The following is a 57,671-nucleotide window of genomic DNA, read 5'->3' as shown; positions in this document are numbered from 1 at the left end:
TGACTTTCATTAACCGCTGCTTCTCTACAGTGTTTGAAGCGTTTATGCGTCCATAAATAATAAGCAGGCTCTTTAATTATCTGCTGTTCCAGCATGTGCATAAAGTTATCGGTTACCTCAAAGTTAGGTACTTTCGATACGTCACCTTCCACTCTTAAAAAAGTACACTGATAATAACCGCGTTTCACTTTTTCTATTTTTGAGAAGGCAATATTGAGTCCCATTTTTTTAGAAAGCATTTCGCCGCCAACCTGTACCGGCACTTCCTGCCCAAAAAACTTACCCCAGTGTATAGCAGAGCCCAGCATAGGGCTTTGGTCTGTAACGAAGCCATAAAAACCGTGCTTGCCTTCACGAAGGTTTTTTCTCATTGTAGGTATAACATCTTTTACACCTATAAGTTCAGAATTTAGTTTTCCCCTTATTCTCCTCACCAATCGGTCAAAGTAGATATTTTTCATGGGTTTGTAAATACCAAAACCTTTGTGTGTTGTTAGGTGCTGGCTCATGCCCAAGATCCACTCATAATTAGCATAATGCCCCGTAAGCAGTGCAGCACTTTTGCCTTCACTTTCCATTTGGTGTAACGCCTCCGGATTAGTAACCACAAAGCGTTCGGCTACTTCCTTTTGGCTCATATTAAGTGTTTTTACCATTTCAAGGAAGCTGTCGCAAAAATGATGGTAAAATTTCTTTTCAGTTTTATGTAGTTCCTCTTTGGTTAAATGCGGTAATGCCCGGCGCATATTGGCACGAACAACTTTCTTTCTGTATCCTATAATATGGTACACTAATACATAGATGCAGTCAGATAAAATGTACAGCAATGGGAATGGAAGTATAGATATACCCCATATTATCGGATAGGCAACTATGTAAGAAAGTCTTTGCATTTAACATTATTTTTCGCAAATATATCTTTTATTTTTAAATATCGTAAAAAAGGAACAACCACTATAACATATATATAATAAAAGATGTAAGAGGATTTTCACATAACATATAACAAAGCAACTATTGGTTTATTGTGGGAGCATATTAATTTGCGATAATAGGATTGTTAATAACTTCGCTTCCTGCATCCAGAAAAATATCCTTAGCTTTGCTTTTACAAGGCTTTACGCCTTATAAAGTTATTAACAATAAACGATTATTATGCAAAACATCCCTAGTGTGGATCTGCGTGATTTCCTTTCGGGTAACCCGGAACGCAAGCAAAAATTTGTAAATGAAATCGGTAAGGCCTATGAAGAAATAGGTTTTGTGGCACTTAAAGGACATTTTCTTGATGACAAGCTGGTAGACAGCCTGTACGGAGAGGTTAGAAATTTCTTTAACCTGCCGCTTGAAGTTAAGCAACAATATGAAATACCGGGCATAGGTGGCCAGCGTGGCTACGTATCGTTTGGTAAAGAACATGCTAAAGGCCGCAAAGAAGGCGACCTTAAAGAGTTTTGGCATTTTGGGCAATACCTGCCTGAAGGCTCTAAGTATGCTGAAGAGTACCCTGAAAACGTAGATGTTAAAGAACTGCCTGAGTTTAATACCGTAGGTAAAGAAGCTTATCAAATGCTTGAAAAAACTGGTATTTATGTACTACGCGCATTGGCACTATATCTTGGGTTAGACGAATTTTACTTTGACAAGTATGTAGCTGAGGGTAATAGTATACTGCGCCCTATCCACTACCCTCCCATTACCCATGAACCTGATAATGCTGTACGTGCAGCGGCCCATGGCGACATTAACCTTATAACCCTGCTTATGGGTGCCCAAGGTAAAGGACTACAGGTACAAAACCACGATGGCGAATGGATTGACGCCATAGCAGAGCCGGATGAACTTGTAATAAACGTAGGCGATATGCTAAGCCGCCACACTAACAATAAGCTAAAATCGACAATTCACCAAGTGGTAAACCCACCACGTGAACTGTGGGGTACATCACGCTATTCTATCCCATTCTTTATGCACCCGGTAAGCGAAATGAAACTGGATTGCCTTGAAAATTGTATAGACAGTGAAAATCCTAAGCTTTATGATGATATTACTGCAGGTGAATTTTTATATGAAAGGCTTGTGGATTTAGGTTTGATTAAAAAATAATCTATTTGAACGCGGATGGAGCGGATTTTCAAACACGGATTTTTGTAAGTCGATTAAAGAACACTCACAATTGAATGGAATTACTTCATAAAGAACTCACAGGACAAATATTAAAAGTTTTTATTCAGTTTATAATGAGCTAGGATATGGATTTCTCGAAAGAGTTTACCAAAATGCTTTGTTCTTAGAGTTAAAGAATCAAGGATTTAAAGTTGAATCTCAAAAGAGAATCAAAGTCTTTTACAAAGAATATGATGTAGGTGATTATATTGCTGATATAATGGTGAATGATACAGTTATATTAGAATTAAAAGCTTGTGAATTCCTAACAGAAGAGTTCGAATATCAGTTATTAAATTATTTGCGATGCACTGACTGCGAGGTTGGCCTTTTGCTTAACTTTGGCAAGAAACCTGAATTTATCAGGAAAGTATATGAAAATAATAAACTTTAAATCCGTGTAATCAGCGTTTGAAAATCTGTTTCATCCGCGTTCTATTAATAATTATGGCAAAGAAACTAAATAGTCTCGATGACCTTGGCGGCTTTGTATTTTCCACCAATAAGGACTTTGAGTTTGATAATAACGAAGAAACCCAGGAAACCCCTGCCCCTAACCAGCAAAAACTGGAAGCACATCTTGATAAAAAAAACCGCGGCGGTAAAGTAGCTACGGTTATTAAAGGATTTATGGGTAATGAAGAAGACCTTAAAACACTGGCCAAACAGCTAAAAACGCTTTGTGGCGTAGGAGGCTCTGCTAAAGACGGGGAAATAATAATACAAGGGAATTTCCGTGATAAGATAATGGATTTCCTTATTAAGGAAGGTTATAAAGTAAAACGCGTAGGCGGATAATCTCTTTAATCCTTATCAAAAAGAAAACAGAAAGCATTTGCTTAGTGCAAATGCTTTCTTTATTTTAGTAACATTATAGATTACTTTTTAATGGAAATTAAACAATCAGAACTGATACTGAACCCCGACGGCAGCGTATATCACCTGAACCTGAAGCCGGAAAACATAGCACACGATATTATTTTTGTGGGCGACCAGGACAGGGTTGCCAAAATTACTGCGCATTTTGACAGTATTGAGTTTTCTACCCAAAAGAGGGAATTCAAAACCCAGACGGGCATTTATAAAGGCAAACGCCTTACCGTGCTGTCTACCGGTATAGGCCCGGACAATATAGATATTGTACTAAACGAGCTTGATGCACTGGTAAACATCGACCTGGAAACAAGGTTGCCTAAAGAAAAGCTAACCTCATTAAACATCATTCGTGTAGGCACTTCAGGTTCCCTGCATGCCGATATACCTGTAGATAGTATTGTAATGTCTGCTTACGGACTGGGGCTTGATAATATGCTTCGCTCTTATAATGTAGAGCAAGTTACAGATTATGCTACCGAAGAAGCGTTTATACACCACACACTTTGGGACATCCGTAAAGGGAAACCTTACGTTGTAAAAGGCAGCGAGAAACTACAGGAACTTATTTATACCCCAGACATTCATAAAGGTATTACAGCTACGGCAGGGGGATTCTACGGGCCACAGGGACGTGTACTGCGCCTTAGCATACAAGACCCGGAACTGAATGGTAAAATGGACACCTTCAACTTTAACGGTAACCGCATTACAAACCTTGAAATGGAAACCGCTGCCATATACGGCTTGTCGGCACTTTTAGGGCATAACGCGCTTTCCATGAATGCCATTATAGCCAACAGGGCTACAGGTACCTTTAGTGCTGATCCTTACGCAGCAGTAAACAATCTTATTAATTACGTGCTGGATAAACTGGCGGTGTAACCCCGTCGGTCATTGCGAGGAGGCACGACGAAGCAATCTATAATTAGATTGCCGCGCTCCACTGCGTTTCGCTCGCAATGACGGAACGGTTATTCCCCTAATATATTCTTACCATTAGCATATTCTGTAGGCCTTACACCCAGTAGTTTATAAAATGTATTGCTAAATGTAGGCAGGCTGTTGTACCCCACCGCCAGGGCTATTTCGCTTACGGGGAGCTGTTTTTCTGTAAGTAGCTCTATGGCACGTAGCATACGGCTTATAGTAAAAAAACGTATAAACGACATCCCAAGGTCTTTTATAAACAACCTGTGCAGTGTTCGGGTACTAAACCCAAATCTGGCTGAAATATCGGCAAACAACAGGTTCTTCTCCAGGTTTTTGTTGATGTATTCCACTACTTTAGCAAGTCGTTTATCTTTTGCCATGGGCAATGATAATGGCAGGTTTTCGGTAGCTGTATCGGCGAGTAATATTTTTAAAGCAAGGGCAATAGTAAAATTCTTAGAGCCTTTTTGCAGGTTACCGTTCCACTTTTTGGTATACAGCAGCAGGTTCAGTATCAGGTCATTTACCGGATAAATCCCTTCCTGCGCATAAAACGCCGGCTCCTTGGATTCCACCGGAAAATACAGGTTGCGCATCATTACATTTTCGCTGCTGGGGTGTATGCTGTGGTGTACTCCTGCGGGTATCCACATAAAATGGCGTGCCGGTAAAAAATAGGTATGCCCCTCGGTACGCACATACACTACCCCGCCCTCAGTATACAAAAACTGCGACTTTTCATGGTAATGTTCCGGTATAAGCAATTCTCCCATTAAGTCGTGGTGACAGTAAATGCTTTTCTCTTCGGTATCTACATCGGTTAAATAATATTTTGTGCCCACGCTGTTGTCTTTTTTGAATAATTGTTTGGCGAAAACAAATAATCAGCCAGTTAAACGTTTTCGTAATATTGTAATAGAAAGTTAACACCTTTATAACAATACGCCTTACAAAGGTAGTTGTTATTTAGTTTTTAGTAAAAATCTTAATGAATTTACTATGGATTTTAGCAGAATAAAATTTCAGGATTACCTAAAAAAAATAATTTCAGCCGATGCAGCCGCTTCACTTTTTGAAGACCACATGACAGTAGGCAGCAGCGGTTTCACAAAGGCCGGCGACAGTAAGGCCGTACTACCCGCATTTGCTAAACGAGCAGCCGATGAACAAATAGGCATAACCCTTATTACAGGAGCATCTTTAGGACATACTACCGATACCGATTTGGCCGAAGCCAATGCGCTTTATAAAAGGATGCCGTTTCAGGTAGATGCATCATTGCGCAAAAAAATCAATAGCGGAGAGGTGCTTTTTATAGACCAACACCTTAGCGAAACCGCAGAGCTACTAAATAACGGCCATTTATCAGAACTTGATTTTGCTGTAATTGAAGCTTTGGGAGTAGATGAAAACGGGAACATTATACCTACGACATCTATAGGCAACTCGGCCACATTTGCAAAACTGGCAAAAAAAATCATCATTGAAATAAATACAGCCATTCCGCTTTCATTTGAAGGAATACACGATGTGATTATACCCGATGCATATCCGCACAGGAACGTATTTAATGTAACCGCGCCCGAAACCAGGATAGGCATAACCCACATACCTGTAGATCCGGCAAAGGTGGTAGGCATAGTATTTACAGAATTAGCCGATAGCCCTGCTTCAACCGCGGAGCCAGATGAAAAAACCATAGCCATAGCCGAACACCTTATTAAATTCTTTGAAAATGAAGTAGCTTCAGGTAGGCTTACCCCTTCTCTGCTGCCACTGCAGGCGGGTATAGGTAAGGTGGCCAATGCCGTAATGATGGGCTTTGAAAAAGGTAACTTTGAACATCTTACCATGTTCAGCGAAGTACTGCAAGACAGTACCTTTCAGCTTATGGACAGCGGAAAAATGGATTTTGCTTCGGCTTCATCCATCACGGTTTCTAAACCTATGTACGACCACCTGTTAGAAAATTTCGAACAATACAAAGACAAGATAGTCCTTCGCCCCCAAAATATAAGCAATGCCGCAGAAATAATACGAAGGCTGGGAGTTATTGCCATAAATACAGCCATAGAGTTTGATATTTATGGCAATGTAAACTCCACCCACCTTTCAGGCACCCGTATGATGAACGGCATAGGCGGTTCAGGAGATTTTGCCCGGAATGCTTACCTGAGTGTATTTGTAACCCAGTCGGCGTCAAAAGACGGCAACAGCATAAGCCACGTGGTTCCTATGGTATCCCATGTAGACCATTGTGAACACGATGTAGACATTCTGGTTACAGAACAGGGGCTTGCCGACCTTCGTGGCCTTGCACCGCGAGAGCGTGCTAAGGTGGTAATAGAAAACTGTGTACACCCTGATTATAAAGAGGCATTACAGGATTATTATGAAAGAGCCTGTCTGCGTGGCGGCCACACACCACATATACTAGAAGAAGCTTTTTCATGGCACATAAGCCTGCAAAAAAACGGCACCATGAAACAGCTATGCACCGCTTGATATAATTACTACATAATTTTTTGCGTTTATTTGTTTTAGTCCCTATTCCGGCTTCGGTTTAGGGATTTTTTATGGTATTAATTTAGCTGAAGGTAGTAAATTTGTCAGGAAACCTTTTAGCATTTACTAATGACAACACTTACAATAGCCGGGGTACCCGAGCACTTTAACTTGCCTTGGCACCTCTGCATAGAAAACGGCGAATTTGAACAACAAGGCATCGACCTGCAATGGACCGATATACCTGAAGGTACCGGCAAGCTGTGCCAAATGCTGCGCAACGGTGAAACCGACATTGCCGTAATACTTACCGAAGGTATTGTAAAAGACATTGTAGCAGGTAATCCCAGCAAAATAGTACAGATATATGTGCAGTCGCCATTAATCTGGGGCATACACGTTGCTGCAAATTCTCCTTACCAAACCACAGACGACCTTGAAAACAAGATTGTAGCCATAAGCCGTTATGGCTCGGGTTCGCACCTTATGGCCTATGTACAGGCTCAGGAGGAAAAATGGAACACCGCCAACCTACGTTTTGAGGTGGTAAATACCCTGGACGGAGCCGTGGAAGCCCTTACCGAAGGCCGTGCTGATTACTTTATGTGGGAGCGTTTTATGACCAAGCCGATTGTAGATAAAGGCATCTTCCGCCGTGTGGGCGACTGCCCTACACCATGGCCGAGTTTTGTAATTGCGGTGCGAAATGAAGTACTTGAAATCAAAGGCAAGGCTGTTGCCAAAGTACTTGAGATAATAAATAATACCACGCTTGATTTCAAACAGATACCAAGTATTGATAAAACGTTGGCAGAACGTTACGGGCAGAAAGTTGACGACATTAACGAATGGCTAAAATTAACCCGTTGGTCGCAAACGAAACCAGACAAAATTACGTTTGACAAAATACAGGAACAATTATTGCAACTGGGCATTACCGATAAACAAATACCTTTTGAAAACCTGGCGCCGTAAACGGCACTACAATGGTTAATGAAACTACCCGATTTTTCTAAAATAAAACAGTTTAGGGAAAGGCTCGTAATAAAGAAGCCCTGGGATTCCATTATCATTTTTGTACTGAATGTGCTTATAGCCATTCCGCTGTTTATAATATTGCATCAAAACCTTATAGACCCACAGTGGCCGCTGCACATAGATCGTGTACTGATTTTTATTACTATGATTGCTGCAATACAATTAGTGCTGCATTACATGAAAAAGGTATTGTTCTTTTGCATATTTGTATATCTCATGGTACTGCTGTATGGTTCTTTTTTAGGGAATTACGGTTTTATATCTGTATACGAAGATTACCAGGCTATGGTATACACTATGGCATACGACCCTAATCCGCAGGATGTAATTGTATCGCGCCTGCTGCCCTTTCCTAATAAAGACGAAATAATAGAAGCAGTAGACTACAACAACCCAAAAGTTCGTAACTACGCAGTGGGCGCTGCTACCAAATATTTTAAGGGAATAAAAGGCTTCCACAACCAGCGACTGATGATACAGTGTTTTTCGGTTTTTAAAGATATACGTAACCGCTGGATTTACGTAAACGATCCACGAAACGCCGAATACATAGCTACTGCTGACGAATCGTTACAGCACTTTGCCGGCGACTGCGACGACCACGCCATACTCATGGCAGCATGTATTAGGGCAATAGGCGGTACGCCGCGCATTATACACACCGGTGGGCATCTGTACCCTGAAATGCTGGTGGGGAAAAAAGCCGATTTAGAATTAGCCAATTATCTTATAAAACAATACCTGTTTGTAGAAGAAAGCCGCGGACGTGAAGTACATTATCATGAAGATGAATACGGCCAGATTTGGCTAAACCTTGATTATACTGCTACTTATCCCGGTGGGCCTTTTATGAGTGAGGAGATATTGGGACAGCTGACTTTTAATTAGATTATTGGCTTTTTAGACTACTTAGACTTTTGGATTATTGGAAAATTTAGATTTTAGAATGACATTCTATCCAAAAATCTAATAATCCAAAGTTCTATGAAGTCTAACTTTCTAACAGTCCAAAAATCCAAGTAGTCTAATAACCTATTTCACATAACCCGCTAATTTTAGCTTTTGCTTTTTTATTTCGGCAATGACCAGCTTGGATACTTCTAAGGCTCCTTTTCTGCTCAGGTGGGTATCATCATCCTTTCCATCAGGATAGTACGCCACTTCACCGGGTTTAAAATGTAAATGAAGTTCCTTTGATTTTTCAGGTCCATACGATGCTTCCAGTAACTCTGTAAAATACTCCAAGTCAATAAATGGCACATTATATTCCTGTGCCACAAGACGCGCTTCCATTGTATACTCGCCATGAGTACTTATTAAAACACCTTTTTCATTAAAATTGCGGCGTACTATAGACGAAAACAAAACCGGTATGGCACCTTTTTCTCGGGCTTCGTTAACAAAGCGGATTAGGTTATGACGGTATGCCGTATGTGGATTAGTGTACCGTGTGGAATCACCCGATTTCTGATCGTTATGCCCAAACTGAATGAACACGTAATCACCGCGTTTTAAATTTTTGGTTATAGAATCCCAACGCCCTTCGTTTATAAAACTACGCGTGCTGCGTCCGTTTACAGCTTTGTTTATAACCTTTACGTCGGCCGACATTAATTCAGGAAAAACCTGTAACCAGCCATGTTCCGGATTTCTGTCGGAATTAGCTTTGTTGGCCATGGTAGAGTCACCTATGCCGTATATTGTAATTTTTTGTGCAAAACCGGTTTGCAGGGATAAAACAAAAAGAATAACAAGTAATTTGGTTTTCATAAGACTATTTTGGGTTGTGTTATTTTGTGGTCAACGTTTTTATAACATTATAAAAAGGCATTCCCATACATTTTTCAATAGTATAATTTTTAGCTTCTTTTGCGGTTAGCTGATGCGACCACGCCACACGTCGCTTTGGTGTAAATCCACTGCCGGTATTGTTGTATTCAGCATAAAAGCTATTTTTCTCAGCATCCGGTTTAGACCAATTTTGCCAACCTTCGGGCAATATATGTGCCGCCATATTACAGTTAATAAACACCGTTTTAGCGTAAATTCTCCAGGGCCTGCCCAAATACACTTTTGTAGCACCACTTTCGGCAGTAAGGGTGCAATTACTAAATACAAAACCGTATTCCTCACCTTGCGGTGTAGAAGCAGCAGTAATATATGAATCCCTTAAACTGTGAAGGGTGCAATTATCAAAATATGCTGTAGCACTGCCAAAAATAAAATCGGTTGTACCCTGTATAAAACAGTCTTTAAAATAATTTTTAAAACCATTTCCTGTTACATACAATGTATCCTGGTTTCCTAATAATTTGCAGTTTATTACTGCTGCATTATTAGCGTGGAGGCTAAGCGCTACGGCCTGCCCTACCTCGCCGGCCGTGTTTTCAACCGTTATGTTTTTGGCAATGAAATTATCGCCTTCTACCAGCAAGGTAGAGGTATAAAAAGTACTATTGGGGCCAAGATTGATTTTATTAAAATAATCGTCGTAGCTTATAATAGTGCCTTCTATACTTTCGCCTTCAAGGGTAATATTACTGTTCCATTCGTGTACTTTTACCTTTTCGTGATAAACACCATTCTTTATATAAATGGTAATCCTATGATATGGAAAAGCCTTAGAGTTGTTTATAGCCTGTTGTATAGAAGTATAATCGCCCGATCCGTCCAGGGCAACGACTTTTCTTTCATCTGCGGCAAAACAATTCATTGAAAACGAAAGAAAAGCCAATAGCAGAATCATTTTTGTGGCGGCTTTTTTTGGGGTAAAAATAGAAAAAGACATATTACTTTATATTTATCGGGCTTATACCAGCCTTATTTAAAAATCTTGTCTAAAAACTGTACGGAATACAGTGTGATTTCATTAAACCACGGTTCATAAAACCAAAACGAATGTGGCGAACCATCAAGTGTTTTTGTTTCGTTGTAAGTACCATTGCGGTTTAAAATTTCTATCATTTCATCACGCCCGGCATGAAAACGAATATGCTCGCTGTTAATGAACAACACAGGCGGTGTATTCTTATCGGTATGGTTTAGCGCAGAAGCCTCTTCCCAAACCTGGGGTTGCTCCTTATAATTACCGCCAAGCCAAAACGCAGCCACTTCAGATTCCTGCGACTGCGGGTGATGAAATGCCAATACTCCATCCATGTCAATGATAGCCTGCACATCTGTTGATGTTTTAAGCGGGCTTTTTTCTTCAAACTTTTTATTACCGTTTGTTGTACCAATTAAAGCAGCCATTTGTCCACCTGAAGAGCAGCCAAGTACCGCTACTTTCTTTGGATTAGCGTTAAATTCGGTTGCATGTTTTTTAATATACTTTATGGCATCTTTAACATCAAAAACTGCATTAGGATATTTTGCTTCCAGCGACAATCGGTATTCTATACAGAAACAGCTATATCCGGCCTGGGCTATTTGCTGTGCCATTTGGTGCATGTGCTGTTTGTTTCCTGATTTCCAGCCGCCCCCATGTATGAGTATTACAGCCGGATTCTTCTTTGATTCTTTATTAAAAAAGGCATCAAAGTGCAGTGCTCTCCCTTCTATAGTTTTGTAAACAATATCATTTTCCTGAATAACCTTATCACTAACAGTGCTTTGAGCAATCTTTATAAACGGATATTTCTTTACATCTTTTTTATATGCACTGGCCGGTGTATAAGACGTGTCAACCGGAATTTGCCCAAACAATACTGTAACGGAAAATACACATAATACCGTAAAAAGTTTTCTCATGTTTACTACTATATTAAATAAGCAGTAGCAGGAATAACCCGCTACTGCCCATAGAATTTTACTGGCTGATAAACCCCAAAAATAACCCAATAATAAAAATTAGTAATCAGCCAGCAAATATTGAATTAACCCAAAAACTATTGCACTACTATTTTAGTTGTTGCATTTCCTTCTTCTGATTTAACGTTTACAATGTAAAACCCTGAAGTCAGGAAATCTAGAGCCATATCCTGGCTTGTATTGAACTTTTTAACCAGTACACCGGCTACATTATAAATACTTACTTGCGTATCTGATTTTACGTTTGAGATAAAAGCCTGTTTACCGTTAGAGTAAACCATAGCCTGTGATTTTGTAAGATTATCTACACCCGCTATAGCAGTACTTACGTTAGCGCCGGTAACCTGTACTTTATAAAGGTTGTTAGCCGTATCGCCATAAATATAAAGTCTGCCACCCGTTGCCGATGTGTAGTTAGCCGTAAATATTACAAGATCGGCATTTTCGCCTGAATTAGAAGTACCCGATCCTATAAGTGAAGTACCATCGGTTACCATTACGGTACGTACTGCACCGTTGCTACCGGTTTTAAACCACACGCTTACTTGGCAGTCACTGTCTACATCAAAATAAAGATAGCGTTGTGTAGGCATATATGTGGGCGCCGTAACACCGCCACCGCCATTCATCTGGAATCGCTGAACAGCTGTATAGCCATCTGAGAATGAAGCGGTGTTAGCTGTAACAGCCCCAAAATTTGTATTGGTACTGATAGGATACAGTCCTAAATTATCTATAACAGTTTCTGTAGTAATACCTGTGCTTAAAGGCCAGGTAGTTGTATCATTACCGAAATCCCAAACTTTTGTCTGAGCATATGAAGCACTTGAAATAAGTACTGCAATTAATAGCGATGGAAGTAATTTTGTTTTCATAGGTTTGGTTTTAAAAATTAATAATCAAATTTCATGCAATCGATTACACGAATTTAGTAAATTTTATTATATAAACAATTTATTTAGGAGATATTTTAACTATTGTGAAAAATATTTCAATAAAAAAAGAAAATGATTATTTATGCTTGGTAAAGATCTTTTAAAAGAACCTAGGCAAATTGCTACTTTTTAAGTATCCTTAGGTTAGTAATCACTTCCCCTGCTTTCACCTTACATATGTAAGTACCGGCAGCAAGTGAACTAATATCTGCTGTGAAAACAGAACCTGAAACGGATGCTTTTTTAAAGCTTAACACTTTTTGACCATTAGTTGAAAATAGTTCAATATCGGCAGTTTCAGGGTTACGATTGCCAAAGTAAATTTTCAGGCTATCATTAGTTACCACAGGGTAAATGCTATTGTTGGCTTTTATATTTTCTGTACCCGCAGTTGCAGCACAGATGCCTACCGAAATTTCTCCTGATGAGTTTACATTTAGTGTTGCACCTGCTCCACAACCTGTATTTGTAACAGCATCAGCAACATCTTCAGCGGGGATTACGGTAGCGGTGTAAGACGGAGCTGTAACCGTACCTACATTTACAGCACTTCCCTGGTTAAGGCACCCTGTAAAATTAACTGCAACCGTACCGCCATCGGTACTGTTATAGTTAGCGTATACATTAGAAATGCTGGCAAAGTTCGTGTTTTCCACATAGCAGGTAGTATTGTTAATTCCACCGCCAAGCCCTAAAGCTCTTGAACCTGAAACTGAGGTGTTGTAATAACAGTTTAGTATATGCAGCTCAGCATTTCTGGCTCTTGGCATACGCTCTTTACAACCGTCTGCCCAGTAACACCCTTGAAAGGTAATACTGTAGTGTCCGTCGGCTGGAGCATTTGATGCACTTGAACCTACAAGATCACTAAACCTGTGGTCATTACTTCCTCCTGAACCGCAACAAACTGCCGGTTTCAGGTAGGTAAACTTACACCACGAAACTGTAACATTGTCTGTTAATCCTTTTAAGTCGAAGTTTCCGTCCTGACCGTCCTGAAACTCACAATGGTCTACCCATAAATTAGTACAGCCATCGGCAGTAAGATTATCATTGCCGTCTATATCATACGCGCCGGGGCCTACAAAAATAAGGTTACGGATAATAACGTTGTTAGAACCGGGCTTTAGGTAAAGTATACCCGACCCCGGATTAGACTGGGTTTCGTTAATTAGCTTTGCACCCGGTAATCCAATAAGTGTTTTATTGGTTACTACAGCACTTATTGGTTGTCCTGAAGGGACAGTTATTTCACCGGAAACTAAAATTACTTTCGCAGTCGATGATGTTAACTTTGCCTTCAGGTCAGCAAAAGTAGTTACTGTTTCGGCGGCAACACTCCCTCCACCTGTTGTATTAGCTCCGAACCCTTCGGGAACGGCTGAAAAATTTGTCTGGGCAGAAGCTCCCCAGATACTCAGTCCGAAAATAAATAAAAAAATACTCTTTTTCATTGCAAAAGAAAATAAGGGTACTGCCCGAAAGCAGTACCCAGTTAATTATTAAAATGTGATAAGCTTAACCGATTTTTGCCCTTCTCCCGATGTAGCTACAACAATCCACATGCCAGGATTTAAAGTGAAAGTAGTGTCTTCGGCAGTTTTAAATGTTTTAATCAATGCTCCTGTTATACTGTAAACCTGCACATTAGTATTAGATTTTACATTGTTAATGGCAACATTGCTTTTATAAGCATAGATATGCAAACCTGATACCGGAGTAACATTACCGGTAGAAAGGTCATTTTCTATAAGTGCCGGAAACGGATCCCAGTCGTCATTACCCTTTGTAAAGTTAAAGGTAGAAATTTCAGTACCGTCATTCAGTACCGGTGTTGTAAGGCTGGTAGCCCACGAAGCACGGCTTGGTGTGTTATTTACACCCGAAACTTCTATGGTACCAAATTCATACATTCCGGCTGAAGTACCGCCTAACGTACTGTTCCATCCTGCCGGTACTATTAACGAGCTTCCTTCAGAACCTGGATAATCTGATGTTTCTATAGTAGTGTTATAAAACACAACTTCGCTGGTAGTAGCCTGCCACGGACGACCGAAATAGCCCGGCTTGGCACGATACACTGAAGCTGTTTCTACCTGAGGTATTGCAGTAGTAACCGTACACTCGTACATAAGGTATCCCCTGCCCGATGATTGCTGTGCAGCAGTAATATATGCCTGATCGTTAGAAAGATCGCAAACATTCATGGTAAGGTTCGACTTGTAGAAAACAACATCCATACCTCCAAAGATGTAATCCACTGCTCCCATCATGTCGCCTTTGTACACTGCTACCCTTGCACCAACTCCACCGTAAAACGAATCCTGTCTTCCTACAACACGGCATTTGTATAAAACAACCTTATCTGTATTGTTAGTTATGGCTATCGCAGCTGCGCGTTCTACCATAGTCCTTAGCTGTACACTGGTGTCGCCGTAAGTAGTTGGCCTTGCTCCCGGGCTGCCCTGAGACCATTCCTGTACCGTATCTTGCGATTCTTTAAGCGAAATATACTGGTTGAACGAATTCTCGAAAATAATGTTCTCGGCAATGAAACCTGCCGCACTGATAACCACGGTAGCATTCCAATACGAACCGTTAGTAGTACCTGCACCGGTATTTTGATAAGAGGTATAGCCGTTTTCTGTATTAACATTTAATACGTCCTCATTCCATTTCTGGTTATTTGCCATACTGAAATAGTTGTAACCGTGCCCGTAGTACGATGTTATCCTTACTGCACCTTCAGTTATATCTACTCCCTTGTTTATAAGGTTTGTGTTTGGCGACGAAGACGCATTTTTAAGTGTAATATTCGGCTGGTTGATTACAAGCATCTCCTCATAGTTCCCAGGGTCTATTACCACAGTAACCCTGTCTGTAGCACCACGCTCCATAGAAGCAATGGCTTTAAGAGCCTGGTTAATGGTTGGGTAATCTTTATCTGTACCCACTGTAATCTCAGCTACATAAGCAGTAACCGGGCTGGTTTTTATTTCAGTAAAATAACTTGTAGCAGTAGCCTCACCACCCACGGTAATTGTTACAAAACCGGCAGCATCACCCATATAAGTATATTCTGCATTTTCTATTACTGATGTAGTGTTTGAAGCTGTAATGATACTTTCGCCACCTTCAATAGAGAAGTTTGCAGAATAGTAGTACGATACGGAAACTTTTTCTCCAGGATTTACAGGTACCTGAATGGTAGCCCCCGATTTTGCCGCAAGGTGACCCGAACTTGTAACCGTGATTACCTGACCTGTGAACAGCATTCCCTTATAAGATGCCGAAGTGGTTGTAGAAATAGCCTGATCGTTAAACGACCATACGGTTACCGGAACAAACTCCAGAGTTTTAGAAACCGCAGCACCATTAACAGCCAGATTAGAAGCAAGTCCAAGTTCTATAGGGTAATCGTTTAGTCCTGAAGCGGTAACAGCGTATACACCATCTCTTAATTCAATAGCATCCTGTGGGCCGAATGTATAGCTATAACCAGCTTCATTCAGGTTAGTAAAGGTTAACTGTAAACTTTCCTGTTGCATAGTTGTTAGCCCTGAAGTGCTTATGGTTACAGGATAAACAGATTTTGGCGTAAAAGCAATATCAAAGGTACTTCCTGTTGCAGTAAGTGTTATGGTATTTTGTAAAATCTCATAATCATTTACGCCGGTAGCACTTATAGTGTACTCAATATCCGGCTCTAATTGCACTGAGTAAGTTTCTGCTGTTGTATCTACAATTGGCATAGGTACATACGCTGTAGAAACCGAAGGATCTGGCGCAAATGCTAACTGCATAGCCGAAATATCGGTGCCAAGACCTGTAACAGCACCGCTAAGTGAGTAAAGGTTTACGCTAAGCAGCGCTATATCATGTGTATAATCAGGGGTGGTTATTCCAGTAGTATCCAGTGTATCGCCGCTGCTTATTATAAATCCGCTTGCATCTGCAAGGCTTAGTTCGTAAGTGTAACCTACAGGTATCGTTACGCTGTAAGTACCATCAGTATTCATTACGGCAGGCCATGATTTACCCGCTGCGTTTGTAAATACAACCGAGTATCCATCAGGTAATCCCCAAGCCATAGACACATCTATAGCTCCGGTAACATTTACATAAGTAGCCGGTGTACGATATACCCTGTAAAAGCTTGCCTTCGCAGTTTGGTCAAAAATGCGGTAGGTTCCGGCATATTTCGCTACAAAGTGCACTTCGGTTACGGTAGCACTTGTAGATGTGGTTGGCACGTTATCGGTTTGCATCGTTGGATCCGATTCGTATACAAAGCTAAGTGAACCTGCAGTATCGCCACGGGCTATAATAGTCACCTCGTCGTCTTCATTTAGTACAAGGCTAAGGTACCTCGTGGCAGGCAAACCGTTTGTTGTAGACGGAATTGCATTACAATAAATCCTACCGGTATAATCTGTTACGCTTGCTATATTAGCATCATAACGTGTAAGATTTGTATTCGTAGTGCGAAGCCTGTCGTTAGTTCCACCCACCCACGAAAGCGCACCGGCTGTAAATGCCGATGGTAATACCAGGCCCGAAGTACCCGGGGTAACTGACACATCGTACCACGAATTAATAACAGATTCACTTAGAACATTGTTATACGTAGCAGCGTCAAGCTGTGCTGCGCCAAAGTCCCAAACATCAGTAGTCTGGGCTTTTAACAACACCGGTATACAGGAGACCAGTGCTAAAAAGAGCATTTGTATTTTTGTTTTCATAATAAAATAAGGTTTGTTTTAAAAATTTATTTACTTGCGCAATCGATTGCGTTTTTATGTCAAAAAAATAGCTATTTCAAGCTATTTTTCCATTTAGCGTATTTCTTTAAAACTTCTTTCGGCTCATTAGTATACCATCCGTATCCATTTCTTCTCTCATAGCCTATCTCAGCCAGTGTATTTTTTTTTATTCCATCTCTGTCGCAAAAAAATGGTTTATTGTCCTCCAGGTTCATAAACCTGGCCCAAAGTGGCTCGGCTGTAGCATCTTCAACCACAACTTTGTCCTTCTTTCCATCGCTGTTTGTAATATTTTCTATCTTAATACCCTCTATTTTAGTTTGTTCAAACCATTTCACAGCAGCGTCTACAGCAGCCACTATTTTCTTATCCGGATTTGGTATAGACATTAATAGCAGGGTTATTTTAGCGGATTCCTTGCCACTTAGTGAAGCCAGTTCAAAAGCACGGGCATTGGCTGGCTGAAGCGTTACTTCGTCGTGCTGCGCACACCATGCGGTAAGCTTACCGTTTTGTATATACTGTGTTTTAAGAATACAATCTATGCCTTTATTAAAAGCTACCGTTACCTTTTCAAGTGTTTTATCAGACGGTTTTATAGGGAAATTAGCCGAGCCGTCTTTTATATCTTTAAGTACATTCAGCACATTCACCATAGCGTCGTCGTTATAGGTAATGTGGGTGTAGTATCCCTTTTTTAAGGGATAAAACTGCGGCCAGCCACCATTTGGATATTGAGATTCGAGCAAATAATCAAGCCCTTTAAGAAAGGCCGCCTTATACTTTTCGTCAGGATGCTGCTTATAAACCTTAGACAGAAATATCATTTCCTGGGTTGTAGCACCATTGTCTATAGTGCATTCCTTAGATTCTGATTTAAGATCAATTAGCTTTTTCTTTTCACTCTCTGAAAGACTGTTTTGCATAGGTGTATTCTTTGGCCACCCCCCAATGTTCCTTTGATATAACAGTACATTATCAGCTATAGTTACAGCTTCCTGAGATGCAAACCAGGCATCATCGTTACTGTGTGTTATTTTCTGCCAGGATTTTTCATTAATCTGTGCTTTACACGAAACAACAGCTAATAACAGGCCTAATATTAGTTTTAAAAATTTCATTTTCCTGTGTAATTAATTTATTCTTATCCAGTCGATTTTAATGTTACCGGCATCGTTTATAAAACCGTTTCTTAGTGCCGTGAAGCCAACTTTGGCTCCTATCCATTTACCTTCCCTAACTTTAAAAGAAGTTCCGGCATCTGTATAATTTACTCCATCTTCGCTGTAAGAAAAAGTACAACTGCTGTTATCTACTTTAACCCTGAGGTAAACTTCTTTACCATACAGCATTGCCATGCTTATAGAGCGTTCCGGTTGTTTTTTATCGGCATTAGTGCATACCATAGGCATTACACAAAGCCTACCCGATACGGTTTTAAGCTTAAGGTAACCGTAATCAAGCCCCATTACTACAAGCCCGGCTTCCTCATCATCCGAATGAAAATTACACTCTACTTTGGCAGTTGCGGTAAAAACCTCATTAGGAAACTTTTGTAACAATAAGTTGGGGATATCGTAGAGGTTTACGGCGCCTTCGGGTTTTGGTATACAATTCAGCATATAATACCCATAGCTTCCCGGTAAGCCCCAGGTAACTTGTGGATTTGCATGCCATTGCCATTGCAAGCCCAGCTTAGGAATATTAAACTCGTCACCTTCCGGCGGAAATACTACCTGAAAATTTTTACCTACATTAGGCTTGCGGTACTTTGTTACCGGTTCGCCTATGCCGTCGCCGTCTTTGTCTTCTCCTATAATCGGCCAGTCGTTTTGCCACTTCATAGGTTGTAAATGCACTACCCTGCCCGGAGTCCCTTTGTCCTGGAAATGCAGAAACCAGTCCTCCCCTTTTGCCGTTTGAACCCATGCGCCCTGATGCGGTCCGTTTACAGCAGTAGCTCCCTGATGCATTACTTTCCTTTTTTCGTAAGGGCCGTAAATACTTTTTGATCGGAATACTGTTTGCCAACCAGTGGCTACTCCTCCCGCAGGAGCAAATATGTAGTAAAAACCTTCCTTTTTATAAATCTTCGGTCCCTCTACGGTAGATTCTTCATCATGGCCGTCAAAGACCAAAACATCATCATTTTGTGTATACAAACCGTTTACAGAGAGACTACAAATAGTCAACATACTCTTTACACCTGCCCTACTTCCTGCAAACGCGTAAACAAGGTATGCCTTGCCGTTATCGTCCCACAATGGTGAAGGGTCAATTAATCCTTTACCCTCTTTTACCAAAACAGGTACTGACCAAGGCCCCTCAATTTTTTTCGACTTTACAACATAAATACCATAATCAGGATCGGGGTAATAAATATAAAATTCGTTATTGTGGTAGCGTAAACATGGTGCCCAAACACCGTTACCGTGTTGAGGTTTACTATACACATCATAAGGAGGCTGCTTAACAAGTGCGTGACCAATAAGCGACCAGTTGACCAAATCATACGACTTGAGTATGGGTAAGCCGGGAATACAGTTAAACGACGATGCCGTCATGTAAAAAACATCTCCTACCCTTATAGCATCGGGGTCAGAATAATCTGCATTAAGCACCGGGTTTGTATAGGTACCATCGCCATTATCTGATTGCCAAACCGGTTTTTGTTGCTGCTGTGCCTGTAGTGCAGTTACTGCAAAAATTAATATGAAAACCAACCGCTTGCACATACACTATTTATTTAGTTCTAACGCCGCCAGGATAAATGGACCGGTAGCTTTAGGGTCGTTGTCTTTTTTACGTTCATTTACATAATATTCGTAAGAACCGTCCCGATATGGTTTACCGCCTAAACCAGCTACCGCACAGGCTTCGGTTATGGTAACCTCGCCATCGGCATCTACTTTAATGAGCTTGCTGGTTAAGCCATTAAATGCTTTTATTGCTACTTTTTTATACTTTTTAGGCAGGTAGCCTCTGTTTACTCCCTTTGCTAAAGCATAGGCAAACATTGCAGAACCAGACGATTCCAGGTAATTACCTGGACTGCTCCCTTTATCTGTTACCTGGTACCAAAGTCCTGTTTTATCCTGAAATTTTGTTACCGCTTTGGCTACGTTATTCAGGTACTTTATCAGTTCTTTCTTTTTAGGGTGATTTTCCGGGAAATAATCCAGCGCATCTACCAGCCCTACCAAATACCAGCCTATAGACCTGGACCAAAAGTTAGGCGAACAGCCTGTAACTTTGTTTGCCCAGCCCATTTCCCTGCTTTCGTCCCAACCGTGGTACAGCAGGCCTGTTTTTTTATCAGTGGCGTGTAGCGTTATCAGTTCAAACTGTTTTGCAACATCATCCAGATTTTTACCACCTTCAAACTCTGATGTGTATTGAGCATAAAAAGGTTCCCCCATATACAGGCCGTCAAGCCACATTTGGTAAGGGTATACTTTTTTATGCCAAAATCCACCCTCGGTTGTCCTCGGCTGGCCGTTTATCTGGCCACGAAGCGATTTTAAAACTGTAAGATAGCGTGGGTCGTGCGTGGTGTTGTAAAGGTTAAACAGTATACGGCCTGCAGCAAGCATGTCTATATTATAGCTTTCCGGTTTATAAGAACTAACACCTCCGTTAGCGTCAATAGTGGCATCGGCATAACCCTTTATATAATTATAATACTTAGTGTTATTAGTGCTTTTATATAGCTTTTCAAACGACGTAAGTACCAGCCCGTGTACATAATCCCATTTTGGCTCAGTTTTTTCATCAATCTGGTAAGCTTCAGGATGACGCTTCATGATGGATAAAGCCATCCTTTCAGACCATTTTACATCAGATGGAATAATTGCGTTATCATTCTGATTTTGTGCAGACAACGACAAAAAACAAACCAAAAGGAGAGCTGAAAGTAACTGCTTATTGATAATGAATGGTTTCATTTATAGTATTACTTTATATCTTAATTATTCATTGAAAACAAAGGAGTTACATAGGGGCATTAAAAGGATATGCCCCTATTAAAAACTAACTACCTATGAAAATGAATGACACTACTCATAAATCGTAAAACGGGTAACTACTAATATCCGTAGTCGTTTACCAGAAGGCCGTTACTGCTGTCCAGAAATACCTGCCATATAGGCCAGAACTGCCTTGCATCCGGGTTAACACCTGCTTTGTATATACTGTTTATCTTAGAATCAGTAAGTGTAGACCATGCAAAAGAAGTATACCCTGCCCCCGGATCATCCAACTCACCGTGGTTAAGACCATAAATTATTAAGCTTTCATTATCTGAAGCAAATTTATAGTATAGCGTAGACGGTACATCGGCATATTCATCAGTACGCAATTGTAAACGGAACATTTTAGCTTTGGCTTCATCAAGCTTAGCCCCAAGAAGGTTCCAGCGGATAAGTGCTTGCTTACGCTCCATTTCACCTGTAAATTCATATTTATGTTCTTCAACAATGGCATCAAACATTGCCTGTTTTGAAGTAAGCGCATTTACATAATTGTCTACTTTTTCTGCCTGAACCGCTGCCGGGAATGCCCTCATCCTTATCTGTTTAAGATATGGCGCCGCCGCTGCCGGCCCCTCAAGTTCATTAGCAGTTTCTGCAGCCATTAAAAGTATTTCGGCATAACGCATGTATATTTTATTCACACCGTCATCGTTAGTAGAGGTTACCCTGCGGGTCATCCACTCATACCTGTATTTTCCAAAATACCATTTATTAAGAGCGCCAAGCTGTTGTTTAGATACCCCGTCTACAGCGGCACCCCATAGATAAGGCACACAGGTAACATCTCTGCGGGTATCGGCTACGTCATAATCATAAAAGATATGTGGTAGCGGTCCGCCGGCACCACCCCTGTTTGCTCCGTTTGCCTGGTACTGGTCTACAGAAGTATGTCTTACAGCAAAGGTAAACAGCATCCTGCCACGTCCATCGCTAAAAGGAATTTCCCAAAGTGATTCGCCACCGGCAACGATATTTTCCTGGTTGTATTTTTTCCAGAATGTTTCAAATGATGATTCAAGATGAGCCGAACCGCTATCTATTACATCTTTACATTCGTTATACGCCAGTGTATACATATTTTGCACAGACAGTTCGGTATCAGTACTTCTTCGTACACCGTCAGGATATTGCTGGTAGCCGCATGCAGCCAGTGCAAGGCGCGCCCTAAGTCCTTTTACAAAAGCCTTGTTTACCTGCTCTGTAGTTGTTGTATTTGTAGATGCATTTGGCCAGGGTACAAGTTGTTCGGCTTCGCCAAGGTCGGCAATTATCTGTTTGTAAATTACATCCCTGCTCGATTTTGTTATATACAGGGTTTCTGTGGTAATAGGCTCAAAACGTGCAGGAACATCGCCCCAGGTTTTAAGTAAGTCAGCATAATATACTGCTCTTAAAGTAAGTGCTTCGCCTAATAAATATCCCATATCGTTATCTGCTGCGGGATTACCATACGCACGAATACCTTTAATACAAATATTGGCGCGTTCTATACCCGAATACATCATGGCCCATACATTGTTTAATGTATTCATCTGGCTGTTGTTCGGCTTGGCATCGTAAATACAAAGATCAGCATTATCAGAACTGGTAGACTCTGATGAGTTGTACCATTCTGTATCAGTATTAAATCCGTACCATGGCAGAAACCTGCCCCTGTAAGAGTTTGTTTCGCCAAAAGGAATCTTAATACCATCTACAGCACTGCGAGTAAGACCCGGTGTAGAAAAAATAAGCGATTCATCCATCGTAGATGCCGGTGCCGTCTCTAATGAATCAGTAAAACTATCACAACCTATAAGAAAGGCCGCAACTGCTATTCCGGTTATTTTTAATATATTTTTCATTGTTACAATACAAGGTTAGAATTTAGAAACTTAGGTTTAAACCAAAAACAAATTGCCTGCTGCGCGGATATGCCGAATAATCTACACCCGGCGTAAGAGGGGTTGCCCTTCTTGTAGACACCTCAGGGTCTGGCCCTGAGTAGTTTGTAAGTACAAACACATTGTTACATGTTGTATAGAACCTTAACCTTGAAATTCCAAGCCTTTGGTTAACTCCGGCCGGAAGGCTATAGCCCAATGAAAGGGTGTTTAACCTTAAGAAAGAGCCGTCTTCTACAGCCCAGTCGCTAAATACAAAACGTTGCATGTATGGAGACCACATGGTGGTATTTTCGTTTAGTGCAGACAGTGCCGAAGGATCTGTAACCAACTGGCCTGAAGCATCAACATTTGTCCAGCGGCTTCCTGATGCCATTGTAGAGCTCAGGTTCCTGTATTGGGTATTTGGTGTAGCAGTAGTAAATTCTACTTTGTTAGCGTTATAGATATCGTTACCTACACTCCAGTTAAAGGCTGCCATAAGGTCGAACCCATATGCATTGGCATTCAGTACAAAACCACCCGTAAACTTAGGATTAGCATTACCTATAATGGTTTGGTCATCGGCATTAACAACGCCATCTCCATTAATATCCTTAAGCTTCATCATACCCGGTTTTACAGGGCCTACTACACTTGTAGCATCAGCTACTCCTGAGTTTAGTGTATATGTGCCTCCATCGTATGTAAAATCAGAAACTTCATACCTTCCGTCGCTTTTGTAGCCATACATAATACCTACAGGCTGCCCTACCCTTACAGCATAGTCGTTGCCTATGGCAGTAGAGGCCCAGTTAGATGACTGTCCGAAATCATCCATTATGCCAAGTGAGTTTATCTTGCTCTTGTTTGCAGTAATGTTAAACGAGAAATTTAGTGCGTAATCCTTTTCATCAATTGCAAAGTAGTTTAACGATCCCTCGATACCGGTATTTTGGGTTTCCCCCATATTACGGTACTGGGTATCGTAGCCCGAACCCGCAACCGGGAAGTTTATAAGCAGGTCCTTGGTTACATTCTTATAAACGTCTACTGAACCGTTTAGTTTTCCTTTAAACAATTCGAAATCCAAACCTAAATCCTGTGTAATGGTAGTTTCCCATTTCAGGTCAGGATTAGCCATGGTTTTAGACGGAGACAAGTAGCTTGAAACATCATTTATCCATGTAGAATTAGACACAAGGAATGTTTGTATTGTTTGCCCCACAGGAATATTATTGTTACCGGCCTGCCCGTAGCTCAACCTTAGTTTAAGCAGGTTTACCCAGGTAAGGTTTTTCATGAACTCCTCACTTGATATTTTCCACGCAGCTGCTGCCGAAGGGAAATATCCCCAGCGGTTGTCGCCCAGGAACTTGCTCGAACCGTCTGCCCTGTAGGTAGCTGTTAATAGATAGCGGCTATCAAAGTCGTAATTTAAACGTCCGAAAAATGAAAGCAGCTTATCTTCAGGGTACGAGTAATTATCTATGTTTTGAGCCGTACCCATAGCCGATAGGTTTACCGCATTACTGAAGGTAAAGAAATCAGGGAAGTTGTGAATGGTAGATGTTTTTATTGTACTCTGATAATTGATCATTTCTTCACCAACCAGTAGGTTCAGGTTATGCTTATCGCCTACAATATCTTTAAAATCATAGTTAAGGGTGTTAGCATTCCTAAACCTTGAATCCTGCCTGTCCGACATTATCAGTGCAGGTTTTCCCTGATAGTCTGCTGCAGGTATATTGTTTACGTAATACGTAGAACGTCCGTAAAAACGGTTATCGGTAATAAAATAGTTGTCAAGGCCAAAATCAGATTTAAACTGTAGGTTTTTAACAGGAGTCCACCCAAGACCCGCAAGCATGTTTATGTTTTTTCGTTCCTGTTGGCGGTCATTATCTGCAATAGATACATACGGGTTAACCAAGTAACCTGCTACGGCTTCATCTGTATTATCAGTTGTAAGGCCGGGAACATCCATAGGGGCATAACCCACCATGTTTTTAAGGCGCGAATCGGCCGAGGAAATTTCCTTCTGCTCGTTCGTACCCGAACCGTTTACTTTAGTGTCAGAATAACGTAGTGTAAAGTTTAGGTTCACTTTATCACTGGGCTTATTCTTTAGGTTCATAGAAATGTTGTCTCTCTTATAATCAGAGCCTAACATTATAGCTTTTTCATCATAACGGGTATAATTGAAGCTATAGTTTAACTTATCCGAACCACCTCTAAGCCCTATATCATGGCTTTGTACGGTACCGGTGCGCCCAAAAATCTCTTTTTGCCAGTCTACTTTTTTTGTAGTTGCATAAGCATTAGGAGACCAGGTTCCGAATTTATCTTCATAAGAGGCCACGTCATTAGTAAGTAAGGCATATTCATACTGCCAGTCTGCATAGTCCTGAGGCCCCGTAACCCCAATGGTTTTCACCATTTTTTTCATTCCGAAAAACGAGTTTACAGTAACAGCCAACTTATTATCCTTAGTACCACTCTTCGTAGTAATAATTATAACCCCGTTAGCTCCCCTCGAACCATAAATAGCTGTAGATGAAGCATCTTTAAGAACAGTTATCTGGTCAATGTCATTTGGAGATATATCGCTGATACTGCTTACCGGAAATCCATCTACAATAACAAGCGGCGAACTGTCTTGTGTTATAGAGCCACCTCCACGTATCCTTATTTTTATGTCGGCATCCGGCGACCCTTCAGATGAAGTAACCTGTACACCTGCAACACGTCCTGTAAGGGTTTCGGCTACACTTGGCATAGAAACTTTTTTAAGCGCATCACCAGATATGGTAGATACTGCACCAGTAAGGTCTGATTTCTTTGCAGAACCATAGCCAATTACCACAACCTCGTCCAGCTGGGCAACTTTATCGCTTAGTACAACATCTATTTTTGTTTGGTTCCCTACGGCTTTAGTAGTAGTTTCAAAGCCTATGTAAGAAAAAACCAGTTCGCTTGAAGCGCCTGCAACTTTAATAGTATAGTTACCATCAAAGTCAGTAGAAACCGCATTAGTAGTCCCTTTTTCAAGTACGGTAACCCCAGGAAGTGTAGCCCCCGTAGGATCCTTAACAACGCCACTCACGGCGGTTGTTCCCTGAGCACTAGCGTTTAAACTTAAAAAAAGTGTCATTAAAACAGTAACGATAAGGCAAAAATTGCCCCCTTTGTAATACAAGTATTTAATACACATAAATGAGAGTTTGGTTATTAAAAAAAGTTAGTTTTTGTGGTTATAGCTACTCAGTTTTAATTTTGGTTATAGCCCTGAGTTATAATTTCTGAACTTTGTATTAGGGATTTCACTTTATCCCGTACAGCTTTTATTTTCTTTCAAATTTTTAAAAACAGCCCCCTGAGTAGTTATTTGGTTATAGCCTCAGAGCCGTTTATATTAGTATTTACAAACCTGAGATCCTTCACATTCTCAAGCGAGTATTCTTTTTCTACTTTCTCTATCGTTACATTCTTAAAAACAATGTTAGTTATAGGCGATTCCTTATAACCCTTGGCAAGGATTCCGTATTTGCCGCCATTTTTAACCGTTACATCCTCTAAGAAAATGTTTCGCACAATTGGCATAAAATCTCCCGTTTGGTTACCATGCACATCATAAAACATGGTCATACCTAATACAGATTCTTTAACCTGCCCTACGCGTATGTTTCTTACATACACATTTTCAATAATACCGCCACGCCTGGTATTGGTCTTAATCCTTATGGCTCTGTCCAGCTCCGGGCTGTCCATATCGCAGTTGTCTACGTACACATTACGTACACTTGCCGATATTTCGCTGCCTATGGTTACACCACCATGGCCATCATACATTTTACAATCCTTTACTACTATATTTTCGCTTGGCATAGCTACCCTCCTACCATCGGCATCCCGACCCGATTTAATAGCAATACAATCATCGCCGGTATCAAAAATGCAGTTTTGAATCACAACATTCTTAGAGTATTCAGGATCACAACCGTCGTTATTTGGCCCGTGGCTTCTTATGGTTACATCCTTTACTAAAACATTCTCTGATTTCATAGGGTGGATAATCCAAAACGGAGCATTTACTATAGTTACCCCTTCAAGCATAGCATTCTTACATTCAAAGAACTCAACAAAATTTGGCCTCAGATAATGCCCTCTACCAAAGATTCTTTTGTCTACCGGAACACCGTCTTCAGCAAGTGCCACCAAACGCAATCGATTGAGAGAATCGCGCTGACTAGGCATGCCTTCTTCCCAACCGTAAGGCTTTTGACCCATCCAGGTCCACCAATTGCTTTTATTTGCCTGACCGTTTAGAATACCTTTACCTGTTACTGCCACATTCGTTTTATTATAAGCATATATAAGTGGCGAATAGTTCATCATCTCAGTACCTTCAAATGATGTTTGTACTAAAGGATAGTAATCATCGGGGTTTAAACTAAACAGAATCTCCGCCCCTTCTTCAATATTTAAATTCACATTGCTTTCAAGGTGAATAGGCCCTGTAAAGTATTTTCCGGGTGTAACTTTTACTACACCACCACCTGCTTTGTTACAGGCTTTAATGGCTTTATCAAAAGCAGCAGTGTTATTTGTCTGCCCATCTGCTACCGCGCCGTAGTCTGCTACATTAAAAACTTTATTATTAAATACCGGCGGCTGAACCTGGTCTATTATCAATTGCATTTTTTCCCATCCGCTTGCCATATCACTTTTCTTGTCCTTTTTAGATGCACAAGAAAAAAGGATAAGCAAACCTGATGCGGCAATTACAGGGTATTTATATATTGATTGTTTAAACATTAAATATTCAATTATTTGATTGTTGAAATACAAAGAATAAATTTAAACGAAAACGTTTTATGTAATCGATTACACAAACGTAATTATTAATTTCCAGTTTACCAAAAAAAAGCAAAAAAAATATTGATACTGAAAATAATTACGAAAATAAAATCAAAACAGCAAAAAATAGAATACTTAGCCCGAATTTTCTGCATTTTTGATTGCGTTTTTTTCATTGATTTGAATTAAAACAAAAAATAATGCAATCGATAGCATCAACATGTTAACTTATACTTTTTTATATTACTTTTACAGTTTATTTTAAACAAAAACATTTCACTTATGAGTGAAAAAGCTACGATATATGACATAGCCAAAGAGCTTAACATCTCTGCAGCCACAGTGTCAAGGGCGTTAAACAATCATCCAAAAATCAGTCAGGCTACCATAGAGCTTGTTAAAGAAACAGCTACCAGGCTGAATTATAAGCAAAATAAGCTTGCGGTTGCTTTAAAAAGTGGGAAAACTTATAATGTGGGAGTTATAGTACCCCGCATAAATACTAACTTCTTTTCTTCCATCATCAGGGGAATTGAAGAAGAACTTTATCCACATCAGTATAATGTTATCATTTGCCAGACCAATGAAGATGAAAAAAGGGAAATAGATAATATTAATACGCTGCTAAATGCTCATGTAGACGGCATACTGATGTCCATCTCTACCGTAAGTTCTGAAAATGAGAAAGCCATAAAAAAAGTACTGGACAAAAAAGTACCTGTTGTATTCTTTGACCGTAAAAAGAACATTGAAGGTGTAAGCACTGTAACCATAAACGACTTTAACGCCGCATATAACGCTACGAACCACCTTATAAAACAGGGCTGTACAAAAATAGCTTACCTAACCGGCGACAGGGCACTTGAGATTTATGAAAACCGTTTTAATGGTTATCTTAAAGCCTTGAATGATAACGGACTGGAGCTAAATGAAGACTACATTATTCAAACAAAAAGTAAGGTAGAAGACGGGCAACAGGCAGCAAAGCAATTGCTTAAATTAAAGGAAAAACCCGACGCAATATTCTCTACCAGTGATTTTGCAGCTTTAGGAGCAGTTCAGGAAATAAAGGCTGAAGGTATTAAAATTCCGGAAGAAGTTTGTGTAGTAGGGTTTGGTAACGAGGCCTTTACAAAATTTATGGAACTTACCATATCTACAATAGACCAGTGTGCCATGGATATGGGAAAAATTGCTGCACAGGTATTTATGGAGCAAATTAAAAACACATCAAATGCGGTTGTAGAAAAGAAAGTGGTTTTAAACCCGGAACTGATTATAAGACAATCATCTACAAGAAAATAAGAAAAGTGTGGGCCTTAACCCACACTTTTTTTGTTATAACGATACTCCCCTCTTCCACGGGATAAAATCATTTTGGTTTAGTACAGCTGCTTTAGTTTCTATGGTACCGCTGGCTACATCTATTATAAAATCCAATAGTTCATCGGCCATCTCATCTATTGTTTTATCTCCGGTAATAATTTCACCGGTATTAAAGTCAATAATATCTGGCATTTTCTTAGCCAAATCAGAGTTAGATGATATTTTAACAACAGGTGCTATAGGGTTACCGGTAGGTGTACCTAAACCGGTAGTAAACAATACCATATTAGCCCCAGAACCTACCATAGCAGTAGTACACTCTACATCGTTACCCGGTGTACATAGCAGCGTAAGCCCCGGTTTGCTTATGTATTCGCCATAGTCAAATACACCTGTAATAGGTGAAGTTCCTCCTTTTTTGGCCGCTCCGGCCGATTTCATTGCGTCGGTAATAAGCCCGTCTTTAATATTCCCCGGCGATGGGTTCATGTCAAAGCCAGATCCTGCATCCACTACTGTTTTTTCATACCATTTCATTAGGTCAAGGAAACGCTTGCCGTCTTCTTCCTCTACACAGCGGTTTACCAGCTCCTGCTCCACCCCACACAATTCAGGGAATTCAGAAAGAATAGTAGTTCCGCCCAATGCCGCCAGCGTGTCTGACATAACACCCAGTGTTGGGTTTGCCGAAATACCTGAAAAACCATCAGAACCACCACATTCTAACCCAATCCTAAGCTTAGAAAGCGATGCTGGTTCCCTTTGTTGCAAGTTTGCCTTTTTAATGGCTTCAAACGAGTCTTTTACCACACTACTTAGCATAGCATCTATGGTACCCATTTGTTGCTGGTCGTAGATCAGTACCGGCTTGGTACTGTTCGGGTTAATTTCGTTTAAGGCATCCTTAAATATCTGTATCTGTAGGTTTTGGCACCCCAGGCTCAGTACGGTAGCACCGGCCACGTTAGGATTGTTTACATACCCTGCAAGCAGTTTTGCAAGACTGTATGAGTCTTGCCTGATACCGCCACAGCCGCCCTGGTGGGTAATAAACTTAACCTTAATATTCTTAAATAAATCCGAATCGGTAGCTTGTTCTATAACGCCTGTACCACCGTTTTCTTTATTAACTAACGAACGTAGTAACAACTGGTAGTCATTTTCTTTAGGCTTCATAAGCTCTTTTTCAAAAATGTCTTTCAGTATTTCAATGTTCCTGTTTTCACAAAAAACCAACGGGAAGAATAGCCAAACGTTCTCAGTACCTACCTGGCCATCTTCACGATGGTAGCCCATAAATGTGCGACCCTGCCATTTATCAACGGTTGGTACAGACCAGCCAATGCTTTCTGTTTTTCCGGTTACTTTATCACTCTCGTGTTTCACGTTCTGGGTAGACAGTAAATCGCCTTTGCCTATAAACTGGCTAGCCTTACCTACCAGTACGCCGTACATTATTATCCTGTCTCCTACCTGAAAATCAACCAACGCTATTTTGTGCTTCGCCTTAACATCAGATACTATGTTTATATCCTGTCCTTCAAATCCTATCTGTTCGCCGGCAACAAGGTTAACCAACGCCACCGCTACATTATCTGTAGGGTTTACTTTTATTAATTTCTTCTGCATAATCTTTACTTTTAAGCCTGATATTCTTTAGAAAAATTCTTGTATGCGGCCTCTACTCCATTGTTTTCTATTTCAGACAACGCCGCCACCAATTGTGCACCAACTCCCTCAACAAGGGTTAGGTCTTCACCCCAAAAATCGGTATTTGAAAGAACTGAGTTTACTACGTGGTTTATGTCCCCGGTAGCCCACGCCTTGTCAAATTCGGCAACCACATCCGGAGAATCCTTTACAGGAAGTGTGTTACCATTCCAGGTTCCTTTATAAAAACGGATAAGGCATGCCAGTGAAAACACCAGTTCTGTAGGCAGTTCGTTATTATTTTTATAATACTGAAGCAAGCTTGGCAGTACCCTCACCTTAAACTTAGAGACTGAGTTAAGGGCAATATCCGACAGTAAATGCTTTATAAACGGATTCCTGAAACGGTCCATTACTTCTTCTGCATATTCCTTTACCTCATTTTCATCCATAGGTAGCGTACCGCTAATTTCGTTAATAACACGATCTACAAATTTACCTGTAAAATCGCCGTCTACGGTTTGTTTCACGGTTTCATTTCCATAAAGCAGCGAAAACGGCACCATAGCGGTATGCGCACCGTTAAGTATGCGTACTTTAAGAGTACGGAATGGCTGCATATCGTCTACAATCTTCACATTTACGTTAGTCTTGTGGAACGGAAGCTTTTGCTTCAAGGCTTCATCACCTTCTATAACCCATAGGAAAAATGGCTCTGCGGTAACAATCAGGTCGTCTTTGTAGGCCAATTTACTATTATATTCTTCTATTTCATTCCTGGGGTATCCTGGTACTATACGGTCTACCAAGGTATTGTGGAACGAGCAGCTTTCAGTCAGCCAAGTATTAAAACCTTTATCAAGATTCCATAAGTCGCTATATTTAAAGATGATTTCTTTTAAAGTATCGGCGTTAAAGTTAATCAGCTCGCATGGAATGATGGTAACCCCTTTTGTTGAATCTCCGTTAAAATGCATAAACCTTTCGTATAGCAATACGGTTAGCCTTGCCGGAAAAGCCACCGGAGGCCGCATATCAGGCGTATCGGTATCAATGTATTCTATACCCGCCTCTGTGGTATTCGATATAATAAATTGCAGTTCCTCCTCTTTAGCCAATGCCAGGAAACTGTCATATTCAGTGTAAGGATTTATACCTTTTACTATATTATTTATAAGCTCTATCTCCTGTATACGTTCGCCTTTTTTTATACCATTCATAAAAAGTGTGTACAAGCCGTCCTGCGTATTTATCATGTTTATCATTCCGTTTTGCAGCGGTTGAACTACGGCTATACCTGCATTTAGGCCTGCATTTTTATTCAGTTCCTGAAAAGCATAATCCACAAAGGCTCTTAAAAAATTCCCTTCGCCAAACTGTACTACCTTTATCGGAAAAGTATTTTCTAAACCCGCATTCTGTCTGTTTAATTTTTCCATTGTTTTATCAGGTTAACTATTAATATTTTGTTGAACGGATTTTACTTATAGTAGCCAGTGTAGCACTGACTTTTTCCTTTAATCCGTTAAAATCTCTAGTTTTAAGTATTTCATTAGAAATAAGCTGGCTACCTATACCCACACAGGTAACTCCTGCATCAAACCAGCCTTTAAGATTAGCCTCGTCGGTGCTTACGCCACCGGTAGGCATTATACTCGTCCACGGACAAGGGCCTTTAATCGCTTTTACAAACCCCGGACTGTATATATCACCCGGAAAAAGCTTTACAATTTCGCAGCCCAACTCTTCGGCACGGGCTATTTCTGTTAAAGAACCGCAACCCGGAGACCACAATACTTTTCGCCTGTTGCACGCTACAGCTATATCTTCCCTAAATACGGGGGTTACCACAAAGTTTGCCCCCATTTGCATATACAGTGAAGCTGCTGCCGCATCAGTCACCGAGCCTACTCCCATTATCATCCCCGGAAGTTCGGCAAGCGCATATTTATTTAGGGCTGCAAAAACTTCAAAAGCAAAATCGCCACGGGCGGTAAATTCCATAAGGCGTGCACCACCATCATAACAGGCTTTTACTACCTGCTTGCCCAGTTCTATATCTTCATGAAAAAACAACGGTACCATACCGGTTTCCTTCATCACGTTTGCTACTTCTATCCTTGTATATTTTGCCATGCTTATTATCTTGACACCAAACCGGCCGAAAGCCCGCTCATTATATTTTCTACTTGTTTTACATTTACCAGGTTATAATCACCTGATACTGTATGCTTAAGGCAACAGGCCGCCACAGCAAAATCGAGTGTTTTCTGGTAATCTGCGCCATATTGCAGCAAGCCGTATAGTAACCCGCCCATAAAGGCATCGCCACTGCCCACGCGGTCTACTACGGGAGTAATTTCGCGCACATCTGAACTAAAAATATCCGATCCGTTATACAATACCCCGCCTATACGCTGGTGCGTGGCGCTAACGGAATACCGCAACGTAGTAGCGGCAATTTTCAGGTTTGGGCACATCTGGAACAACTTGTCGTAATGTACAGGCAATGTTTCTTTATGCTGATAATCCGGATTTACTTTTTGATGACCAAGCATAAAATAAGCTGTATCTATATCCCCCAAAACAACATCAGTATATTGCAATAGTTCGGGCATTACTTCATAAGGCTGTTTGCCGTATTGCCATAATTTGGCACGGTAGTTAAGGTCGCACGATATGGTAAGTCCCATCTTACGGGCTGTTTTTAATGCCTCAAGGCAGGCATCGGCAGCATTTTGAGAAAGCGCAGGCGTAATGCCGCTCCAGTGGAACCAGCTTGCACCAATGAATATTTCTTCCCAGTTAATCATACCGGGCGTTAATGCCGACATGGCGCTGTGGGCACGGTCGTACACTACGTTGCTGCCCCTTATTCCGGCTCCGGTTTCTAAAAAGTAAATCCCCAGCCTCTCGCCACCGTAAATAATATTGTTAAACCCAACGTTCATTTTCCGCACTTCCTGTACCGCGCATTTGCCTATTTCATTGTCGGGAACACGGGTTACAAACGAAGCATCAACGCCATAATTAGCTAATGAAACGGCCACGTTAAACTCACCCCCGCCATAGTTGGCCGTAAAAGCCCCTGCCTGCGAAAAGAACAGATGGTTCTCTGTAGACAGGCGCAATAATATTTCGCCGAAAGTAATTACCTTACTCATTTTAAACGGATTAATTTATTTAGTAAAACGAAACAAGGTTAAAAATTAAAGTACTCTTTAGCATTATAATAGCTTATGTCAGCTACCATTTTTCCTATCCATTCCATATCGTTTGGTAGCTCGCCCCTCTTGATTTCATCGCCCAAAAGGTTGCACAATATCCTTCTGAAATACTCATGCCTTGGGAACGACAAAAAGCTGCGGGAATCAGTCAGCATCCCTACAAAGCAACTGATAAGTCCCATGTTAGAAAGAGCATTAAGCTGCTTGGTCATACCATCTTTCTGGTCTAAAAACCACCAGCCCGAACCAAACTGTACTTTACCTTTCACGCTACCGTCGTTAAAGTTACCTATCATGGTAGCCATAACCTCGTTATCTGCCGGGTTAAGGTTGTATATAATGGTTTTGGTAAGTTTGTCTTTGCTGTCCAGCGCATTCAGGAACGCTGATAGGTTTCTGGCCTGCGGATAATCGCCTATAGAATCCCACCCCGTGTCAGGGCCCAGTATACGGTGCATACGGGCATTGTTGTTTCTTAGTGCTCCAAGGTGGAACTGCTGTACCCAGCCAAATTCATGATATGTTTCGGCAAGGAACAGCAAAATTGCTGTCTGGAATTTTTCCGACTCAGTCTTGCTCACTTCCTGCCCCTTCCTTCTCTTACTGAAAATGGCATTAATCTCGGCTTCGGTAAAATCTTCAAAGCAGATATAATCAAGCCCGTGGTCTGAAAGTTTCGAACCGTTCTGACTAAAATATTCTATTCTTTTTTTAAGCGCAGAACATAAATCAGTGTAACTATCAATGTTTATATCTGCTGAAGCACCAAGTGTATCCAGGTATTCATTATAACCGTTATTGGCTATTAATATCGCTTTATCCGGCCTGAAAGCAGTACTTACTTTCACATCGTAATCGATTGTATTAAGCTGTTTATGATATTGTAATGTATCAGTAGGATCTTCTGTTGTACAAACAAGCTCTGCATTTACTTTCTTAAGAAGGTTTCGTGTACTGTACTCTTTTGAGTTCAGTTTTTCTGAAGCCTCCACATATATACGCTCTGCCGATTTTTCGTTAAGTAAATCATAAATATCAAAATAACGGGCTAGCTCCAGGTGCGTCCAGTGATATAGCGGGTTTCGCATGGTATAGGGTACTGTTTTCCCCCATTGTATAAACTTATCTTTATCAGTAGCTCCTCCGGTTATAAACTGTTCGTTTACACCCAGTGTACGCATGGCACGCCACTTATAATGATCACCGTTAATCCATACTTTAGTTATATTTTCAAACACCGTGTCTTCCGCTATCTGCTGCGGAGGCAGGTGGTTATGATAGTCTATAATGGGCTGTTTCTTAGAATAGTTATGATACAGTTCCTCTGCATATTTATTCTCCAGCAAAAAATTGTCGTGTATAAAATTAGTAGCCATAGTTATCCCTTTTCCTGTTATTTATTAATTCTCTCCGTGGGGTTTGCCTATAGTGGCCAGTATACCCCCGTCTACATATATTATTTGTCCGTTTACAAAATCACTTGCCTTAGAAGCCAGGAAAACAGCCGCCCCGGCCAGGTCATCGGGGTTACCCCAGCGTGCAGCCGGCGTACGGTTAATAATAAAATCGTTAAACGGATGCCCGTCTACCCTTATAGGCTCCGTTTGCGACGTTGCAAAATATCCCGGGCCGATACCGTTTACCTGAATGTTATACTTTGCCCATTCGGTAGCAAGGTTCCTGGTAAGCATTTTCAGTCCGCCTTTAGCCGAAGCATAAGCCGTTACGCTATTTCTTCCCAGTTCGCTCATCATAGAGCAGATGTTTATTATTTTACCTTCGCCACGGGCTATCATTTGCCTGCCTACAATTTGCGACATAATAAACGGTCCTACCAAATCCACATCTATAACCCTGCGAAAATCGGCAACAGCCATAGTAGCGGCAGGCTCACGCTTAATGATACCGGCATTATTTACCAATATATCAATGTTACCCAACTCTTCAGTGATTCGCGCCACATATTCTTCGGCAGCCTGTTCATCAGTTACGTCAAACAGGTACCCTTTTGCACTGTAGCCTTTTCCGGTATAATACGCAAGTGCCTCCTCCATTTTAGATGGTGTAGTCCCGGTAATAACCAGCTCAGCACCGGCACTTGCCAGGCCTTCTGCCATAGCCATACCCAGTCCGTGAGTACCTCCGGTTATCAAAGCTCTTTTTCCTGTAAGATCAAATAATCCAATCATACTTTATCGTGAATAACTATTACAAATCAGTAATGGGTTTATATTTAGGCACCAGCGTTTTCATAACATACCATCCTGTAAGGTAGCACACAGCACATATAGAAAATATTATAAAGTAGCCTGCCTCAATACCTTGAAAACCTATAAAATCCATATTGGTTTCTTTAGTGTAATCAAATAGAACACCCGAGCCTTTATTTATTAATGTAGAGCCTAACCCTCCTGCAAGGCCACCTATCCCGGTTATGGTAGCAATAGCTTTTTTAGGAAACATATCGCCTACTGTAGTGAATATATTAGCAGACCACGCCTGGTGTGCTGCACCCGCAATACCAATAATAATTACAGGAAGCCAATAACTGTATTTACCCAGAGGTTGTGCAAACATTGCCAACAAAGGGAAAAAAGCAAAAATAAGCATGGCCTTCATCCTGCCCTCATAAGGGTTCATACCTTTCTTTTCTACAAAGTATGTAGGCAGCCAGCCTCCTATAATTGAAAGAAGGGTTATCATATACAGCACAAATAGCGGGAATGCTGATTGTGCAGAATCCATATTATATACCGAACTAAGGTAAGCAGGTGTCCAGAACAGAAAAAACCACCATACACCATCAGTCATGAACTTACCGAATGCAAATGCCCAGGTTTGCTTGTATTGAAAGCATTTAGCCAATGAAACTTTACCTGCTGATTCCGTTACAGAATTTCCTTCATTTTCTGTAGGGATATTATCCTGTTGTATGTAGGCAAGTTCGGCTTCGCAAACTTTTTTGTGTTTCTCAGGTTTGTCATACAAAAACATCCAGAAGCCCATCCAAACAAAACCTAAAGCCCCAATTACAATGAACGACATTTCCCACCCAAATGATTTTGCAATAAACGGTATAGTTACCGGTGCGGCAAGGGCTCCTACAGTAGCCCCTGCATTAAATATACTGGTAGCATACGCCCTGTCTTTTTTAGGAAAGTACTCAGCTGTAGCCTTAATAGCGGCAGGGAAGTTACCCGCCTCACCTACTGCCAGTACAAAACGGGCTAATATAAACAAAGTAACACTTACCGATATTACCGTTGCAGTATTTTGGATTCCACCTATTATTTCTTTAGCGCCCTCAAATCCCAAAAACCAATTACCTGTAATTACGCCCGATGTGGCTATACCTGCAAAAGCATGCAAGCAGGCACCTACAGACCATACACCGATTGCCAAAAGAAAGCCTTTCTTGGTATCAAGTACGTCTACCACACGTCCTGCAAACAGTAGCGAAATGGCATAAAATATAGAAAACAAAGCGGTAATATTACCGTAATCGTTATTAGTCCAGTGAAATTCAGGTGCAATAAATTCACTCCATGTAAGTGAAAGCACCTGCCTGTCGAGGTAGTTTATAGTGGTTGCAAAAAACAACAAGGCACATATTGTCCACCTGTAGTTTCCTTTTTCTTTTATCGTTTTAGACATTTGGTTCAGTTATAGTATTAGTGATTTAAAATACCCGCCGACCCATCATACAGGCCGGCAGTTTCTAAAATTTCTATATTCGCGCAAACAATGTAATCGATTGCACAAATATATATTTAAATATGTATACTGCAAACGATTTCGTGAAATTTTTTAAGTCTTTTAAAAATAATAGCTATAAATAAACCGATATGACAAAAAAACAACCCTGATTATACTTATTATTTAGCAACTGTCTAAATAATAAGTATAATCAGGGTTTATATATTGATGCTGATAAGACAGAGTCAATGTATCTGCCGCGACTCCATCAATTTTAAAAGTCCTAGAAGTCTAAAAATCCAACAATCTAAACTACCATTCAATTGCCGGTTTCCCTTTTTCAGCCAAAAAAGCATTAGCTCGGCTAAAATGCCTGTTGCCAAACCACAATCCCCTGTTAGCACTCAGCGGCGACGGGTGACCACTTTCTAAAACCAAATGCCTTGTTCGGTCTACACGTGCACCCTTCTTTTTGGCAGGGCCACCCCAAAGCAAGAATACCACATCGTGCTTTTCATCAGAAATTTTCTTAATAACAGCATCGGTAAAAGTTTCCCAACCCTTGCCCTGGTGACTGTTAGCTTCACTTTTACGAACTGTTAACACCGCGTTCAGTAGTAGCACTCCCTGGTCTGCCCAGCGTTCCAGGTTGCCCGTAGGAGGAAACGGTTTATTAAGGTCGGCCTGAATTTCCTTGAAAATATTGATTAGCGATGGTGGCAACGGTATACCATCGCCTACCGAAAAGCACAGACCATTGGCCTGTCCGGGGCCGTGGTACGGATCCTGCCCTATGATAACCACTTTTACATTATCAAAATTACAATGATCAAATGCAGAGAAAATCTGTTTTCCCGGTGGGTAGCAGGTATGGGCAGCATATTCGTGTTTTACAAAATCAGTCAGCTGAGCAAAGTATGGTTTTTCGAATTCATCTGCCAGTACTTCTTTCCACGAAGGATGTATGTTTACGTTCATTATAATCGGTTTCTATGGCAAATATAAGCAACCTTATATATTACCCATATCTAAACTTAACTGCCAATAATGCAGTTGTGCGGTTTTATGAGTATTTTTGCATAAAATTTGCTGTAGCAATTCATAATGAAATCCATCACAGAAAAAACATTAAAAGACCTTGAGTTCGGTACGATACTGGAAGAAGTAGCATCACGATGCATTACCGAACCCGGTCATGACAGAGCGCTTACCATAGCCCCCTTTACCAGCCGGGAGCAGCTTATGGATGCCCTGAAGCAAACATCTGAATACCTTTCGTCTTTCGATAATAACAATGCCCTGCCAAACCACGGTTTTGAGCCGGTTACTGCCGAACTGAAATTCTTAGCCATAGAAGACAGCTATCTTGATGCAGCTGCATTCCGGAAAATAGCTACGCTAACTGATACAGTAGGCACCATGCTGAAATTCCTTGCCAAGTTTGACGACTACTATCCTGCCCTTAACAGACGTGCGGTAACAGTGGAATTCAGTAAGGAACTGGTAAAATACATAGACGATGTAATAGATAAATACGGGGAGGTTAAAGACGATGCATCACCAGCCCTGCGCGAAATACGCCGCCAGATAAATGAGGTACGCGGACGTATTAACCAGAGTTTTGCTTCAGCGCTAACGCATTACAACAGCCTTGGTTACCTTGATGATATTAAGGAAACCGTGGTAGAAAACCGCCGTGTGCTGGCCGTTGCTGCCATGTACCGCCGTAAGGTTAAGGGTTCTATACTTGGCAGTTCCAAAACAGGTAGTATTGCCTACGTGGAGCCGGATACTACCATGCGTTATTCACGTGAACTGAACAACTACCAGTACGAGGAAACCGAGGAAATAAAACGTATACTAAAGGTGCTGAGCGATATGGTAAGGCCGTATGTGCCCATGTTGTTTGAGTTCCAGGAACTGCTTACCGATATAGATGTGGTTGCTGCAAAGGCTAAGTATGCCAAAAGGATAAACGGCTTACTCCCAACTATTGTTGAGGAAAAAAGGCTGTATTTCCGTGAGGCATACCACCCTATTTTGTACCTGAACAACAAAGCAAAGCAACAGCCCACCTACCCGCAAACCATAGAGCTTAAAGATAACAACCGTATCATCGTGATTTCGGGGCCGAATGCCGGTGGTAAAAGTATTACCCTTAAAACCATTGGCTTGCTGCAACTAATGCTGCAATGCGGCCTGCTGATTCCGGTACATGAGCGTAGTGAAACGTTTTTGTTTGACCGCATCCTTACTGACATCGGCGATAACCAGAGCATAGAAAACCACCTGAGTACCTACAGCTACCGCCTGAAGAACATGAACTACTTCCTTCGTAAGTGTAATGACAAAACGTTGTTTCTTATAGATGAGTTCGGTACTGGATCGGATCCTGAGTTGGGTGGTGCTTTGGCAGAAACCTTCCTGGAGGAGTTTTACCACAGGGAAGCCTTTGGTATTATTACCACGCACTACACCAACCTGAAGATACTGGCTAACGAATTGCCGTTTGCTACCAATGCGAATATGCTTTTCGACGAAAAGTCGCTGGAACCTATGTATAAATTGATACTGGGCCAGGCGGGTAGCTCATTTACGTTTGAAGTAGCCCAGAAAAACGGAATCCCATATGGGCTTATTAATCGTGCTAAGAAGAAAATTGAAGGCAGTAAGGTGCGTTTTGACAAGACCATTGCCACGCTGCAAAAAGAACGCTCTAAGCTGGAAAAAACCTCACAAATCCTTAAAGAAGAAGAAGAACGCGCACGTGAAGAGGGTAAAAAGATGGAGAACATCAATACCCGTATACAGCAAAAGCTGGAAAGCTACCAGGAACTGTATGATGCTAACCAGCGCCTGATTTACCTTGGGCAAAAGCTGGATGACATGAGCGAAAAGTACTTTAACAACAAGAACAGGAAAGAAATGATAGGCGAATTCCTGAAGACTGTTGAAATAGAAAACTCCAAGCGCAAGAAGCTCGAACCGAAAGAGAAGAAGAAAAAGGAGGTTGAGCAGAAAAAGATAATGGCCGAAGTGAAGGTTAAAGTCGAAGAAATACGCGAGGAGAAAAAGGAAAAAAAAATAAAAGAAGCTGCTGCCCCGAAACCGAAACTTCCTATAAAAATAGGCGACCGCGTACGCATGATAGACGGCAAGGCAGTGGGTACACTGGAATCGTTAGAGAAAAACAAGGCTACAGTAAACTACGGTATATTTACCAGTAAGGTAGATTTTGAGCAACTGGAACTTGTAGAGGCGGTAAAGAAATAATGCAACAATGTAGCGATTATTTAATGTAGCGATTATTTAATGTAGCGATTAATAAGGTACAGATTAGGGTTTGAGTGAAGCTCAACCTGAAACTTTAAACTTGAAACCTGAAACAAAAGAAAATGGAACTTCCCAGAGATAAAAAAATAATACTGTTTGACGGGGTTTGTAACCTGTGCGATGCTACAGTACAGTTCCTTATAAAGCATGATAAAAAGGATGTATTCCGGTTTGTGGCTTTACAGTCGGAAATCGGACAGGAGATTGTGCGTTATATAGGTATTGACACTTCTAAGGTAGATTCCATTATTTTATACGAGCCGGGCAAAGCCTATTATTACAAAGCCCAGGCCGCACTAGAAATAGCATCGGAAATTGGTGGCTTTTACAGCCTTTTATCGATTTTTAAAGCATTCCCGGATAAACTGAACAATATGGTGTATGATTATATCGCGCGCAACCGATACAAATGGTACGGTAAAAAAGATGCCTGTATGCTCCCTACGCTGGAAACAAAGGCAAAATTTTTATAACTAAAACAAAATAATTTTGAGATACTTTGTAGAGTTTGCCTACAACGGAAAAAATTACTGCGGCTGGCAATACCAGCCCCACAGCCCATCGGTACAGGAAACGCTGAACAAGGCACTGTCTACCCTGCTGCGTACGTCTATAGATGCCACAGGTGCAGGGCGTACTGATACCGGTGTACATGCCACACAAATGTACGCGCACTTTGATTATGATGGCATAATAGAATCTGATGCACTTACCAAAAGGATCAATGCATTTTTACCTAAGGATATTGTAGTATACCGTTTTATTCCGTTGCATGATGATGCTCATGCCCGTTTTGATGCTACCAGCCGTAGCTACGAATACCATATTCATACGTTTAAAGACGCTTTTATAAACGAAGGCAGCTGGTTTAACTTCCACCCGCTTGATGTAGCTAAAATGAACGAAGCCGCACAAGTATTGTTTGAATACATTGATTTTAAATGCTTTAGTAAAACTCATACCGATGTAAGGACATTTAACTGTAAAATAACCGAGGCCCGGTGGGAACAGCATGGTAATAAGCTGGTGTTCCACATCTCGGCCGACCGTTTCCTACGCAATATGGTTCGTGCCATTGTAGGCACCCTGGTAGAAGTAGGCTTAGGAAAATCTTCTGTAGAAGATGTTCGAAATATTATAGAAAGCCGTGACCGTGGCCGGGCAGGTTTCTCGGTTCCGGCACACGGGCTTTACCTTACTAAGGTAATTTATCCGTATATTTGATGCACCTTATGAAAGAGAATACAAAAAACCGAAATAAAAATACCGCCTCACTTGCAAAAGTGATGCGTTTTGCAAAACCTTATCGTAGCCGCTTCATTTGGGTAATCATCTTTTCGATTACGCTATCCATTTTTGCGGCTCTTCGTCCTTATTTGCTTAAATATACCATAGATAACCACTTTAAGCAAAAAGACATGAACGGCCTTATGCTTTTTGTAGCGATAATGGGAATTTCGCTTATTATAGAAGTAGCTTCTTCATTCTATTTTGTGTACTGGGCAAACTGGCTGGGACAGGATATTGTAAAGGACATACGCGAAAAACTTTTTGCCCACATTACCCGCTTCCGTATGAAGTTTTTTGATAATGAAGCTGTAGGCAGACTGGTAACCCGTACCGTATTTGATATAGAATCAATAGCCAAAATATTCAGTCAGGGGTTGTTTATGATTATCAGCGACCTGCTGAAAATGATTGTAATACTTGGTTTCCTGTACTGGATTAACTGGAAACTGGCTTCTGTAGTTCTTATTGCCATGCCTATACTGGTATATGCCACACGTATATTCCAGAAGAAGATGAAAGGCGCATTTGAAGAAGTGCGTGCACAGGTAGCTAACCTGAACACCTTTGTTCAGGAACGTGTTACCGGCATGAAAATAGTACAGCTGTTTAACCGCGAGAAGATAGAATATCAAAAGTTTAAACTGATTAATAAGAAACACAATGATGCCTGGAAGCTGAACATATTGTACAACTCCATCTTCTTCCCTATTGCTGATATTATTTCATCGCTTACACTGGGCTTTATAATATGGTATGGCGGACTGGATATGGTAGGTGAAGGGTCTTTTACTACAGCCGGCGACCTTTTTGCCTACATAATGTACATACCAATGCTGTTTAACCCACTGAGGCAAATAGCCGATAAGTTTAATGAAATGCAAATGGGTATCGTAGCATCAGACCGTGTCTTTGAACTGCTTGACATTACAAACAATACGCAAAAAGAAGGCACGCTTGTGGCGCCGCACTTTAACGGAAACCTGTTGTTTAAAGATGTACGTTTTAGCTACCTGGCGGGTGAAGAAGTGATACGCGGCATTAACCTTACAGCACAGGCCGGGCAAACCGTGGCTATTGTAGGATCTACCGGTGCAGGTAAAAGTACCATTATTAACCTGCTGAACCGTTTTTACGAAATAGACAGCGGTACCATTACGATAGACGGTACTGATATTAACGATTTTACACTAAGTAGCCTGCGTAAACAAATAGCTGTGGTACTTCAGGATGTGGTATTGTTTGCAGACACCATATACAATAACATAACCCTGAACAATCCTGATATTACTGAAGAACAGGTTGTGGCAGCAGCAAAAGCCATAGGCGTACACGATTTTATAATGAGCCTGCCGGGCGGGTATGAATACAACGTAAAAGAGCGTGGCGTAATGCTTTCATCGGGCCAGCGACAGCTTATTGCCTTCCTTAGGGCTTATGTAAGTAATCCGTCGATACTGATACTGGATGAAGCCACATCGAGCATTGACACGCATTCGGAAGAAATGATACGGGTAGCTACCGAAGCCATAACCAAAGGGCGTACTTCTATAGTGATAGCACACAGGCTGGCCACTATAGTAAACGCAGACAAAATTATTGTTATGGACAAAGGGCTTATAGTAGAAGAAGGCACACACTACGAACTTATAAACCGCAGTGAAGGCTACTACCGTAACCTGTACTTCTCTCAGTTTGTAACTGAAAATGAGGAAGATTCAAATTCTCAATTGAAATAAGCATATACTAACCCAAATATACTTTTTACCTGTTTTACGCTAAAGTGGTTACAGGTAAAAAGTATATTTGGTATAAAAATGCTTATGAAAAAAATAATACTCTTACTCTCGCTAATGCCGTTAATAGGTTTTGCACAGCAATTCCAGTGGCTTAAAACACCGGCAGTTAGTATGCCTTACAATCCTGAAATGATAGGCTATTCTACAGCTGTAGATAACCAGGGCAATGCCATTGTGATAGGATTTAAAGACACTCCTTTCATTTATAGCAGTATAATGGGCAATTTATCGTTAGACAAATATAATGCCGATGGAGAATTACTGTTTTCTAAAACCATAACCGGTCATGTTCAGCCGCATAATATGGTAACCGACAGCAATGGAAATATCTACATATCTCTTAGTTATGTAAATGAAATTAGCGTAGACAACATAGCAATATCTACAGTAGAACAAGGAGAACTATGGCTGTTTGCCAAGTTCAGCGCTGAAGGAAACATTATATGGTACAGGGCTTTTACACCAATAGACTACGGCAACAATACCTACAATGAAGTTGCCGACTTCAATGCCATAACTATAGACAGCAATGATAACCTTTATATAGGTTATTCTGATTTTTATAAGGCGTTTATTGAACAAATTTCGACTGAAGACGGTTCGGTTATAAAAACCATTGAACAGGAACACACAACTCGTATAGCATACCTGGCAACAGATAACGAAGGAAATATCTACGCAACAGGTGCCTGTGCCGATAATGAAGCTACCTTTGCAGGCGAAGTACATGGAACTGAATTTCAATACAACCTTTATCTGGTAAAATATAATGCCTCAGGAACCTTTCAGTGGGTAAAATATGTACAAGATGTTACCTGCCCCGAACCTCATGTTATAGTGACGGGTACAAATGAAATATACTTTGCTTCTTTTCTGTGGGGAGAAACCGCTTTTGACGACATAATTGTACCCGGTTCTCCTTATGGTATGGAAGATTTCTTCCTCGCTAAACTAAACAGTAATGGCGAATACCAGTGGATTAAAGAAGTTCCGGCAGGAGGTTCTTTTACTTTAGGTAACCGAAACTATTTATCTAAAGATGAAGCAGGTAATGTATATATATCCGGACGTAGCCGTTTCGATATAGACTGGGGCAACGGAGTTACAAGCACCACAGGCGCCTTTACTTATGACGCCTCTATTTTAAAATATAATGCTGATGGAGTTGTACAGTTTGCTAAAACAATACCGTCATTTTACTCTCGCTTTGATGGAGCAAGCATAAGTAATGACGGAAGCATATATCTTTCGGGAATGGCATTAGGGCCGATAACGGCAGACACCTTTTCCTATGACCCACAACAAACCGAAGAATATTACCCTTATTTTACAAAACTAAGCCCTGATACTACGGCTACAGTAGATAAGATTCAGGATAAAGGCATTTATATCTACCCTAACCCTGCAACCGATAAGGTGTACTTTAGCGGGGTTACCACAGATATAAAAGGAGATATCATCAATGTACTTGGGCAAAACATAAGCAGCTTCAGCCTGTCCGCAGGCCAGCCGCTGGATGTTTCTGCACTGCCCCCAGGCAACTATTTTTTAAAAACGGACGGTTTACCCACAATCAAATTAATTAAAACTGCTAATTAAATTCCAAATCTGAATGGCTCCCTCTTGATGGGAGCCTTTTCATTTTATAATTGCCAAAACTATTTGCTAACAAAAACTTACCTTATTTTATTCACCTTCTTGAAACACTTTCCCATTATTAATTTTCTGTAAAAATTAACAATGGTGGTTAAATCCGTTTTAAAGTTTCTGCTTTTAACACTCCTTTTCTCTACTTTTGCGAGGTAAACCAATACAGACAGATGAAAAAAGTTCTTATTACAATGGCCGCAGTGGTATTCTCCATGGCCGCCCATGCTCAGTTTGGAGCCAAGGTAGGATTTAACTTCGCTAATTTCAGGGGAGACAGTTCAGACCACTTTAATGTACTAACAAGCTACCATGTAGGTGCTTTATATGAAAATCATTTTGGCAAGCACATTAGCTTACAACCGGAGTTATTGTACTCAGTACAGGGAGCTAAAGTAGACGACGAAAAAATAAAACTTGGGTATTTTAATGTACCCCTTATGGTAAAAATATACCCAACCTCTGGCTTTAACATACAGGCCGGTCCACAGTTTGGGATGCTGATAAATGAAAGCGACAATTTTAAACCTTATAACAGCGAAACATTCGACTTTTCATTAGCAGCCGGTATAGAGTTTTTTGCAACAGATACAATTTTCCTTCAGGCCCGCTATGTAAGCGGAACCAAGAATGTATCGGGCAATACAGATATTAAAAACGCTGTTGTTCAGGCGTCAGTAGGCATAATGTTTTAAAAAAAGCAATATTTAACCTAGACTATTCTAAATTATGAAAAAACTATTTATTGCAGCTATAATGGTGCTAGGCACCTACACTGCACAGGCTCAGGGAGTAGATTTCGGTATTAAAGCCGGAGCTAACTTTGCAAATTTTAATGGTGATGCCGATACGAAAAGTGTTACCAGCTGGCACGCAGGTGCTGTACTGGAACTAAGCCTTGTACCTACTTTTTCTATACAGGGTGAGGCACTATATTCTTCGCAAGGTGCTAAAATAGATGGCGGTGAAGATATTAAGCTTGACTATGTTCAGGTACCTGTACTGGCTAAGTTTTACATAATTCCCGATAGAATAAGCCTTGTTGCCGGACCTCAGTTTTCGTTCCTTACAAAAGATACTGAAGACTTTAAAGCAAAAAGCACAGACATAGGCCTTGCAGGTGGTGTAGAAGCTAAAATTGTAGCAGGCTTGTTTGCACAAGCACGTTACACTATTGGCCTTAATAACATTAATGATGATGAAGTTAGCGGAGACGTTAAAAACGCCGTTTTCCAGTTGTCTTTAGGTTATAACTTCTTTTAAAAAGAAGCATCAACACTTTGAAAACCGGCAGGCTTATATCCCGCCGGTTTTTTTGTGGTTTTAATTGTTAAATTTTTCTGTAGGACAACTACAGAAAATTCTTCGGTTAATTATCTTTACTATTACCAAAAAGCAAACACATAAAGATGAAAATAATAATTATTAACGGCCCTAACCTTAACCTGCTGGGCAAGCGCGAACCTGAAGTATACGGCAGCAGCACCTTTGAAGATTATTTTGATACCCTGCAACAAAAGTACCCCGGCACTGAGCTGCATTATTATCAAAGCAATATTGAAGGCGAACTGATTACCAAAATACAGGAAACCGGATTTAGCTATGACGGTATTATACTGAATGCGGGTGCTTATACGCACACTTCAATAGGCATAGCCGATGCTGTAAAGGCGGTAACTACCGCTGTTATAGAGGTGCACATAAGCAACACTTTTTCACGTGAAAGCTTTAGGCATCAGTCGTACCTGTCGCCGGTTTCAGCAGGGGTTATTATAGGTTTCGGGCTAGAAAGCTACGAACTGGCTCTGCAGTCGTTCCTGTTATAACATGAAGAAAAAAATTGCTGTATTACTCTTTTTTATCAGCCTCGCTACGCATGCACAAATTACCGGAACAGTAACTGACAAAACCGGCAAAGTATTACCATTTGTATCGATAAGTGTTCAAAATACCTATACCACTACCCTGGCTAATGAAAACGGCGGTTATATACTACCCATAGCTAAAAAAGGAAAATACAGGCTGGTATTCCGTAGTATTGGGTATAGAATAAAAGAAGTAGCAATAAATGCTACTTCAATCCCTTACAACTTTGATGTAGTAATGGATACCGATAATTACCACGCTGCCTCTTTACCTGAAGAACGGAAAAATCAGATTGCCGACAGTATTATAAACCTGGCCATACAACAGCGCAAAGCTAATGCTGAAAAGGTATCGGCATTTGAAGCAGACTTTTATTCTAAAGGAACACTGCGGGTTAACAACGTACCCGATAAATTATTAGGACAGAAAATAGGCAACTTGGGCGCGTCTATAGATACCAGCGGTAACGGTATTATATACCTGAGCGAAACTATAAGCAAGCTAAAGTTTAAAGCCCCAAATAATTTATACGAAGAGGTAATAGCCAGCCGCATTAGCGGAGAAGACAATGGTGTAAGCTACAATAATGCCGATGTTGCCTGGTTTGATTTCTACCAAAATTACTTGCCGTTTGAAGTAAACGTAATTTCACCCCTGGCTGATAATGCCCCGAATTATTACCGCTACAGCACTGAAGGAATTTTTTATACCGAAAACAACGATCTTATTTACAAAATTCAAACCAGTTCAAAAACAGACACCGCCCCTACTGTTGATGGCTTTATTTATATAGTGGGTACCACAGGCGAAATATATGCCACAGACCTTACCCTGAAAGGCAGTACCATAAAACAACCCCTGCTGAATACATTTACAATACACCAGGTTTTTGGGTATAATGAACAGGAAAAACTTTGGAGTAAAAACGGACAGATAGTACTTTTTGATCTTAGCCTGCTTTCGGTAAGGGCACAAGGTACCATGAGCTATGTATACAGCAACTACAACTTTGCACCTGAATTCGGCAAGAAAACCTTCGGGCCGGAAATACAAAAGTTTGATGCTAACAGCAACGCACAAACTGTTGATTTTTGGGACAACAACCGCCCGATTCCGTTAAACAACGACGAATACAACGACTACATCCAAAAGGGAAAACTTGAAACACTGCGCAACACCACTGCCTATAAAGACAGCATCGATGTACTGCGTAATCGTTTTAAATGGACATCAATACCTTTAGGATACACTTACCATAACACCAACAAAAACTGGGATGTAACGTTTATAGGCCTTGCAAGACGCCTTGCATTTAATACGGTTCAGGCATATTGGCTGGGGCCGGGTTTTGAGTTTAAAAAATCATACAACGATAATACGTATACAACCATAGGCACCGATATGAACTACGGGTTTGCCGAACAACGTTTTCGTGCTACCGGACACATAGAGCATAAGTTTAACAACTTTAGTAAACGTACGTTCCGGCTTAGCGGCGGAAGCAGTATAGAGCAGTTTAACCCCGAAAACCCTATAAATAAAATTGTAAACAGTATTAGTACATTGTTTTTCAGGGACAACTATATGAAACTGTACGACAATAATTTTTTACGCCTTAATTATCAGGAAGAAATAGTAAACGGCGTATACCTTAACAGCAGTTTTGAATACACCCGCCGTCATGCCTTATACAATAATACCGATTTTAGTACCCTGAAAAACATCTATCACCCGTATACATCTAATAACCCGCTGCTGCCCTGGGACTACGATACACCCGCTTTTATGAAACATACAATGCTGAAAGCAATGGTTATGGCGCGCATAAACTTTGGGCAAACGTACAGAACCCGTCCCGATGGAAGGGAAACGATATCAAACCCTGATTATCCGCAGTTGTGGCTGAAATACGAAAAAGGATTTAACAGCACCATTAAAGACTATGAGTACAACCACCTTGCCGCCCGTGTAAGGTACGACCTTACGTTAGGCAACGTAGGCGAACTGGGCACTGCTTTTCGAACCGGTATTTTTTTTAACAGCGGTAATGTAGCATTCCCGGACTGGAGGCATTTTAACGGAAATGAAACCCATGTAGGCCCTACTGAACGCTACCTGAATGTATTTAACCTGCTGCCGTATTACAGCCACAGTACTAACAGCCGTTATTTTGAGGCACATGCCGAGCATAATTTTAAAGGTTATTTTACTAACGACATACCTTTTTTCCATAAATTAGAATATTACCTGGTTGTGGGTGCACATTATCTTGCCACGCCTGAACACAATCCGTATATGGAATTTACAATGGGGCTAGACAATTTAGGCTGGGGTAAGTTCCGGTTGCTGCGATTTGATTACGTACGGTCATACGAAGGAGGCTTCCGTGGCGATGGCGTAATTTTTGGGCTTACGTTTATCGACTTTTTAGAATAGTCCTAAAGTTGCATTAAAAAAGAGAAGGGCTATGGGAAAAATTATATAAAGTACTATATTTGCACTTTTGAAAATAAACACAAAAACGACTTACCGTGGAACATCCGAGTGCGCAGAAACTGATTAACAAGATTCAGGTCGACCTATTTAAAAATGGCTTTGATGCTGAACGCTTAGTTACTGACCTGAAAAAACTACGCGAATATTCGCTTGAGGAAAACAACCCAGTGCTTACTAAAGCCCTGCGACTTACATACGAGCACATTGAAGCAAATGGTGCTTTCCTTATCCCTATTCCGGATGACGAACCAATAGAGGGTGAAGAACTGATTACTGACGAGGCTAACACCACAGAAAACAACATGGAAAGCCTGGAGTACCTGGTTTCACTTTTCAGCGACCTTAGTCATAAAAACAACCTTTCTGACCTAAGGGAGTACAACAAAGCATTACTTGCTTTTTAATTAGAAATACAACTTTCACAATAAAAAATAGTCCCTTATAGGGACTATTTTTGTTTAATGCTGTTCGGTTTTCTTATCCATACGTGCCAGTATATCATTCATCATGTCTATCTGCACTTTTTGTATTTCTATCAAGGTTTTCTCCTGGTGCAGTATTAAATGATCTATTTTTTCATGCAACAACCGTATTTCAAGTTCTGATTTTAGGTTTACCATATAGTCATTCTGTGCCCGCTGACGGTCTTTTTCTTCCTGCCGGTTCTGGCTCATCATAATTACAGGAGCCTGTAGAGCGGCAACACATGAAAGTATAAGATTGAGCAAAATAAACGGATACGGATCGAATCCTTTGTTAAGGAAAACAAATGCATTAATACATATCCACACCACCAGGAATGCCACAAAAGAAATAATAAACGTCCAGCTTCCCCCAAAATCGGCTACCTTATCAGCAACACGCTGGCCCAATGTAAGTGGCTGCACATCTTCATCAGCAGGGTTGTCGCTAACCAGCTTTCTATCCGCCATAGCTTTTACCACCCTTTTTTCAAGGTCATCGAGCTGGCCTACCTCCTGCTCCAGCGATTCTGATATATAACGCTCCCTGTAAGCATTCAGTTCACTTAGAGCCAAATGGCAACTGTCATCAAAGTCAGGGTGTTCAGCTTTTATAAGATCAAGTATTGGGCGTCGTACGGCGGTAGCAGGTACTTTTTCCTCCAACGGGAATTCTTTTTTAGATACATCACTAATAAAACTCATAATTAAAACCAGCGTTTTCTTTTAAAATAAATTACCATAACAATCAGTGTAATTACCATTACAAAAAGTACTATGTAATAGCCGTTATGGGTATGCAATTCGGGCATGTTTACAAAATTCATACCGTATATCCCTACAATAAAGGTAAGCGGCATGAAAATAACCGAAAACACCGTGAGTGTTTTCATAATTTCGTTCATACGTTGCCCCTGCGATGCAAAATGAAAGTTACTGGCACTATCCAGCGACGTAAGGTCGTAGTCGATTTGGTCTAATAGTTCAAGGCACTTTTGGTGCAGCCTCGCAAAATATACCCGTGTACCTTTCCATATAGTTTCGTATTCATCTTCCTCTCGGGCGCTTTTTAGACTTAAAAGTGCTTCACGTAAAGGCGTTATAGCCCGTTTTAAAAATACAAGGTTATCTTTGGTTGCTTCTACCCTTTCTATAAAGTTTGCGCCACAATTAGTCCGCCCTTCATCATTGAGTTGTGCTATGCGTTCCTCATATTTTTCAAGCGTAATGAAAAAATTCTCCATAATCGCATCGAGCATCAGATATAAGAGGTAATCATTTTTCTTTTTCCGTACGATACCCGTACCGGTACGTATACGTTCGCGGATATGGCTGAAGTAATCACTCCGCTTTTCCTGGAACGATATTATAGTGTTTCCTTTTAGCAAAAAACTAACTTGTTCTGTTTTTACAACATCATGCTCTTCCTCCGGAAGTACCGATTTAATGCTGAAAAACAACACATCACCCAGTTCTTCTATGCGTGTTCTGCGGTGTACATTTAGTATGTCACCTATTATAAGTGGTTCTACTTTTAATAAGTCGGTAATATTTTTAATCAGCTCAGGATTATTGAGGCCGTGCAGGTTAAGCCATTTTATATCATGTTCCTGTTTAGGGTCGGTACATTCTGAAATTACCCTTTCAAGATTCACATCCTTATATTCTTCATACCCCTCTTCATCAAAAACAAAGAGTTGCATATGCACGGGTTCATCTGTATGCTCACCATTATATTCAAAAACATGGGGTTGTAATCTGCGTACCTTATTGTATTCTATTCTTTTCACAAAAAGTGTAGTATTTTCTCTTGTATAAATATAGGAGTTTTTTAAAAGGCATACTATTTTTACCGAAACTTTGACATATGGCCATACTCATAACAAACATAAAGGGATTACTACAGGTTCGCGATACACATATTGACAAACTCAGCGGTGCCGAAATGGCAGCATTACCTTCTTTGCAAAATGCGTGGCTGCTTATAGAAGCCGATACCATAACAGGTTTTGGTACAATGGACAACTGCCCTGCTGTAGCAGATGCAGAGGTAATTGACGCTTCCGGAAAAACCGTGTTACCCACATGGTGCGACAGCCATACCCATCTGGTATATTCAGGTAACCGCGAGCAGGAATTTGTAGACCGTATTAACGGATTAAGCTATGAGGAAATAGCCAATCGTGGCGGTGGCATCCTAAATTCGGCAAACAGGCTGAACGAAACAAGCGAAGATGAGCTGTATGAACAGAGCCGTAAACGCCTGGAAGAAGTGATGAAACTGGGAACGGGAGCCATAGAGATAAAATCAGGTTACGGGCTTACAGTAGAAGGCGAACTTAAAATGCTGCGTGTAATAAAGCGCCTACGCGAAAATTACCCCGTGGCGGTTAAGGCAACTTTTTTAGGTGCCCATGCTTTCCCGAAAGAATACAAAGAAAACCACACTGGCTACATTGACTTGATTGTAAATGAAATGCTACCTGCTATTGCAAGCGAAGGATTAGCCGAGTATATTGATGCTTTTTGCGAAACAGGATATTTTTCAGTGGAAGAAACCGAGCGTATTATGGAAGCCGGAAAGCAGTATGGGCTTGAAGCTAAAATACACGTAAACCAGTTTACTGCTATTGAAGGGATAGCCGCCTGTGTAAAGCATGAGGCTCTTAGCGTAGACCACCTGGAAATTGTAACCGATGAAGACATTGAAGCACTGAAAGGTACCCGTACCATGCCGGTAGCACTACCCACTTGTTCGTTCTTTATTAGTATACCGTATACCCCGGCAAGGCAAATGCTTAACGCAGGATTACCCCTTGCCCTTGCTACCGATTACAACCCCGGAACCACCCCAAGCGGCAACATGAACCTTGTGGTGGCTACAGCATGCATTAAAATGAAAATGACGCCTGAAGAGGCTATAAACGCTGCAACCATAAACGGAGCTTACGCTATGGGGTTAAGCGAAACCCATGGTAGCATTACCATCGGCAAAAAAGCCAGCATCATCATTACTAAGCCGCTTAATTCGTATTATGAATTGCCGTACGCTTTTGGCAGTAATCTTATAGACAGCGTTATCATAGGCGGAAAGAAAGTTTAGCAGAAGAAATTACAACTGATACAGCTTTTCAGCGGCAGCCAACAAAGTTTCATCCGTTTTGGCAAAGCAAAAGCGCACCAGCTTATCGTCTTTATGGCTTGTATACAGGCGCGATACCGGTATTGCTGCCACACCGTATTCCTTAATGAGCCTTTCGCAAAAGCTAAAGTCATCCTCATCAGTAATAGCGCTATAATCGGCCAATTGGAAGTATGAACCTTCACACGGTAGCAGATTAAACTTAGAGCCTGCCATTGCCTCCCTGAAAAGGTTGCGCTTGGCTTCATAAAATGTAGGCAATTGCAGGTATTCATCGCTTTGATTAAGATACAACGCTATGGCTTTTTGTAATGGGTGCGCCACGCTAAAGGTATTATTCTGGTGTACCTTGCGTATTTCGGTAGTGAGCTCAGGCGGCGCTATGGCATAGCCTACCCGCCAGCCTGTTGTGTGTAGCGTTTTACCAAACGAATATACCGATACGGTACGTTCGCGCAGCTCTGGGTATTTCAGGGGAGATTCATGGGTAGCACCGTCAAAAACCATGTGTTCGTATACCTCGTCGCTCAGTATAATAATTTCGGTGCCTTTTACCAGCTTAGTTAGTTCGGCCATATCATTTGCCGTCATTACCGAACCCGTAGGGTTATTCGGTGTGCTGATAATGATAAGCTTGGTTTTACCTGTAATACAACTCGCAAATTCCTCCCAGTCTATTTTAAACTGCGGCGCGGGCATTTGATAGACTACCGTTTTTCCGCCTACAACGTCTATAGCAGGGCGGTAACAATCGTAACCCGGCTCTATGATAATCACTTCATCACCCGGCCAAACAAAAGCAGCAATGGTATTGAATATCATTTCGGTAGCACCGCAGCCTATCGTAATTTCAGTATCAGGATTTACTGTAACCTCAAAAGTATTGTATATTTTTCGGGCTATTTCCTCGCGAAGTAATGGCAATCCCGGCATGGGTGCATACTGGGCAGTGTTTTCTTTGAGGGCTTGTGCAACAAAATTTTCAAGCGCGGCAGAAGGCTCAAAATTTGGGAAGCCCTGCGACAGGTTTATGGCGCCGTATTGGTTGGCCAGCCCCGTCATGTATGAGAAAATGTGTGATTGTATGTACGGCAGCTTAGAGCGTATGTTCATGTATCAGGTTTTGGTTAATGCAGCGTAGCGCTTCACCTCAAATGTAACCAATATTACCAATTTTGTTGCCTGTTTTTTACCACAACGTGCACAAAGGCTTTTCACGGTGTACACAATGCAAGTTTATACGTACCAAGCGCAGGTTCACAAGGCTTTCCTATGGAAAGTGACAGCAAATTATTTACGCAAGGTATTTATCCACAAATTCAAAATCCTCATAGGCCACCCCTACCCGCTCCATTTGCACCACCTGGAATTCAAACCCCGAATCAGCTATAGCAGGCAGGTAGTCGCTACCCAATAGTTTACGAGCTTCTGTGTATGCATCTTGCTCATCAGCTATGGCGTCAGATTCTATGAGCAGTACATTTTTGTAGCCCGGCATGGCATGCAGATCTTTATCATCCAGCAGTGGGTCGTCTGCCAGCATAATTACGCGGGCGGTTTCGGTTTGCAGCGCGTATGCTACCGCCTGTCGGAATTTACCGCTGTTTTGGGGCAATGCCAGTTCACTGCCGCCGGGTATAAGCAATAAAGTTGTATGTGTGGTTTGCATGTTTCCTTCAAATGATTCAGCCGCGAAATTATGCGGCAAAACCCGAACGGCAAACGCATTTAACATTACGAAAACTTTAAAGGAAGTTAAAATTTGATTGTCTACCCAAGCTTAATTTACGATTTCGAAAAACCATCATTTATCCTTAAATTCGCCCTACTAATATTTTTGGATGAACAACCTGCCCGAAACCCCTATAGAATACCTTAAAGGCGTTGGCCCCGCACGCGGTGAGCTGTTGCGTAAGGAACTGGGCATCCATAAATATGCCGACCTTATAAACCTGTACCCTAACCGCTACATAGACCGCACCCGTTATTACCGTATTAACGAGCTGAACAACAACGGCAGCGAAGTACAGATAGTGGGCAGGGTTATCAACTTGAAGACCTTAGGCGAAAAACGCACCCGGCTGGTAGCTACTTTTACAGACGGCACGGGTGAAATGGAACTAGTATGGTTTCAGGGACAAAAGTGGATACGTGAAAACATAAAGCTGAATACAACTTATGTAATTTTTGGTAAGGTGAGCGCTTTTAACGGCGTTTTCAATATGCCCCACCCCGAAATGGAACTACAGGCTGAACACGAAGCCAGCCTCCGCAGTGCCATGCAGCCCATATACCCAAGTACCGAAAAGCTTGGCCAGCGTGGTGTTACCAATAAGGTGGTGGGAAAAATGATACAGCAGTTGTTCATGGAAATGCAGCAATATTTTGGCGAGGTGCTACCACAACCGCTCATTTCCGACCTGAAGCTGCTAAGCAAGCGCGATGCATTGTTTAACATTCACTTCCCTAAAAGCCAGGATTTATTAGCTAAGGCACAATTCAGGCTGAAGTTTGAGGAGTTGTTTTTTATACAGCTGCAATTGATTACCAAAAATCTGGTACGCAAGCATAAGATAAAAGGGCATCCGTTTTCTACTGTTGGCGAATACTTCAGTGATTTCTATAACAACCATCTCCCATTTGAGCTGACCAATGCCCAAAAAAGGGTGATTAAAGAAATACGAAACGACATGGGGCAGCCCGCCCAAATGAACCGTTTACTCCAGGGTGATGTAGGTTCGGGCAAAACCATAGTGGCACTTATAAGCATGCTGCTGGCACTGGATAACGGTTTCCAGGCCTGTCTTATGGCACCTACCGAAATATTGGCAAACCAGCATTATTTAGGTTTAAGTGAACTGGCTAACCCACTGGGAATAAATATTAAATTACTCACAGGTTCAACTAAAACTTCAGAACGGAAAATCATTCATGAAGCGCTGGAAAACGGCGAGTTGCACATCATCATTGGCACCCATGCCCTGCTGGAAGACAAGGTAAAGTTTAAGAACCTTGGCCTTGCCGTTATAGACGAGCAGCACCGTTTTGGTGTGGAGCAACGCAGTAAGCTTTGGAAGAAAAACGACATACCACCACACGTTCTTGTCATGACCGCTACACCCATTCCGCGTACCCTGGCCATGAGCCTGTATGGCGACCTCGATGTTTCAGTTATAGATGAACTACCACCAGGACGTAAACCCATCCGTACTGAGCATCGGTTCGACAGCAACCGCCTTAAGGTTTGGAAATTCCTGAAAGATGAAATAGCCAAAGGAAGGCAGGTGTACATTGTTTACCCGTTGATTCAGGAAAGCGAAAAAATGGACTATAAAGACCTTATGGACGGCTATGAGAGTATTTCGCGCGATTTCCCTTTGCCGCAGTACAGCGTAAGCATAGTGCATGGGCAAATGAAACCGGCAGATAAAGATAGCGAAATGGCTCGCTTTGCCGCCGGTAAAACCAATATAATGGTGGCCACTACAGTAATTGAAGTTGGTGTAAATGTACCCAATGCAAGCGTTATGGTTATAGAAAGCGCCGAACGATTCGGGTTGAGCCAGCTGCACCAGTTACGCGGGCGCGTAGGCCGTGGTGCTGAGCAAAGCTATTGTATATTAATGACGGGGCAAAAGCTGAGCAATGACAGCCAGATACGTATGGAAACCATGTGCCGCACTAACGACGGTTTTGAAATTGCGGAAGTAGACCTTAAACTGCGCGGCCCCGGCGATATTATGGGCACGCAGCAAAGCGGTGTACTGAACCTGCAAATAGCTGATTTGGTTAAGGACAGGGAGATACTCTCATTGGCACGACAATACGCCATTGCACTGCTTAAGGCCGACCCGGGTATGAATGCGCCCGAAAATGCTGCCATGCGCAATGCTTACATAGAAATTACCAAGAAAAAGAACATCTGGAATTATATAAGTTAATCAAATCATCTTCCCCTTACTGTG

Annotated in this window: 46 protein-coding genes (1 of these 46 running past the window's edge); 20 read left to right on the top strand and 26 right to left on the bottom strand. The window is 41.2% G+C overall.

The features are described from left to right. A protein-coding gene (locus ACLI1A_RS16055) for a lysophospholipid acyltransferase family protein (RefSeq protein ID WP_411409696.1) crosses the window boundary here: on the bottom strand, positions 1–893 show its 5' portion. Its footprint begins 7 nt before the window's first position; only the first 893 of its 900 coding nucleotides appear in the window; the start codon lies at positions 891–893; its stop codon lies beyond the left edge, outside the window. A gap of 262 nt (positions 894–1,155) precedes the next feature. Here ACLI1A_RS16055 and ACLI1A_RS16050 point away from each other — a divergent pair, with 262 nt between their 5' ends. The 4 genes from ACLI1A_RS16050 to ACLI1A_RS16035 all read left to right on the top strand — a co-directional run bounded on the left by ACLI1A_RS16050 (position 1,156) and on the right by ACLI1A_RS16035 (position 3,924). After that, entirely contained in the window at positions 1,156–2,106 is a 951-nt protein-coding gene (locus ACLI1A_RS16050; RefSeq protein WP_411409695.1) for an isopenicillin N synthase family dioxygenase, read from the top strand. Positions 2,107–2,215: 109 nt separating this feature from the next. Then, positions 2,216–2,560 (top strand): GxxExxY protein, encoded by a 345-nt coding sequence (locus ACLI1A_RS16045; RefSeq protein WP_411409791.1) that lies wholly within the window; start codon positions 2,216–2,218, stop codon positions 2,558–2,560. Between the two features lie 53 nt (positions 2,561–2,613). Further along, the gene (locus ACLI1A_RS16040) at positions 2,614–2,964 is read left to right on the top strand and encodes a translation initiation factor (RefSeq protein ID WP_411409694.1); all 351 of its coding nucleotides are present in this window, start codon (positions 2,614–2,616) and stop codon (positions 2,962–2,964) included. A gap of 90 nt (positions 2,965–3,054) precedes the next feature. Continuing rightward, positions 3,055–3,924, top strand: coding sequence for a nucleoside phosphorylase (locus tag ACLI1A_RS16035; RefSeq protein WP_411409693.1), 870 nt, complete (start codon positions 3,055–3,057; stop codon positions 3,922–3,924). Between the two features lie 89 nt (positions 3,925–4,013). On the opposite strand, the gene ACLI1A_RS16030 is transcribed toward ACLI1A_RS16035, so the two are convergent. Then, positions 4,014–4,814: a helix-turn-helix domain-containing protein gene (locus ACLI1A_RS16030; protein WP_411409692.1), complete on the bottom strand. Its 801-nt coding sequence runs from the start codon at positions 4,812–4,814 to the stop codon at positions 4,014–4,016. A 157-nt stretch (positions 4,815–4,971) separates the two neighbouring features. Here ACLI1A_RS16030 and ACLI1A_RS16025 point away from each other — a divergent pair, with 157 nt between their 5' ends. From ACLI1A_RS16025 to ACLI1A_RS16015, 3 genes are all read left to right on the top strand, one after another. After that, entirely contained in the window at positions 4,972–6,477 is a 1,506-nt protein-coding gene (locus ACLI1A_RS16025) for a succinate CoA transferase (protein ID WP_411409691.1), read from the top strand. 129 nt (positions 6,478–6,606) lie between these two features. After that, positions 6,607–7,452: a substrate-binding domain-containing protein gene (locus ACLI1A_RS16020; RefSeq protein WP_411409690.1), complete on the top strand. Its 846-nt coding sequence runs from the start codon at positions 6,607–6,609 to the stop codon at positions 7,450–7,452. A gap of 18 nt (positions 7,453–7,470) precedes the next feature. Further along, on the top strand, positions 7,471–8,403 hold the full coding sequence (locus tag ACLI1A_RS16015) for a transglutaminase (RefSeq protein ID WP_411409689.1): 933 nt from the start codon (positions 7,471–7,473) through the stop codon (positions 8,401–8,403). A 144-nt stretch (positions 8,404–8,547) separates the two neighbouring features. Here ACLI1A_RS16015 and ACLI1A_RS16010 read toward each other — a convergent pair whose 3' ends face one another. The 12 genes from ACLI1A_RS16010 to ACLI1A_RS15955 form a co-directional block, all read right to left on the bottom strand. Continuing rightward, positions 8,548–9,285: a rhamnogalacturonan acetylesterase gene (locus ACLI1A_RS16010; RefSeq protein WP_411409688.1), complete on the bottom strand. Its 738-nt coding sequence runs from the start codon at positions 9,283–9,285 to the stop codon at positions 8,548–8,550. Between the two features lie 19 nt (positions 9,286–9,304). After that, positions 9,305–10,303 carry a pectinesterase family protein gene (locus ACLI1A_RS16005; protein ID WP_411409687.1) on the bottom strand — a complete coding sequence of 333 codons (999 nt, stop codon included), beginning with the start codon at positions 10,301–10,303 and terminating at the stop codon, positions 9,305–9,307. Between the two features lie 32 nt (positions 10,304–10,335). Next, a complete protein-coding gene (locus ACLI1A_RS16000; protein WP_411409686.1) occupies positions 10,336–11,265 on the bottom strand; it encodes an alpha/beta hydrolase fold domain-containing protein in 930 nt (309 codons plus the stop codon). A 137-nt stretch (positions 11,266–11,402) separates the two neighbouring features. Beyond that, complete coding sequence (locus tag ACLI1A_RS15995; protein WP_411409685.1) at positions 11,403–12,200, bottom strand: T9SS type A sorting domain-containing protein; 798 nt, start codon at positions 12,198–12,200, stop codon at positions 11,403–11,405. A gap of 182 nt (positions 12,201–12,382) precedes the next feature. Beyond that, positions 12,383–13,714: a T9SS type A sorting domain-containing protein gene (locus tag ACLI1A_RS15990; protein WP_411409684.1), complete on the bottom strand. Its 1,332-nt coding sequence runs from the start codon at positions 13,712–13,714 to the stop codon at positions 12,383–12,385. 48 nt (positions 13,715–13,762) lie between these two features. Next, positions 13,763–17,002: a pectinesterase family protein gene (locus tag ACLI1A_RS15985; RefSeq protein ID WP_411409683.1), complete on the bottom strand. Its 3,240-nt coding sequence runs from the start codon at positions 17,000–17,002 to the stop codon at positions 13,763–13,765. Positions 17,003–17,073: 71 nt separating this feature from the next. Then, positions 17,074–18,144, bottom strand: a complete 1,071-nt coding sequence (gene pelA / locus ACLI1A_RS15980) for a pectate lyase (RefSeq protein WP_411409682.1) — start codon at positions 18,142–18,144, stop codon at positions 17,074–17,076. Positions 18,145–18,156: 12 nt separating this feature from the next. Further along, entirely contained in the window at positions 18,157–19,758 is a 1,602-nt protein-coding gene (locus tag ACLI1A_RS15975; protein WP_411409681.1) for a glycoside hydrolase 43 family protein, read from the bottom strand. A 3-nt stretch (positions 19,759–19,761) separates the two neighbouring features. Beyond that, positions 19,762–20,967, bottom strand: coding sequence for a glycoside hydrolase family 105 protein (locus tag ACLI1A_RS15970; RefSeq protein WP_411409680.1), 1,206 nt, complete (start codon positions 20,965–20,967; stop codon positions 19,762–19,764). 140 nt (positions 20,968–21,107) lie between these two features. Then, the gene (locus tag ACLI1A_RS15965; protein ID WP_411409679.1) at positions 21,108–22,898 is read right to left on the bottom strand and encodes a RagB/SusD family nutrient uptake outer membrane protein; all 1,791 of its coding nucleotides are present in this window, start codon (positions 22,896–22,898) and stop codon (positions 21,108–21,110) included. A gap of 22 nt (positions 22,899–22,920) precedes the next feature. Further along, positions 22,921–26,070, bottom strand: coding sequence for a SusC/RagA family TonB-linked outer membrane protein (locus ACLI1A_RS15960; RefSeq protein WP_411409678.1), 3,150 nt, complete (start codon positions 26,068–26,070; stop codon positions 22,921–22,923). 230 nt (positions 26,071–26,300) lie between these two features. After that, the gene (locus tag ACLI1A_RS15955) at positions 26,301–27,734 is read right to left on the bottom strand and encodes a glycoside hydrolase family 28 protein (protein ID WP_411409677.1); all 1,434 of its coding nucleotides are present in this window, start codon (positions 27,732–27,734) and stop codon (positions 26,301–26,303) included. Positions 27,735–28,058: 324 nt separating this feature from the next. Here ACLI1A_RS15955 and ACLI1A_RS15950 point away from each other — a divergent pair, with 324 nt between their 5' ends. Then, entirely contained in the window at positions 28,059–29,081 is a 1,023-nt protein-coding gene (locus tag ACLI1A_RS15950) for a LacI family DNA-binding transcriptional regulator (RefSeq protein ID WP_411409676.1), read from the top strand. Positions 29,082–29,114: 33 nt separating this feature from the next. Here ACLI1A_RS15950 and ACLI1A_RS15945 read toward each other — a convergent pair whose 3' ends face one another. From ACLI1A_RS15945 to ung, 8 genes are all read right to left on the bottom strand, one after another. Further along, positions 29,115–30,731 carry a UxaA family hydrolase gene (locus tag ACLI1A_RS15945; RefSeq protein WP_411409675.1) on the bottom strand — a complete coding sequence of 539 codons (1,617 nt, stop codon included), beginning with the start codon at positions 30,729–30,731 and terminating at the stop codon, positions 29,115–29,117. 11 nt (positions 30,732–30,742) lie between these two features. Further along, the gene (locus tag ACLI1A_RS15940; protein ID WP_411409674.1) at positions 30,743–32,191 is read right to left on the bottom strand and encodes a tagaturonate reductase; all 1,449 of its coding nucleotides are present in this window, start codon (positions 32,189–32,191) and stop codon (positions 30,743–30,745) included. A gap of 19 nt (positions 32,192–32,210) precedes the next feature. After that, a complete protein-coding gene (locus ACLI1A_RS15935; protein WP_411409673.1) occupies positions 32,211–32,888 on the bottom strand; it encodes a bifunctional 4-hydroxy-2-oxoglutarate aldolase/2-dehydro-3-deoxy-phosphogluconate aldolase in 678 nt (225 codons plus the stop codon). 5 nt (positions 32,889–32,893) lie between these two features. Beyond that, positions 32,894–33,916 (bottom strand): PfkB family carbohydrate kinase, encoded by a 1,023-nt coding sequence (locus tag ACLI1A_RS15930; protein WP_411409672.1) that lies wholly within the window; start codon positions 33,914–33,916, stop codon positions 32,894–32,896. Positions 33,917–33,954: 38 nt separating this feature from the next. Next, entirely contained in the window at positions 33,955–35,355 is a 1,401-nt protein-coding gene (gene uxaC / locus ACLI1A_RS15925; RefSeq protein ID WP_411409671.1) for a glucuronate isomerase, read from the bottom strand. Between the two features lie 24 nt (positions 35,356–35,379). Beyond that, positions 35,380–36,168 carry a gluconate 5-dehydrogenase gene (locus tag ACLI1A_RS15920; protein ID WP_411409670.1) on the bottom strand — a complete coding sequence of 263 codons (789 nt, stop codon included), beginning with the start codon at positions 36,166–36,168 and terminating at the stop codon, positions 35,380–35,382. 19 nt (positions 36,169–36,187) lie between these two features. Then, positions 36,188–37,633, bottom strand: coding sequence for an MFS transporter (locus tag ACLI1A_RS15915; RefSeq protein ID WP_411409669.1), 1,446 nt, complete (start codon positions 37,631–37,633; stop codon positions 36,188–36,190). Positions 37,634–37,987: 354 nt separating this feature from the next. Then, the gene (gene ung, locus ACLI1A_RS15910) at positions 37,988–38,653 is read right to left on the bottom strand and encodes a uracil-DNA glycosylase (RefSeq protein ID WP_411409668.1); all 666 of its coding nucleotides are present in this window, start codon (positions 38,651–38,653) and stop codon (positions 37,988–37,990) included. Positions 38,654–38,779: 126 nt separating this feature from the next. On the opposite strand from ung, the gene ACLI1A_RS15905 reads away from it, so the two are divergent. From ACLI1A_RS15905 to ACLI1A_RS15860, 10 genes are all read left to right on the top strand, one after another. Then, a complete protein-coding gene (locus tag ACLI1A_RS15905) occupies positions 38,780–40,948 on the top strand; it encodes an endonuclease MutS2 (protein WP_411409667.1) in 2,169 nt (722 codons plus the stop codon). Positions 40,949–41,070: 122 nt separating this feature from the next. Next, the gene (locus ACLI1A_RS15900; RefSeq protein ID WP_411409666.1) at positions 41,071–41,481 is read left to right on the top strand and encodes a thiol-disulfide oxidoreductase DCC family protein; all 411 of its coding nucleotides are present in this window, start codon (positions 41,071–41,073) and stop codon (positions 41,479–41,481) included. Between the two features lie 16 nt (positions 41,482–41,497). After that, positions 41,498–42,232 carry a tRNA pseudouridine(38-40) synthase TruA gene (gene truA / locus ACLI1A_RS15895; RefSeq protein ID WP_411409665.1) on the top strand — a complete coding sequence of 245 codons (735 nt, stop codon included), beginning with the start codon at positions 41,498–41,500 and terminating at the stop codon, positions 42,230–42,232. 8 nt (positions 42,233–42,240) lie between these two features. After that, positions 42,241–44,034, top strand: a complete 1,794-nt coding sequence (locus tag ACLI1A_RS15890) for an ABC transporter ATP-binding protein (protein WP_411409664.1) — start codon at positions 42,241–42,243, stop codon at positions 44,032–44,034. A gap of 84 nt (positions 44,035–44,118) precedes the next feature. After that, positions 44,119–45,693 carry a T9SS type A sorting domain-containing protein gene (locus ACLI1A_RS15885; protein WP_411409663.1) on the top strand — a complete coding sequence of 525 codons (1,575 nt, stop codon included), beginning with the start codon at positions 44,119–44,121 and terminating at the stop codon, positions 45,691–45,693. Between the two features lie 221 nt (positions 45,694–45,914). Beyond that, complete coding sequence (locus ACLI1A_RS15880) at positions 45,915–46,436, top strand: porin family protein (RefSeq protein ID WP_411409662.1); 522 nt, start codon at positions 45,915–45,917, stop codon at positions 46,434–46,436. A gap of 34 nt (positions 46,437–46,470) precedes the next feature. Then, the gene (locus tag ACLI1A_RS15875) at positions 46,471–47,004 is read left to right on the top strand and encodes a porin family protein (RefSeq protein ID WP_411409661.1); all 534 of its coding nucleotides are present in this window, start codon (positions 46,471–46,473) and stop codon (positions 47,002–47,004) included. A 146-nt stretch (positions 47,005–47,150) separates the two neighbouring features. Continuing rightward, positions 47,151–47,567 (top strand): type II 3-dehydroquinate dehydratase, encoded by a 417-nt coding sequence (aroQ, locus tag ACLI1A_RS15870; RefSeq protein WP_411409660.1) that lies wholly within the window; start codon positions 47,151–47,153, stop codon positions 47,565–47,567. A 1-nt stretch (position 47,568) separates the two neighbouring features. Further along, positions 47,569–50,043, top strand: a complete 2,475-nt coding sequence (locus tag ACLI1A_RS15865) for a DUF5686 family protein (protein WP_411409659.1) — start codon at positions 47,569–47,571, stop codon at positions 50,041–50,043. Positions 50,044–50,138: 95 nt separating this feature from the next. Further along, on the top strand, positions 50,139–50,507 hold the full coding sequence (locus ACLI1A_RS15860) for a hypothetical protein (protein ID WP_411409658.1): 369 nt from the start codon (positions 50,139–50,141) through the stop codon (positions 50,505–50,507). Positions 50,508–50,561: 54 nt separating this feature from the next. Here ACLI1A_RS15860 and ACLI1A_RS15855 read toward each other — a convergent pair whose 3' ends face one another. Together ACLI1A_RS15855 and corA are read right to left on the bottom strand one after the other, a co-directional pair. Further along, entirely contained in the window at positions 50,562–51,269 is a 708-nt protein-coding gene (locus ACLI1A_RS15855) for a DUF1003 domain-containing protein (RefSeq protein WP_411409657.1), read from the bottom strand. A gap of 2 nt (positions 51,270–51,271) precedes the next feature. After that, a complete protein-coding gene (corA, locus tag ACLI1A_RS15850) occupies positions 51,272–52,354 on the bottom strand; it encodes a magnesium/cobalt transporter CorA (protein ID WP_411409656.1) in 1,083 nt (360 codons plus the stop codon). A 77-nt stretch (positions 52,355–52,431) separates the two neighbouring features. Here corA and hutI point away from each other — a divergent pair, with 77 nt between their 5' ends. After that, positions 52,432–53,667: an imidazolonepropionase gene (gene hutI / locus ACLI1A_RS15845; RefSeq protein WP_411409655.1), complete on the top strand. Its 1,236-nt coding sequence runs from the start codon at positions 52,432–52,434 to the stop codon at positions 53,665–53,667. A gap of 9 nt (positions 53,668–53,676) precedes the next feature. On the opposite strand, the gene ACLI1A_RS15840 is transcribed toward hutI, so the two are convergent. Together ACLI1A_RS15840 and ACLI1A_RS15835 are read right to left on the bottom strand one after the other, a co-directional pair. Beyond that, positions 53,677–54,819, bottom strand: coding sequence for a methionine aminotransferase (locus ACLI1A_RS15840; protein WP_411409654.1), 1,143 nt, complete (start codon positions 54,817–54,819; stop codon positions 53,677–53,679). 181 nt (positions 54,820–55,000) lie between these two features. Next, entirely contained in the window at positions 55,001–55,375 is a 375-nt protein-coding gene (locus ACLI1A_RS15835) for a hypothetical protein (protein WP_411409653.1), read from the bottom strand. Positions 55,376–55,547: 172 nt separating this feature from the next. Here ACLI1A_RS15835 and recG point away from each other — a divergent pair, with 172 nt between their 5' ends. Continuing rightward, positions 55,548–57,647, top strand: coding sequence for an ATP-dependent DNA helicase RecG (gene recG, locus ACLI1A_RS15830; protein ID WP_411409652.1), 2,100 nt, complete (start codon positions 55,548–55,550; stop codon positions 57,645–57,647). Positions 57,648–57,671: the final 24 nt, after the last annotated feature.

This window comes from Flavobacterium sp. RHBU_3 (assembly GCF_046613565.1).
GTDB lineage: Bacteria > Bacteroidota > Bacteroidia > Flavobacteriales > Flavobacteriaceae > Flavobacterium.
Note: the sequence above shows the minus strand (reverse complement) of the source record. Positions and strands in the feature narration are given on the sequence as shown.

Excerpts from the sequence above, each read along its gene's own strand:
- ACLI1A_RS16050 (WP_411409695.1), top strand. The coding sequence starts at position 1,156 with ATGCAAAACATCCCTAGTGTGGATCTGCGTGATTTCCTTTCGGGTAAC.
- ACLI1A_RS16040 (WP_411409694.1), top strand. The coding sequence starts at position 2,614 with ATGGCAAAGAAACTAAATAGTCTCGATGACCTTGGCGGCTTTGTATTT.
- ACLI1A_RS16035 (WP_411409693.1), top strand. The coding sequence starts at position 3,055 with ATGGAAATTAAACAATCAGAACTGATACTGAACCCCGACGGCAGCGTA.
- ACLI1A_RS16025 (WP_411409691.1), top strand. The coding sequence starts at position 4,972 with ATGGATTTTAGCAGAATAAAATTTCAGGATTACCTAAAAAAAATAATT.
- ACLI1A_RS16020 (WP_411409690.1), top strand. The coding sequence starts at position 6,607 with ATGACAACACTTACAATAGCCGGGGTACCCGAGCACTTTAACTTGCCT.
- ACLI1A_RS16015 (WP_411409689.1), top strand. The coding sequence starts at position 7,471 with ATGAAACTACCCGATTTTTCTAAAATAAAACAGTTTAGGGAAAGGCTC.
- ACLI1A_RS16010 (WP_411409688.1), bottom strand. The coding sequence starts at position 9,285 with ATGAAAACCAAATTACTTGTTATTCTTTTTGTTTTATCCCTGCAAACC.
- ACLI1A_RS16005 (WP_411409687.1), bottom strand. The coding sequence starts at position 10,303 with ATGTCTTTTTCTATTTTTACCCCAAAAAAAGCCGCCACAAAAATGATT.
- ACLI1A_RS16000 (WP_411409686.1), bottom strand. The coding sequence starts at position 11,265 with ATGAGAAAACTTTTTACGGTATTATGTGTATTTTCCGTTACAGTATTG.
- ACLI1A_RS15995 (WP_411409685.1), bottom strand. The coding sequence starts at position 12,200 with ATGAAAACAAAATTACTTCCATCGCTATTAATTGCAGTACTTATTTCA.
- ACLI1A_RS15990 (WP_411409684.1), bottom strand. The coding sequence starts at position 13,714 with ATGAAAAAGAGTATTTTTTTATTTATTTTCGGACTGAGTATCTGGGGA.
- ACLI1A_RS15985 (WP_411409683.1), bottom strand. The coding sequence starts at position 17,002 with ATGAAAACAAAAATACAAATGCTCTTTTTAGCACTGGTCTCCTGTATA.
- pelA (WP_411409682.1), bottom strand. The coding sequence starts at position 18,144 with ATGAAATTTTTAAAACTAATATTAGGCCTGTTATTAGCTGTTGTTTCG.
- ACLI1A_RS15975 (WP_411409681.1), bottom strand. The coding sequence starts at position 19,758 with ATGTGCAAGCGGTTGGTTTTCATATTAATTTTTGCAGTAACTGCACTA.
- ACLI1A_RS15970 (WP_411409680.1), bottom strand. The coding sequence starts at position 20,967 with ATGAAACCATTCATTATCAATAAGCAGTTACTTTCAGCTCTCCTTTTG.
- ACLI1A_RS15965 (WP_411409679.1), bottom strand. The coding sequence starts at position 22,898 with ATGAAAAATATATTAAAAATAACCGGAATAGCAGTTGCGGCCTTTCTT.
- ACLI1A_RS15960 (WP_411409678.1), bottom strand. The coding sequence starts at position 26,070 with ATGACACTTTTTTTAAGTTTAAACGCTAGTGCTCAGGGAACAACCGCC.
- ACLI1A_RS15955 (WP_411409677.1), bottom strand. The coding sequence starts at position 27,734 with ATGTTTAAACAATCAATATATAAATACCCTGTAATTGCCGCATCAGGT.
- ACLI1A_RS15950 (WP_411409676.1), top strand. The coding sequence starts at position 28,059 with ATGAGTGAAAAAGCTACGATATATGACATAGCCAAAGAGCTTAACATC.
- ACLI1A_RS15945 (WP_411409675.1), bottom strand. The coding sequence starts at position 30,731 with ATGCAGAAGAAATTAATAAAAGTAAACCCTACAGATAATGTAGCGGTG.
- ACLI1A_RS15940 (WP_411409674.1), bottom strand. The coding sequence starts at position 32,191 with ATGGAAAAATTAAACAGACAGAATGCGGGTTTAGAAAATACTTTTCCG.
- ACLI1A_RS15935 (WP_411409673.1), bottom strand. The coding sequence starts at position 32,888 with ATGGCAAAATATACAAGGATAGAAGTAGCAAACGTGATGAAGGAAACC.
- ACLI1A_RS15930 (WP_411409672.1), bottom strand. The coding sequence starts at position 33,916 with ATGAGTAAGGTAATTACTTTCGGCGAAATATTATTGCGCCTGTCTACA.
- uxaC (WP_411409671.1), bottom strand. The coding sequence starts at position 35,355 with ATGGCTACTAATTTTATACACGACAATTTTTTGCTGGAGAATAAATAT.
- ACLI1A_RS15920 (WP_411409670.1), bottom strand. The coding sequence starts at position 36,168 with ATGATTGGATTATTTGATCTTACAGGAAAAAGAGCTTTGATAACCGGA.
- ACLI1A_RS15915 (WP_411409669.1), bottom strand. The coding sequence starts at position 37,633 with ATGTCTAAAACGATAAAAGAAAAAGGAAACTACAGGTGGACAATATGT.
- ung (WP_411409668.1), bottom strand. The coding sequence starts at position 38,653 with ATGAACGTAAACATACATCCTTCGTGGAAAGAAGTACTGGCAGATGAA.
- ACLI1A_RS15905 (WP_411409667.1), top strand. The coding sequence starts at position 38,780 with ATGAAATCCATCACAGAAAAAACATTAAAAGACCTTGAGTTCGGTACG.
- ACLI1A_RS15900 (WP_411409666.1), top strand. The coding sequence starts at position 41,071 with ATGGAACTTCCCAGAGATAAAAAAATAATACTGTTTGACGGGGTTTGT.
- ACLI1A_RS15890 (WP_411409664.1), top strand. The coding sequence starts at position 42,241 with ATGAAAGAGAATACAAAAAACCGAAATAAAAATACCGCCTCACTTGCA.
- ACLI1A_RS15885 (WP_411409663.1), top strand. The coding sequence starts at position 44,119 with ATGAAAAAAATAATACTCTTACTCTCGCTAATGCCGTTAATAGGTTTT.
- ACLI1A_RS15880 (WP_411409662.1), top strand. The coding sequence starts at position 45,915 with ATGAAAAAAGTTCTTATTACAATGGCCGCAGTGGTATTCTCCATGGCC.
- ACLI1A_RS15875 (WP_411409661.1), top strand. The coding sequence starts at position 46,471 with ATGAAAAAACTATTTATTGCAGCTATAATGGTGCTAGGCACCTACACT.
- aroQ (WP_411409660.1), top strand. The coding sequence starts at position 47,151 with ATGAAAATAATAATTATTAACGGCCCTAACCTTAACCTGCTGGGCAAG.
- ACLI1A_RS15865 (WP_411409659.1), top strand. The coding sequence starts at position 47,569 with ATGAAGAAAAAAATTGCTGTATTACTCTTTTTTATCAGCCTCGCTACG.
- ACLI1A_RS15855 (WP_411409657.1), bottom strand. The coding sequence starts at position 51,269 with ATGAGTTTTATTAGTGATGTATCTAAAAAAGAATTCCCGTTGGAGGAA.
- hutI (WP_411409655.1), top strand. The coding sequence starts at position 52,432 with ATGGCCATACTCATAACAAACATAAAGGGATTACTACAGGTTCGCGAT.
- ACLI1A_RS15840 (WP_411409654.1), bottom strand. The coding sequence starts at position 54,819 with ATGAACATACGCTCTAAGCTGCCGTACATACAATCACACATTTTCTCA.
- ACLI1A_RS15835 (WP_411409653.1), bottom strand. The coding sequence starts at position 55,375 with ATGCAAACCACACATACAACTTTATTGCTTATACCCGGCGGCAGTGAA.
- recG (WP_411409652.1), top strand. The coding sequence starts at position 55,548 with ATGAACAACCTGCCCGAAACCCCTATAGAATACCTTAAAGGCGTTGGC.